This window comes from Roseateles sp. GW821-FHT09H10 (genome assembly GCF_059415865.1).
The window spans coordinates 444209-500811 of record NZ_JBWKOB010000005.1; the positions used below are offsets into that span (position 1 = coordinate 444209).

General features: G+C 69.0%; 48 protein-coding genes (2 of these 48 running past the window's edge). 16 read left to right on the top strand and 32 right to left on the bottom strand.

The window, feature by feature from the left end; translation table 11 throughout:
* On the bottom strand, window positions 1-1162 hold the 5' portion of the coding sequence (locus AC07OY_RS23220; protein WP_495044942.1) for a glycoside hydrolase family 9 protein. Its footprint begins 650 nt before the window's first position; only the first 1162 of its 1812 coding nucleotides appear in the window; its start codon is at window positions 1160-1162; the stop codon falls past the left edge of the window.
* Complete coding sequence (locus tag AC07OY_RS23225) at window positions 1159-2265, bottom strand: hypothetical protein (RefSeq protein ID WP_495044943.1); 1107 nt, start codon at window positions 2263-2265, stop codon at window positions 1159-1161. The genes AC07OY_RS23220 and AC07OY_RS23225 overlap by 4 nt, the downstream gene beginning before the upstream one ends.
* 282 nt (window positions 2266-2547) lie before the next feature.
* On the opposite strand from AC07OY_RS23225, the gene AC07OY_RS23230 reads away from it, so the two are divergent.
* From AC07OY_RS23230 to AC07OY_RS23245, 4 genes are all read left to right on the top strand, one after another.
* A complete protein-coding gene (locus tag AC07OY_RS23230; protein WP_495044944.1) occupies window positions 2548-3798 on the top strand; it encodes an ROK family transcriptional regulator in 1251 nt (416 codons plus the stop codon).
* A gap of 64 nt (window positions 3799-3862) precedes the next feature.
* Window positions 3863-4807 (top strand): carbohydrate kinase family protein, encoded by a 945-nt coding sequence (locus AC07OY_RS23235; protein WP_495044945.1) that lies wholly within the window; start codon window positions 3863-3865, stop codon window positions 4805-4807.
* A 5-nt stretch (window positions 4808-4812) separates the two neighbouring features.
* A complete protein-coding gene (locus AC07OY_RS23240; RefSeq protein ID WP_495044946.1) occupies window positions 4813-6045 on the top strand; it encodes an MFS transporter in 1233 nt (410 codons plus the stop codon).
* 79 nt (window positions 6046-6124) lie between these two features.
* A complete protein-coding gene (locus AC07OY_RS23245) occupies window positions 6125-8773 on the top strand; it encodes a TonB-dependent receptor (RefSeq protein WP_495044947.1) in 2649 nt (882 codons plus the stop codon).
* Between the two features lie 9 nt (window positions 8774-8782).
* Here AC07OY_RS23245 and AC07OY_RS23250 read toward each other — a convergent pair whose 3' ends face one another.
* From AC07OY_RS23250 to AC07OY_RS23260, 3 genes are all read right to left on the bottom strand, one after another.
* Window positions 8783-9289 (bottom strand): hypothetical protein, encoded by a 507-nt coding sequence (locus tag AC07OY_RS23250; protein WP_495044948.1) that lies wholly within the window; start codon window positions 9287-9289, stop codon window positions 8783-8785.
* Window positions 9290-9345: 56 nt separating this feature from the next.
* The gene (locus tag AC07OY_RS23255) at window positions 9346-10926 is read right to left on the bottom strand and encodes a hypothetical protein (protein WP_495044949.1); all 1581 of its coding nucleotides are present in this window, start codon (window positions 10924-10926) and stop codon (window positions 9346-9348) included.
* A gap of 71 nt (window positions 10927-10997) precedes the next feature.
* The gene (locus tag AC07OY_RS23260; protein WP_495044950.1) at window positions 10998-11864 is read right to left on the bottom strand and encodes an ABC transporter ATP-binding protein; all 867 of its coding nucleotides are present in this window, start codon (window positions 11862-11864) and stop codon (window positions 10998-11000) included.
* A gap of 221 nt (window positions 11865-12085) precedes the next feature.
* On the opposite strand from AC07OY_RS23260, the gene AC07OY_RS23265 reads away from it, so the two are divergent.
* Window positions 12086-12820 carry an ABC transporter substrate-binding protein gene (locus tag AC07OY_RS23265; RefSeq protein ID WP_495045057.1) on the top strand — a complete coding sequence of 245 codons (735 nt, stop codon included), beginning with the start codon at window positions 12086-12088 and terminating at the stop codon, window positions 12818-12820.
* 1 nt (window position 12821) lies between these two features.
* Here the strand turns inward: AC07OY_RS23265 and AC07OY_RS23270 are convergent, their stop codons facing one another.
* From AC07OY_RS23270 to AC07OY_RS23330, 13 genes are all read right to left on the bottom strand, one after another.
* Window positions 12822-13514, bottom strand: a complete 693-nt coding sequence (locus tag AC07OY_RS23270) for a phosphodiester glycosidase family protein (protein ID WP_495044951.1) — start codon at window positions 13512-13514, stop codon at window positions 12822-12824.
* The gene (locus AC07OY_RS23275) at window positions 13511-13717 is read right to left on the bottom strand and encodes a DUF3820 family protein (RefSeq protein ID WP_495044952.1); all 207 of its coding nucleotides are present in this window, start codon (window positions 13715-13717) and stop codon (window positions 13511-13513) included. Before AC07OY_RS23275 ends, AC07OY_RS23270 begins: the two co-directional genes overlap by 4 nt.
* The gene (locus AC07OY_RS23280) at window positions 13714-14391 is read right to left on the bottom strand and encodes a response regulator (protein ID WP_495045058.1); all 678 of its coding nucleotides are present in this window, start codon (window positions 14389-14391) and stop codon (window positions 13714-13716) included. The genes AC07OY_RS23275 and AC07OY_RS23280 overlap by 4 nt, the downstream gene beginning before the upstream one ends.
* A gap of 17 nt (window positions 14392-14408) precedes the next feature.
* Window positions 14409-17090: a DUF4118 domain-containing protein gene (locus AC07OY_RS23285; protein WP_495044953.1), complete on the bottom strand. Its 2682-nt coding sequence runs from the start codon at window positions 17088-17090 to the stop codon at window positions 14409-14411.
* Window positions 17081-18052: a magnesium and cobalt transport protein CorA gene (locus AC07OY_RS23290; RefSeq protein WP_495044954.1), complete on the bottom strand. Its 972-nt coding sequence runs from the start codon at window positions 18050-18052 to the stop codon at window positions 17081-17083. The genes AC07OY_RS23285 and AC07OY_RS23290 overlap by 10 nt, the downstream gene beginning before the upstream one ends.
* Window positions 18053-18068: 16 nt before the next feature.
* Window positions 18069-18659, bottom strand: a complete 591-nt coding sequence (gene kdpC, locus AC07OY_RS23295) for a potassium-transporting ATPase subunit KdpC (protein WP_495044955.1) — start codon at window positions 18657-18659, stop codon at window positions 18069-18071.
* Between the two features lie 11 nt (window positions 18660-18670).
* On the bottom strand, window positions 18671-19375 hold the full coding sequence (locus tag AC07OY_RS23300; protein ID WP_495044956.1) for a TorF family putative porin: 705 nt from the start codon (window positions 19373-19375) through the stop codon (window positions 18671-18673).
* A gap of 20 nt (window positions 19376-19395) precedes the next feature.
* Entirely contained in the window at window positions 19396-21450 is a 2055-nt protein-coding gene (kdpB, locus tag AC07OY_RS23305) for a potassium-transporting ATPase subunit KdpB (RefSeq protein WP_495044957.1), read from the bottom strand.
* The gene (gene kdpA, locus AC07OY_RS23310; protein ID WP_495044958.1) at window positions 21447-23243 is read right to left on the bottom strand and encodes a potassium-transporting ATPase subunit KdpA; all 1797 of its coding nucleotides are present in this window, start codon (window positions 23241-23243) and stop codon (window positions 21447-21449) included. Before kdpA ends, kdpB begins: the two co-directional genes overlap by 4 nt.
* Window positions 23240-23332, bottom strand: coding sequence for a K(+)-transporting ATPase subunit F (gene kdpF / locus AC07OY_RS23315; protein WP_082532572.1), 93 nt, complete (start codon window positions 23330-23332; stop codon window positions 23240-23242). Before kdpF ends, kdpA begins: the two co-directional genes overlap by 4 nt.
* A gap of 180 nt (window positions 23333-23512) precedes the next feature.
* A complete protein-coding gene (locus AC07OY_RS23320; protein ID WP_495044959.1) occupies window positions 23513-24223 on the bottom strand; it encodes a riboflavin synthase subunit alpha in 711 nt (236 codons plus the stop codon).
* Between the two features lie 47 nt (window positions 24224-24270).
* Window positions 24271-25476, bottom strand: a complete 1206-nt coding sequence (locus tag AC07OY_RS23325; RefSeq protein ID WP_495044960.1) for an ammonium transporter — start codon at window positions 25474-25476, stop codon at window positions 24271-24273.
* A 131-nt stretch (window positions 25477-25607) separates the two neighbouring features.
* A complete protein-coding gene (locus AC07OY_RS23330) occupies window positions 25608-25976 on the bottom strand; it encodes an ArsC family reductase (RefSeq protein ID WP_495044961.1) in 369 nt (122 codons plus the stop codon).
* 23 nt (window positions 25977-25999) lie between these two features.
* Between AC07OY_RS23330 and AC07OY_RS23335 the strand changes: the two genes are divergently transcribed.
* Together AC07OY_RS23335 and AC07OY_RS23340 are read left to right on the top strand one after the other, a co-directional pair.
* Complete coding sequence (locus AC07OY_RS23335) at window positions 26000-26734, top strand: leucyl/phenylalanyl-tRNA--protein transferase (RefSeq protein ID WP_495044962.1); 735 nt, start codon at window positions 26000-26002, stop codon at window positions 26732-26734.
* Window positions 26731-27465, top strand: coding sequence for an arginyltransferase (locus tag AC07OY_RS23340; RefSeq protein ID WP_495044963.1), 735 nt, complete (start codon window positions 26731-26733; stop codon window positions 27463-27465). The genes AC07OY_RS23335 and AC07OY_RS23340 overlap by 4 nt, the downstream gene beginning before the upstream one ends.
* Here AC07OY_RS23340 and AC07OY_RS23345 read toward each other — a convergent pair.
* Complete coding sequence (locus AC07OY_RS23345; protein WP_495044964.1) at window positions 27462-28724, bottom strand: pyridoxal-dependent decarboxylase, exosortase A system-associated; 1263 nt, start codon at window positions 28722-28724, stop codon at window positions 27462-27464. The two genes, AC07OY_RS23340 and AC07OY_RS23345, sit on opposite strands and share 4 nt — an antisense overlap.
* Window positions 28721-30325, bottom strand: coding sequence for an acyl-CoA ligase (AMP-forming), exosortase A system-associated (locus AC07OY_RS23350; protein WP_495044965.1), 1605 nt, complete (start codon window positions 30323-30325; stop codon window positions 28721-28723). Before AC07OY_RS23350 ends, AC07OY_RS23345 begins: the two co-directional genes overlap by 4 nt.
* A 110-nt stretch (window positions 30326-30435) precedes the next feature.
* Between AC07OY_RS23350 and AC07OY_RS23355 the strand changes: the two genes are divergently transcribed.
* Genes AC07OY_RS23355 through wecB form a run of 9 tightly spaced genes read left to right on the top strand, consistent with a single transcriptional unit; the run spans window position 30436 to window position 40310 of the window.
* A complete protein-coding gene (locus AC07OY_RS23355) occupies window positions 30436-30693 on the top strand; it encodes an acyl carrier protein (RefSeq protein WP_495044966.1) in 258 nt (85 codons plus the stop codon).
* Window positions 30690-31505 (top strand): hydrolase 2, exosortase A system-associated, encoded by an 816-nt coding sequence (locus tag AC07OY_RS23360; RefSeq protein ID WP_495044967.1) that lies wholly within the window; start codon window positions 30690-30692, stop codon window positions 31503-31505. Before AC07OY_RS23355 ends, AC07OY_RS23360 begins: the two co-directional genes overlap by 4 nt.
* Entirely contained in the window at window positions 31502-32341 is an 840-nt protein-coding gene (locus tag AC07OY_RS23365) for a hydrolase 1, exosortase A system-associated (protein WP_495044968.1), read from the top strand. Before AC07OY_RS23360 ends, AC07OY_RS23365 begins: the two co-directional genes overlap by 4 nt.
* A 6-nt stretch (window positions 32342-32347) precedes the next feature.
* Window positions 32348-33070, top strand: a complete 723-nt coding sequence (locus AC07OY_RS23370; RefSeq protein WP_495044969.1) for a hypothetical protein — start codon at window positions 32348-32350, stop codon at window positions 33068-33070.
* A gap of 9 nt (window positions 33071-33079) precedes the next feature.
* Complete coding sequence (locus AC07OY_RS23375) at window positions 33080-34039, top strand: glycosyltransferase family 2 protein (RefSeq protein ID WP_495044970.1); 960 nt, start codon at window positions 33080-33082, stop codon at window positions 34037-34039.
* Between the two features lie 40 nt (window positions 34040-34079).
* The gene (locus tag AC07OY_RS23380; RefSeq protein ID WP_495044971.1) at window positions 34080-35276 is read left to right on the top strand and encodes a glycosyltransferase family 4 protein; all 1197 of its coding nucleotides are present in this window, start codon (window positions 34080-34082) and stop codon (window positions 35274-35276) included.
* Complete coding sequence (locus tag AC07OY_RS23385; protein ID WP_495044972.1) at window positions 35273-37480, top strand: GNAT family N-acetyltransferase; 2208 nt, start codon at window positions 35273-35275, stop codon at window positions 37478-37480. Before AC07OY_RS23380 ends, AC07OY_RS23385 begins: the two co-directional genes overlap by 4 nt.
* A 20-nt stretch (window positions 37481-37500) precedes the next feature.
* Window positions 37501-39177, top strand: coding sequence for an asparagine synthetase B family protein (locus AC07OY_RS23390; protein ID WP_495044973.1), 1677 nt, complete (start codon window positions 37501-37503; stop codon window positions 39175-39177).
* Window positions 39178-39194: 17 nt separating this feature from the next.
* Window positions 39195-40310 carry a non-hydrolyzing UDP-N-acetylglucosamine 2-epimerase gene (gene wecB / locus AC07OY_RS23395; protein WP_495044974.1) on the top strand — a complete coding sequence of 372 codons (1116 nt, stop codon included), beginning with the start codon at window positions 39195-39197 and terminating at the stop codon, window positions 40308-40310.
* Between the two features lie 14 nt (window positions 40311-40324).
* Here wecB and AC07OY_RS23400 read toward each other — a convergent pair whose 3' ends face one another.
* The 12 genes from AC07OY_RS23400 to AC07OY_RS23455 all read right to left on the bottom strand — a co-directional run.
* Window positions 40325-42223 carry an acyltransferase family protein gene (locus AC07OY_RS23400; RefSeq protein WP_495044975.1) on the bottom strand — a complete coding sequence of 633 codons (1899 nt, stop codon included), beginning with the start codon at window positions 42221-42223 and terminating at the stop codon, window positions 40325-40327.
* A gap of 22 nt (window positions 42224-42245) precedes the next feature.
* Window positions 42246-43733, bottom strand: a complete 1488-nt coding sequence (locus AC07OY_RS23405) for a lipopolysaccharide biosynthesis protein (RefSeq protein WP_495044976.1) — start codon at window positions 43731-43733, stop codon at window positions 42246-42248.
* Window positions 43730-44995: a glycosyltransferase gene (locus AC07OY_RS23410; RefSeq protein ID WP_495044977.1), complete on the bottom strand. Its 1266-nt coding sequence runs from the start codon at window positions 44993-44995 to the stop codon at window positions 43730-43732. Before AC07OY_RS23410 ends, AC07OY_RS23405 begins: the two co-directional genes overlap by 4 nt.
* A gap of 11 nt (window positions 44996-45006) precedes the next feature.
* A complete protein-coding gene (locus tag AC07OY_RS23415) occupies window positions 45007-45987 on the bottom strand; it encodes a polysaccharide deacetylase family protein (protein ID WP_495044978.1) in 981 nt (326 codons plus the stop codon).
* The gene (locus tag AC07OY_RS23420; protein ID WP_495044979.1) at window positions 45984-47306 is read right to left on the bottom strand and encodes a putative O-glycosylation ligase, exosortase A system-associated; all 1323 of its coding nucleotides are present in this window, start codon (window positions 47304-47306) and stop codon (window positions 45984-45986) included. Before AC07OY_RS23420 ends, AC07OY_RS23415 begins: the two co-directional genes overlap by 4 nt.
* Window positions 47299-48492, bottom strand: coding sequence for a glycosyltransferase (locus tag AC07OY_RS23425; RefSeq protein ID WP_495044980.1), 1194 nt, complete (start codon window positions 48490-48492; stop codon window positions 47299-47301). The genes AC07OY_RS23420 and AC07OY_RS23425 overlap by 8 nt, the downstream gene beginning before the upstream one ends.
* Window positions 48492-49706 (bottom strand): TIGR04063 family PEP-CTERM/XrtA system glycosyltransferase, encoded by a 1215-nt coding sequence (locus AC07OY_RS23430; RefSeq protein ID WP_495044981.1) that lies wholly within the window; start codon window positions 49704-49706, stop codon window positions 48492-48494. The genes AC07OY_RS23425 and AC07OY_RS23430 overlap by 1 nt, the downstream gene beginning before the upstream one ends.
* A complete protein-coding gene (locus AC07OY_RS23435) occupies window positions 49703-51640 on the bottom strand; it encodes an XrtA/PEP-CTERM system amidotransferase (RefSeq protein ID WP_495044982.1) in 1938 nt (645 codons plus the stop codon). The genes AC07OY_RS23430 and AC07OY_RS23435 overlap by 4 nt, the downstream gene beginning before the upstream one ends.
* Before the next feature lie 167 nt (window positions 51641-51807).
* The gene (locus AC07OY_RS23440; RefSeq protein WP_495044983.1) at window positions 51808-52959 is read right to left on the bottom strand and encodes a TIGR03088 family PEP-CTERM/XrtA system glycosyltransferase; all 1152 of its coding nucleotides are present in this window, start codon (window positions 52957-52959) and stop codon (window positions 51808-51810) included.
* Window positions 52956-54236, bottom strand: a complete 1281-nt coding sequence (locus AC07OY_RS23445; RefSeq protein ID WP_495044984.1) for a nucleotide sugar dehydrogenase — start codon at window positions 54234-54236, stop codon at window positions 52956-52958. Before AC07OY_RS23445 ends, AC07OY_RS23440 begins: the two co-directional genes overlap by 4 nt.
* Before the next feature lie 41 nt (window positions 54237-54277).
* Window positions 54278-55831 (bottom strand): exosortase A, encoded by a 1554-nt coding sequence (gene xrtA, locus AC07OY_RS23450; protein WP_495044985.1) that lies wholly within the window; start codon window positions 55829-55831, stop codon window positions 54278-54280.
* On the bottom strand, window positions 55831-56603 hold the 3' portion of the coding sequence (locus AC07OY_RS23455; RefSeq protein ID WP_495044986.1) for a TIGR03087 family PEP-CTERM/XrtA system glycosyltransferase. 421 nt of this gene lie beyond the right edge of the window; 773 of the gene's 1194 nt are visible here — the last part of the coding sequence; its start codon lies beyond the right edge, outside the window; the stop codon is at window positions 55831-55833. The genes xrtA and AC07OY_RS23455 overlap by 1 nt, the downstream gene beginning before the upstream one ends.

A 56603-nucleotide genomic window follows, 5' to 3' on the forward strand; every position in this document is an offset into this window, starting at 1 on the left:
CATCGCTGATGAAGCCGCCGGCGGCCGTCTGGCGCGCAATCAGGCTCTCGGCGCGCAGCCGCGCCGCATCCAGGAAGCGCGCCTCGCCCGTCGCGTGGAAGAGCTCGACGGCCGCCATCAGCGCCGTGTAGTCGTCGATGATGTTCTCGAGGCCATTGGCCGTGTATTGCGCGTTGACCTGCTGCAGATGGTCGAAGGCCCTGACCGCGTCGGCCAGATAGGTGGCGCCGCTGAACTCGCCCTGGCGGCCCGAGGTCTTGGCCAGCAGCGAGGCCCGCGCCAGCGCCGCGATGGCCATGCCGCCGCCGGCCCGGTAGGCCGAGCGGTAGAGCCTGGTGTAGGTGCCGTCCTCGCCCTCGTAGCCGACCACCATGCGCTCGGCCTTGTCATCGCCCCATTTGTCGAACACCGTCGTGTAGAAATAGCCTTCGGCGTCGAGGATGCGGTGCAGGTAGTCGGCGCCCCAGAAGGCCTCGTTCTCGGCCCGCTTGAGCAGGCCGGCCTGGCGGTAGAGGTCGCTGGATGCGTGCGCCGTGTAGGCCAGCACCCAGGCCGCCATCGAGGTCTGCTGAGGGTTGAAGAAATTGGCGTAGCCGAGGTGTGACAGGTATTTGCCGGTGTCGCCGCCGGCGTCCTTCCAGCCGCCATGCACGTCGACGAACCTGTCGGTCTCGAAGATGCGGATGCGGCTGTCCCCCTTGCCGGTGTGGCGGCTGCGCTGGAAATAGTCCAGGGTCTTGTCGGCGATGGTCGTGAACAGGGCGCGGTCCTTCACGCTGACCGGCGCGGACGTCACGCGCCTGCCACCCACGCTGGCTTCGACGCGATAGACGCCCGGCTTCTCGATGGCCGAGAAGTCCACCTCGAAATAGCGCTTGCCCGCACCCCAGGCCGAGAACTCGGGCAAGGCCTTCAGCTCGCCCTGGGCCACGACCCTGGCACCGGCCAGCACGCGGTAGCGCCCGGCCTGGGCCGGGCCGGTGGATTCGACGACGGCCTTCTTGGGGCCGACGCGCTCCAGCGCCACCTGGTTGATCTGCACCAGCAGCGGCCCGGTCGGCAGCTGCACCGAGACCGTCGTCACCGGGGCCGCCGCGTCGGCGGCCACCGCCAGTTGCGTGGCGGCCGCCAGGGCCGCTGCGATCAGGATGCGTCGCTTCATTGCCATGCCATGTTCTTGGACCACTTGATGCCCGAGGTCGGGCATTTGCCGCTGTTGTTCGGGTAGCTGCTGTTGATGACGGAGTTGACCGTGCTGACGCTGTTCATGGCCGGGTTCTTCTTGTAGATGTCCAGGGCCATGCTGGCGCGCCAGCAATTGCCCGCATCGTCGCCCAGGCTGGAGGACTTGAGCCAGCGGATGTACTGGTCGGTCAGATAGGTGGCGAAGCAGGTCTCGCTGCTCATGCTGCCGCAGTTGCCGGCGTTCTTGACCGAGGTGAAGGCCGAGACGCTGCCGATGGAGCCGGTGTTGACCTGGACCTGGAAGGCCAGGCCGACGAGGTTGTATTGGTTGAACGCCGTGAAACCAATGCCCTTGAGGGCGCTGAGCACCGGCAGCAGCTTGTCGTTGTTGATGTGCGCGTAATGGCTCATCACATACTGATCCTGCTGGGTGTCGAAGGCCTTCTGCAGGGCCTTGCAGATCTTGGTCAGCGCCGCACGCTTGGTCGAGTTGGAGCGGCTCAGGTTGGGATAGGGGTCGAGCTGGGAGTCGTCGGCCTTGAAATTGCTGGCCGACACGCCGGTGACCTGCACGCCCCAGTTCTTCATGTCGGTGTTGGTGGCGCCCGTCTTGTTCAACACATAGGGGGCGAAGGCATTCTTGAAGTAGTCGGGGAAATCGCCCACCGTCGTCACGCCGACCGGGCCGAAGGTGTTGCCGCGGTAGTCCGAGATGCCGACGCTGGCCTCGTAGTCCACCTCGCAATAGCGCCAGGGGCCGACGTCCTGGTAGTTGGTGGTGCCGTTCTCGGGATAGGCGTCCATGCTGAGCACGGCCTGCCACTGCGCAACGGTCAGCTTGCGGTTCTTGTCGAAGACATTGCCCCAGACGCGCGAGTCGCCCACGGCGATGACGCCGTTGGCGGCGGCCGGCTGCACGGCCGTCACCAGGGCCTGGCCGCTCTCGGTTTCAGTCTTGGTGTAGAGCCAGCCGTCCTGCACGAAGGCCGTGCTCTTGGCTGCCCGGTCGGCCGCGTCGGCCACCGAAGACAGGGCGAGCAGCGCCAGGGCTGCACAGGTAGCGATCCGGAGTGATTGCATGTTCTTGCCTCAACGAGCGTGTGGCGATCAGTGCCACGTTGTGGATGCCCACGAGCGGGTGATGTCGAACAACACGCCGCCGGCGAGGAGCGCAACTTCCCTGCTGGATGCGCCGGGCCAGACCTCGTCCCTCCAACGGGACCATGGGCGGCGAATGTAGGGTCGCCCGGCCTGCCTCGTCAATATTTAAATCCACTGGTTGTATATATTTATTTCAAAGCCGAGGAGCGACGCGGCGCCGGCCCACCTATCATGGGCGCAACGAAAGCGCCTTCACGCACGATGAGAACGACAGGCCGAGGAGCCACCCAACAGTCCAGCGCCCCCTTCAACCGCCGCGTGGTGCTGGACTTCATCCGCCAGCAAGGCGCCGCCTCGCGCAAGGACATCGCCGACATGGTGTCGCTGAGCCCGCAGACGGTGGCCAACATCACCAACGACCTGGAGGCCATCGGCCTCATCGTGTCGCGGCGCCAGAAGGTCGACAAATCGCGCGGCCAGCCCCCCATCGCCTTCGAGCTCAACCCCGAGGCCGGCAATGCCATTGGCATCAGCCTGGAGCCGGGGCGAGCCTCGGCCGCCCTGGTCAACCTCGTCGGCGAGATCCGCAGCCGCTGTGAGGTCGAGATGGACACCAGCGACCGCCAGCAGATGCTGGCGGCCATGCTGCAGCTCGTCGCCCGCCTGCGCCGTGAATCGACCGAGCGCCTGTGGGGCATAGGCGTCGCCCTGCCCGGCCCGCTCGGCCATACCGACATCAGCTTCGTCGGCCCGACGGCCCTGGAAGGCTGGAACGACCTGTCGGTGCTGGACGAGCTGCGCGAAACCACCGGCCTGCCTCTTTTCTACCGCGTCGACAGCGTTGCCGGCGCCCTGGGCGAGACCCTGTTCGGCGTCGCCCGCCACCTCGACGACTTCTTCTACCTCCACCTCGGCCTGGGCCTGGGCGGGGCCCTGGTCATCGGCCGCTCGGCCTATCCCGGCGCCGACGGCAACGCCACCGAGATCGGCCATGTGCCGGTCGTGCCCGGCGGCACGGCCTGCTACTGCGGCAACCGCGGCTGCCTGGAGCGCTATGTCTCCATGCACTCCCTGGCCGAGGCCCTGGGCGTCAGCGACCACGACGTCTGGACCCTGGACCTGGCCGAGCGCCTGCAGCAGCCCGGCGACGAGGCCCTGCACCGCTGGTGCCGCCAGGCCGCCGACCGCCTGCGCGACGCCGTCTGCATCATCGAGAACATGCTGGACCCGCGCTCCATCGTCATCGGCGGCTCGGCGCCCAAGGTGCTGGTGGAGCATCTCGTCGACCTCGCCCTGCCCTGGCACCGCTCGGTGCGCGGCGGCGTGGCGCCGCCCGAGACGCGCATCGTGCTGTCCGACCGCCAGGACGATTCCTCCATCCTCGGCGCCGCCGTGCTGCCCATCTACGAGATGCTGTCGCCACGCCTGGAAGTGCTGCAGCAGGACCGCCGAGGGGACCTCGACGTGGCCGAATTGCTGGGCCACCGGCCGGCCGCCAAGCGCACCGGATAAATATTTCAATCCACTGGATTTATTTATTGACACTGCTTCCGGTGGGCTCCTATAGTCGGCGCCCATGGACACGGACAGAGCCCTTTTTTCCTCCCCTCAGCTCAGCATCGTCGGCGACGTCGGCGTCGACCTGGTACTCGGTTCCCTGGAGGGCTGGCCGAGCATCGGCACCGAACTGCTGATGCCGCGCAGCGAGCTGCGGGCCGGCGGCTCCGGCGCCAACGCGGCCCTCGCCGCCCGCCACATCGGCCAGGCCACCCACCTCATCTCGGCCGTCGGCAACGACCACTTCGGCCACTGGCTGGCCGAGCAATTCAGCGGCATCCGCACCCACCTCGAGGTCTGCGACCGCGAGACCACCATCTCCGTCGGCCTGATGCACAGCTGCGGCGAGCGCAACTTCTTCACCACCCACGGCCATCTGCAGCAGCTGTCGGTCCAGCATGTGCTGAAGCACCTGCACTTCACGCCGGCGCCGTCCATCGCGCTGTTCACGGCGCCCTTCCTGCTGCCGCATCTGCGCCTGCGCTACACCGATCTGCTGGCCGAGGCCGCCTCGCGCGGCTACCGCATCGCGCTGGACACCGGCTGGCCGCCCGAAGGTTGGGATCGCGACGAGGTGATGAGCTGGCTGCCGCATTGCGACCATCTGCTCATCAACGAGCTGGAGGCGCGCAGCATCGCCGGCACCGAAGACCTGGACGACGCGCTGGGCTTGATCGCGAAGGCGCTGAAGCCGGCGGCCAGCCTGGTCGTCAAGGTCGGCGCGCAAGGCGCCCTGGGTATCGAGTCGGGACGGCGCGTCGCGCATGACACCGAGCCGGCCGACATCTTCGACACCATTGGCGCCGGGGACGCTTTCAATGCCGGCTATCTGTCGGCCCGACTGCGCGGTAGCGATCTCGGCGAAAGTCTGGCGGCCGGCTGCCGCACCGCGCGAGCCATCCTCGCCCGCTTCCCTCGCAAGACCATCCGCGCCGGCGAGTTCGCTGACTGCGTCGCGGCCTGAACATCATGAAGCACCGCGCCCTGATCGTCGGCTACATCCTGCTGATCTGGTTCGTGATCTCCTTTGCCACCAACCTGATCGGGCCGCTGATGCCCATCATCATCCAGGACTTCAAGCTCAGCCTGGCGCTGGCCGGCTTCCTGCCCTTCTCCTTCTTCCTGGCCTATGGCCTGGTGTCCGTTCCCGGCGGCATGCTGGTCGAAGCCAAGGGGCCGCGGTTCACCATCCTGATCGCCTTTCTGCTCAACCTGGCCGGCTCGCTGGCCATCGCGATGTGGCCCAGCTATGGCACGGCCATCGCCGGCCTTTTCGTCATCGGCCTGGGCATGGCCCTGCTGCAGGTCGTCGTCAACCCGCTGCTGCGCACGGCCGGCGGCGAGGCCCACTTCGCCTTCTTCTCGGTGATGGGCCAGCTGGTGTTCGGCCTGGCCTCCTTCCTGAGCCCCATGGCCTTCCAGTGGCTGATGGAACGCCCCGGCGCGGCCGGCAGCCCGCTCGTGTGGGTCGCCTTCTACTGGATCTTCACGGCCGGCTTCAGCGTCCTCATCCTGGCCAACCAGACCCTGCCCCTGCCCCAGGTCGAGCTGAAGGACGACGAGCGCGCCGGCGGCTGGGCGGCCTACAAGGAGCTGCTGGCCCAGCGCGACGTGCGCCTGTTCTTCCTGGGCATCATGGCCTATGTCGGCACCGAGCAGATCCTGGCCAACTGGATGTCGCAGTTCCTGGCCAGCTATCACGGCTTCTCGGCCACGGCCGAAGGGGCCGACGCCGTCGCGCGCTTCTGGGGCCTGATGTCCCTGGGCTGCCTGCTCGGCCTGCTGCTGCTCAAGCTGCTGGACTCGCGCGTCGTCCTCGCCGGCTTCGCCGCGCTGGCCATGGGCTGCGTCGGCATCGCGCTGTTCGGCCCGGCGGCCGCGTCGCTGTGGGCCTTCCCGGCCTCGGGCTTCTGCCTGTCGGTGATGTTCTCCATCGTCTTCTCGCTGGGCCTGAATTCCGTGCCCCGCCACCACGGCGCCTTCTCGGGCGTGCTGTGCACCGGCATCCTCGGCGGCGCCGTGGCGCCCCTGCTGGTCGGCGTGCTCGGCGATGCCATCGGCCTGAGAGCCGCCATGACCACCGTCTTCCTGACCCTGGCCTACATCCTGAGCGTCAGCGCCTGGGCCAGGCCTCTGGTGCGCAACGAGACCGTGTCGTTCGCCCAGCTGTTGTCCCAGATCAAGCCCAAACCCGAGGCCTGAGTTTCCAGACGAGCCCGCCGCACGGCCACGCTGCCGGGCCGCGTGCCGCCCCTACAAAACCGAGAAGGAGCCGAGAGCGATGAGAACGAACCGAACTGGATTCCCGACCAAGACCATGACCGCCGCCGCGGTCAGCCTGCTGGCCAGTGCCGCCCTTGCACAGGAGGGCGCGACGACCGAGAAGGACAACAGCAACGCCAGGAACGAGCTGCCCACCGTCACCGTCAGCGCGACGCGCGTCAACTCCAACCTGCTGAAGACGCCGGTGGCCGTCACGGCCATCACCCAGGAGGCCCTGAGCCGCGAGGGCATCCACGATGTGCGCGGCCTGTCCGGCACCATCCCCAACTTCCAGATCTCCTCGGGCGCCGACTCCGGCATCCAGATCAACATCCGCGGCGTCGGCTCGACCAACTTCACCGAGATTGGCGACCCGGCCGTCGGCCTCCATGTCGGCGGCCTGTACTCGCCGCGGCCCCAGGGCGCCCTGGCCCTGATGTTCGACCTCGAGCAGGTGGAAGTGCTGCGCGGGCCGCAGGGCACCCTGTTCGGCCGCAACTCCACCGGCGGCAGCGTCAACATCATCCCGGCCAAGCCCGAGTTCGGCTCGACCTACGGCAATGTCGAGACCGACTTCGGCAACTACCGCAAGCGCCAGGTCAACCTGATCCAGAACATCGCCATCAACGACAAGCTCGCGCTGCGCGCCACCGTCAGCAAGATCACGCGCGACGGCTGGATCAACCAGCAGCAGGATTTCTACGACGCCAACATCCCGGCACACGGCTTCGTCGCCGATGGCATCCCCGACGTCGACCAGCGCCGCAACACGCTGGTCTCCAAGAGCAAGTACTACTACAACCGCGACGAGTGGGCGGCCCGCATCGCCGGCCGCCTCAAGCTCACCGACAACGTCGAATGGCTGCTGGCCTACGAGAAGTTCCAGAACAACGGCGCCGGCGACGTCGCCATGAAGGACTGCGACATGGCCGCCGGCACGGCCTTCGCGTGCACCGGCGGCAAGTGGGACGTGAAGATCAACGTGCCGGGCAAGACCGACATGTCGATCGACACCGTGCGCTCCAACCTGGTGTGGAAGCTCGGCTCCGGCAGCAGCGTCGAATACGGCTTCGCCTATGCCAACCAGAAGCGCACCCAGCAGGCCGACGACGACGGCGGCTACCACCCCCTGCCCAGCCAGGTGACGGCCGCCCTGCCCGTCGGCCATGACGGCGACTGGGGCACCTGGCCCGTCAGCGACATGACCTCGTTCACGCTCGGCTCGACCTACAAGTCCAGCGTGCACGAGCTGCAGTTCAAGCACAGCACCGACACGCTGCAGCTCGTCACCGGCCTGTTCTGGATGCACGAGAAGAACGCCATCGACTACGCGCAGGAGCAGCTCGTCACGGCGCCCTATGGCTTCCCGACCAGCCAGTTCTATCACCAGCCCGACCGCCAGATCGACGCCAAGGCCGTGTTCGCCCAGGCCGACTGGAAGTTCGCGCCGACCTGGACGGCCACCCTCGGCGCCCGCTACAGCGTCGACAAGAAGACCGACAAGGGCGGCCAGGTCTTTGGCGGCTGGGACGGCTCCACGCCGGCCTACTACAACGGCCTCTACCACCCGGGTGAGCCGGGCGAGCCGGGGTTCCGCGCCCACAACGGCCGCGACCTGACCGAGAAGATGGGACCCTTCGCCGGCACCGGCGCCTATGCCGAATGGGGCCCGCCGGCCGGCAACGACAACGCCGAGACCTGGAAGAAGATCACCTACCGCCTGGGCCTGTCCAAGCAGCTGACGCCGCTGGACATGGTCTACACGTCGCTGTCCACCGGCTACAAGGCCGGCGGCTTCGGCGACAAGGATGACCGCTGCGGCGGCCACGACTGCGTGGACGGCCCGGCCGGCCCGCAGTACACCTTCTTCCCCTACAAGCCCGAGACCGTCACCAACTTCGAGATCGGCTACAAGGGCCTGATGCTGAACAAGCGGCTGAGCCTGTCGGCCACGCTGTTCTTCAGCCGCTACAAGGACATGCAGGTCACCGGCGACAACTTCGCCTCGCGCATCAAGCGCACCGAGCCCTGCCCCGAGGACAACCCGACCTGCGACATCGTCACCAAGTGGCAGACCGTCAACGTCGGCGTCGTCACCATCCCGGGCCTGGAGCTGGAGGTCGACTACAAGCCCTGGGCCGGCGCGCGGCTGGGCGCCTTCTTCAGCTACATCAACAGCAAGATGAAGAACTACCCGTCCTACAGCGACACCTGGAACTGCGGTGTGCGCGAGGAGGTGGGCGCCCCGCACTGCCCCGATCCCTACACCGGCCCGAATCGCGAGTTCGCCGGCCGCCAGATCCTGGACATCACCGGCAACCACCTGCCGCTGTCGCCCAAGTTCAGCTTCGGCATCAACTTTGCGCAGAGCTTCATGATGGGCGATGGCTGGGAGCTGACGCCCTGGGTCAACCTGAAGTGGCAGGACAAGATGTATTTCACCCTGCTCAACCTCGACAACCCGCACATCTCCGACGGACAGAAGGCCTTCACCAAGATCGACGCCAGCCTCAAGCTGCAGGCGCCCAAGTACTGGCGTGCCGAGCTCTATGTGCTGAACGCGACCAACAAGATGACCAAGAACGCGGTGCAGGACGGCGGCGGCTTCGTGCGCGGCTACTGGAACGACCCGCGCACCTTCGGCATCCGCGTCGCCGTCGACTACTGAAGCCGCGGCTCAGGGGCAGCGCAACAGGCTGCCCTGCACCGTGCAATGCCCCCGCGGCCCGACCAGCCCGGGGCCGACCCGGGTCATGGTGCTGCCGTCGCTGGTGAGGCAGGTCGTTGCGGTGCAACTGGTCACGGTGACCTGGGGTTCGAAGCGCTGCAGGGGCACGGTCACCGTCGGCGCCGCTGGCGGGCGCGGCGGAACCACCGCAGCGCGAGCCGGCGCTTCAGGCATGACCCAGCTGCGCTGCGAAGGCGGCGGAGACGTCGTCAGCCCGCCGAGGCAGGCATCGGCAACGCGCTTGCGCAGCGGCTGAAGCCGGGCCGCGATGGCCTGGCGGCGCTGGGCGTCAGCAGCCGTTGCCGCGGCCGACGAGGCGCTGGCCGCGATGGCGTCTTCCGCGTCGTTCAGGGCCTTCAGCGCCGTCTGGCAGGCTGGCGAACGGGGCAAGTCCTCGGCCTGCGCGGCCGAGCCGATCAGCAGAGCGAGGGTCAGGAAGAGGCGGGGGGCGGACATGGCATCTCGATCTTGCGCCATTGCGGGCCTGGCCGCTGTAGGCCTTCATCCACCCCTCAGGTCCGACGCAGCCGGTGCACCGCCAGCAGGGCCGCGAAGCCCAGCGCGCCGGCCAGCGCATAGCCCGCCACGCTGGCCGCACTCGCCGCCCCGCTCAGGCCCAGCAGATCCAGGGCGGGGATGCCGACCTTCTGCAGATCGAGGTAGAGGGCGAACAGGAAGAGGGCCAGGAAGGTTCGCGAGCCCTGGGTCAGCCGGCCCAGCAGGGCCGCGACCGCGCTGAGGAAAAACAGGCCGGCGACACAGGCCAGGGCCAGCATGGGCGCGGCATGTCCTGTGCGCAGCAGCGCCGGCAGCACCAGCACCAGGCCGAGGCCGAAGGCCACCAGGGCCTGGCGCCAGCCGCGCTCCAGCGCGCCGCCCGGCGCGGCGCTGGCCAGGGCCAGCGTGCCGCTCTGCAGGTCGCGTGAGCTGACGTCGGATACGGCCAGACCCCAGGCGCCCAGGGTCGCGGCCAGCAAGCCCGGCAGCACCTCCAGCGGCGCCACCGCGCAGGCCACGGCACCCGCCAGCATGGCCAGCGCGAGCAGCGGCTGGCTCAGCAGCACCAGAACCACGTCGGCCAGCCAGCGGCCGGGCAGGCCCGGCAGCCTGGCGCTGGCGCGCAGCAGCAGGCCGAGGGCCTGCGTGAAGGGCCTCAGCAGCGGGCGCAGCAGCCATTGCAGGCCCTGCACGAGGCGCCAGCGGCTGTTCGGGTTGCGCAGCTTGACGCGGTCCGGTGCATAGCGATGGAAGAACATCACGGCCGGCACCAGGGGCAGCAGGGCCACCAGCATCGCCCCGACGCGCAGGGCGATCAGCTCCGACGTCCACAGCCCGCCCGGCATGTGCAGCAGCGGCAGCTGGGGATCGAAGGGCGAGCCGCCGACGCTGATATGGCTCACGTCCATCAGATGGCTCACGCCCACCAGCAGCGGCGAGATGCCATTGACGTCGAAGACCTGCCAGCCGCTCAGGCGCACGGCACCGCCCTGCCCCAGCGTGGCCGGGATGAAGGCGAACTGCGCCATCCACAGCAGCCAGTACAGCAGGTCGCCACGCTTGCCCATCAGCGGCAGCCAGGCGTCCGCCAGCACGGCCAGGCTGGCGCACAGCATCAGCCCGGGCGCCAGGCCCAGCACCAGCATCTGCAGATAGGGCAGCGGCTGCAGCGGCCCCTCGCCGCGCACCAGCTGCAGCACCCAGACGGTCAGCATGACGACGGTGCCCAGCGAGAACAGAAAGCCGAAGGCGCCCAGCCAGCGCGCGCCCAGCAGCTGGGCGCTCTTCACGGGCGTGGCGGCCAGCACGCCGGCGGTGCCGCAGCGCAGGTCTTCCTGGGTGCGCCCGCGCGCCAGGTAGAAGCCCGCCAGGCCGAACAGCAGGGAGGCGATCAGATTGGTCGCGAAGGCCAGGGCCTGGCTCTCGTAGGCGATGCGCTGCTTGTTGGTGACCATCATGGCGCCGCCGCTGCTCGGGTCCAGCACCATCAGCCAGCTGATGCCGACGACGGCCAGCAGGATGACGAGGCTGCTGAGGCGGCGGCTGCGCAGCCGCCATTCGTTCAGCACCAGGGCCTTGTACAGACGCGTAGGCATAGGTGCACCCTTCGCGCTGCGCGCTGTCCCGCCAGGCGGGAGCTGAGCGCCTTCGGACGGCCGGGCGGCGCTCATGCGGCCTCCCGCGCATCGGCATAGCGTTGGGCCATCAGGGCCTCCTCGAGGCTGGCCGTGGCCGGCTCGGCCTCGGCGAAGGGCCGCGACGGATGCGCCATGCGCACCTGCACGCGGCCGGCCTGGGGCTGGGCCTGCAGCACATGCACATGGCCCTTCAAGGCTTCATAGTCGGCCGGCGCCAGCTGGGCCGTCCAGACCTTGCCGGCGGCCCGCGCCAGCACCGCCTCGGGCGTCTCGAAGGCCACCAGCCGGCCCTGGCGCATGACGGCCAGATGCGTGGCCATGTTCTCGATGTCCGACACGATGTGGGTGGAGACGATGACCAGGCGCTGGCGGCCGAGGTCGCCCAGCAGGTGACGAAAGCGCAGCCTCTCCTCGGGATCGAGGCCGGCCGTGGGTTCGTCGACGATGAGGACATCGGGGTCGTTCAGCAGGGCCTGGGCGATGCCCAGGCGCTGGCGCATGCCGCCCGAGAAGCCGACGGCGGGGCGATGGGCCTGCTCGTGCAGGTTCACCAGCTCCAGCAGCTGCTGCAGGCGCTGGCGGTCGGCCACGCCCTTCAGCGCCGCGAAATACTGCAAAAACTCCAGCGCCGTCAGATGCGGGTAGACGCCGAAGTCCTGCGGCAGATAGCCCAGGCGCTGGCGCATCAGCTCGGGCCTGGCGACGATGTCCTGACCCTCCAGCAGGATGCTGCCGCGGGTCGGCTTCATCAGCGTCGCCAGCATCTGCATCAGCGTGCTTTTTCCCGCGCCGTTGTGGCCGATCAGGCCAACGACGCCGGGCTTCAGCTCAAGGGAAACATCTTCAACGGCATGGAGTTTTCCGAAGCTCTTGGTGACGTTCTGGATCTGCAGCATGGCCGCCTCCTGTTTTGATCTGGAGCGCAGGTTAGGCAGGCACGGCCGGATCTCAAACGGGCAGGCGACAGGCCGTCGATGGCGGGGTTCAGGCGGAAAAAACCGCGGCCTGAGCCGGAGCGAAGATGCCGGCATTGCCGTTGCTGGAGGCCCTCATGCCCCGCCTGATCCGCCGACATGCGATGCTGCTCTGCCTCGCCACGCTTGCCAGCTGCGCCACCATGACTTCAGCCTCGCCCGAAGCCCGCGCCGACCTCGCGCCCACCGGCCGCCTGCGCGCCGTCATCAACCTCGGCAACCCCATCCTGGCCCGGCGCGATGCGGCTACGGGCGAGGCCGCGGGCGTCTCCGTCGACCTCGCGCGCGAACTCGGCCGGCGGCTGGGCGTGCCGGTGGCGCTGACCGTGGTGCAGTCGGCCGGTGAATCGTTGGACGCCCTGGCCGGCGGCCAGGTGGACGTGGGCTTCTTCGCCATCGACCCCAAGCGCGCCGCCACCACGGCCTATTCGGCACCCTATGTGCTGATCGAAGGCGCCTATCTCGTGCGCCAGGACTCGCCGCTGCAGGCCAACGAGGAAGTGGACCGACCCGGCGTGCGCGTGGCCGTCGGCGCACGCAGCGCCTACGACCTGTATCTGACCCGCGAGCTGCGCTCGGCCAGCGTCGAGCGCGCGCCCACCTCGCCCGAGGTGGTGGACCATTTCGTCACCCACCAGCTCGACGTGGCGGCCGGCGTGAAGCAGCAGCTGCAGGCCGATGCCCGCCGCCTGCCGGGCCTGCGCCTGCTGCCTGGGCGCTTCATGGTCATCGAGCAGGCCATGGGCATGGCCAGGGGCAAGCAGGCGGGCGCCGCATTCCTCAGTGCCTTCGTCGAGGAAGCCAAGGCCAGCGGCTTTGTCGCCGCGGCCCTGCAGCGCCATCACATCAACGGCGCCACGGTCGCGCCGCCACGCTGATTCAGTCAACGACGCCGAGCAGCGGCCCGAGGTCCTTGAGCTGGTCGTTGCGACCCAGGCCGGGCGAATAGAGGCTGGAGACGGCGCCGTCGAGATAGAGGGCGTCACGGCAATGCAGCGCGTCGCGGAAGTAGCTGGCGAACTCGTGCAGCGTGACGGGCGTGTCGCTGATGACGAAGACCGCTTGCGCGCCGAGAGCGCAGACCCCGTTGCGGATATAGCGCGAGGCCGAGTTGGGGTTGAAGCCCGGGTGGATCTCGCCGTGCTTCAACAGCAGCGGGCCGGACTGGGTCGCATGGCGCACGCCCTCATGGGACGCCGGGTAGTCCAGCGCATCGACAACGCGCGGCCCCTGGGCGTCGATGAGGAAGACGCCGTTGGGCTTCAGAAAGAAGTTGCCCTGGCCGGCCTCGAGATTGAGGGGCGCGATCTCGCGCCCGTCGATGACGAGCAGGCCGACGGGGCTGGCGTCGGCGTGGTACATGCCGGCATTCATGCCGAAGGCCAGGCTCTTGCCCTGGCCCTGGAGCCAGGCCGCCAGCCGGTGCAGGCGGCGCAGCGGCCGGCCCTGCTCGTCCTGCCAGTACAGGCCGAGCTTCTGCGTGGCGGTGTCCACGCGAATGACGGTGTAACGGCCTTGTGCCATTGCCACCGTGCAGCCCAGGGCGAGCGCCAGCGCCAGCAGGCGCTTCATCGCAGGGGCCTCAGCAGTTCGCGCAGCCCGTTGATGTCCAGCTCATGCATCAGCGCCAGCAGCCGGCCGATCTCGCCCTTGGGAAAGCCCTCGCGCGCAAACCAGGCCAGGTAGTTGCTCTGCAGGTCGGCGATCAGCCGGCCCTGGTGCTTGCCAAAGGGCATCTCGGTCTTCACGAGCTTGAGCAGGTCGTCTGGATTCATGTCTTGAGGCGATAGCCCACACCGGCTTCCGTCACCAGCCATTGCGGCCGATTGGGATCGGCCTCGAGCTTCTTGCGCAGATTGGCCATGTGCACGCGCACATAGTGCACGTCCTCGGCATGGCCCGGGCCCCAGACGGCCTTGAGCAGGTGCTGGTGGGTCAGCACGCGGCCCGGCGCCGTGGCCAGCTCCTGCAGCAGGCGGTACTCGATCGGGGTCAGATGCAATTCCTCGCCAGCCTTGGTGACGGTGCGCAGGGCACGATCCAGGGCGATGTCGCCGAAGCGCAGCACCGGGTCGGCCTCGTTGCCACCGCCGCCATTTCCTCGAGTGAAGCGGCGCAGCTGCACGCGCACCCTTGCCAGCAGCTCGGCCACGCCGAAAGGCTTGACGAGATAGTCGTCGGCGCCGGCATCCAGGGCCTGCACCTTGCGTTCCTCGCCCTCGCGGGCCGACAGCACCAGGATGGGTGCCTGCGACCAGCCGCGGAACTCGCGGATGAAGTCCAGGCCATCGCCATCGGGCAGGCCCAGGTCCAGCACGACCAGCTCGGGGCGGCGCGTGGCCGCGTCGATGAGGCCGCGCTTCAGCGAGGCCGCCTCGAAGACCTCGATGCCCTCGCTCTCCAGCGCCATGCGCACGAAACGCCGGATCTCCGGCTCGTCCTCGATCATCAACACGCGAGCGGCGCTCACTCTGGCTTCTCCTGCGGGGGACGGCCGAGCGGAAGTTCCACTCGCACACAGGCGCCACCGGTCGCGACATTGTGGGCGCTGATGAGGCCGGCATGCGCCTCGACGATGGCCTTGCAGATGGCCAGGCCCAGGCCGACGCCGGGCGTCGCGCTCTCGCGGTCGCCGCGCTCGAACTTGTCGAAGAGTTGCATCTCGCGGCCGGCCGGAAAGCCGGGCCCCTGGTCGGCCACGTCGATCTCCACATGCCGCCCGGCGGTGCGGGCGGCGATGCGGATGCCTCCTTGCGAATACTTGGCCGCGTTCTCCAACAGGTTGACGAGGACGCGTTCGATGAGCACGGCATCCAACGCGACGAGCGGCAGCTCGGGAGGCAGGTCCACGGCCACCTCGCGGCCGGCCAGCGCTTCGTCCAGGCTGGCCAGGGCGCTGCCCACCACCTCCTGCAGCGGCAGCCAGTGCAGTTTCAGCTGCACAGTGCCGGACTGCAGCCGCGCCATGTCCAGCAGATTGCCGACCAGGGCGCTCATGCGCAGGGCCGAACGGCGCATGGCATCGGCCACCTCGGCCTGCTGGGCCTGCAGCGGCGTCAGCTTCAGCGCATCGGCCAGGCCGACCAGGGCGGCCAACGGCGTGCGCAGATCGTGGGAAATGGCCGTCAGCAGCGAATTGCGCAGGCGCTCCGATTCGATCTGCAGCGTGCTGTGCTGGGCCACGTCGATGTAGTGGATGCGCTCCAGCGAAATGGCCAGCAGGGCCGCGCAGGTGTCGAGCAGCTCGCGCTCCTCGGCTGACCAGCGCCGGCCGGCCCCTTCGACCGCCAGCACGCCGCGCAGCCGCATGGGCGCCTTCAGCGGCAGCATCAGGCAGGGGCTGGCCGGCAGGGTGTCCGTCCCCTGCCCCGCCGCCTGGCCATGATCGAAGGCCCATTGGGCGACGCCGATGTCGGGCTGGGCCGTGCCGCCGGGCAGCACCGCCAGCACTTCCCGGCCAGCATGGGCCGCCATGGGGGGCGCCAGCACGGCGGAGGCGGCACCGAACTCGGCGCGCAGGAAGCGCGTCGCGATCTCGGCCACCTGCTCGGGCACCAGGGCCGCGCCGAGGTCGCGCGACATCGCATACAGGCCACGCACGCGGCGCTCGCGCTCCTGGGCCGCCCGCGCCTGCGCCTGCAGGCCCGCGGCGAGCTGGCCGATGACCAGGCCGACCAGCAGCAGCACGGCGAAGGTGACCAGGTATTGCGCGTCACCCACCGCGAAGGACCAGCGCGGTTCGACAAAGACGAAGTCGAACACCGCCACGCCCGCCAAGGCGGTCAGCGCCGCCGGCGCGCGGCCGAAGCGCAGCGCGACGCCGACGACGTTCAGCAGGTAGAGCATTGCGATATTCGTCGGCGCGACGAAGCGCAGCAGCGCCAGCGCCATGAAAGTCGTCAACCCGACACCGAGCAGGGCCGCCGCGAAGCCGCGCAGGGTGTGGGGCGCCAGCAGGCTGCGCGCCGGCAGCAACAGCGGTGCGGCGGGTTCGCGCGCAGCGGTGGGCAAGGCCACCTGCAGCACGTCCATGTCCTCGGCCAGGCGGTTCAGCACCTCGGCCAGCGAGGGCCGGCCCGGCCAGCGCCAGGCCTGCTCCCGCCGGCCGACGACCAGGCGGGAGAGGTTGTGCTCGCGCGCATAGCCCACCAGGGCCGCACCCACCTCGGGGGCCGACAGCGTGGCCGTGCGCGCGCCCAGCGACTGGGCCAGCGCCAGCGTGCGCTGCACGCGCTGGCGCGCCGCCTCGGTCTGGGCGCGGGCCGTCTCCACATGCACGGCATGCCAGTCCAGGTCCAGCTGCCGGGCCAGGCGGGCGGCGCTGCGGATGACCTTGTCGCTGGCCGCGCCCGGGCCTACGCAGGCCAGCAGGGACTCGCGGTTGGGCCAGACGACGCTCGCACTGTGCTCGCGGCGCCAGGCCTGCATCTGGTCGTCCACGCGGTCGGCCGTGCGGCGCAGGGCCAGCTCGCGCAGGGCCAGCAGATTGCCCTTGCGAAAGAAATTCTTCGCGGCCCGCTCGGCTTGTTGTGGCAGATAGACCTTGCCCTCCTTGAGGCGCTGAAGCAGCTCGTCCGGCGGCAGGTCGACGACGACGACCTCATCGGCCTCGTCAAAGACCTTGTCGGGCAGGGTCTCCCAGACACGGATGCCGGTGATGCCGCCCACCACGTCGTTGAGGCTCTCCAGATGCTGGACATTCAACGTCGTCCAGACCTCGACGCCGGCCTCGCGCAGCTCCTGGGCGTCCTGCCAGCGCTTGGCATGGCGGGAACCGGGCGCGTTGCTGTGGGCCAGTTCGTCCAGCAGCAGCACCCCACCGGGCTCGGCCGCGCCCCAGACCAGCGCCGCATCGAGGTCGAACTCGCGCAGGGTCTGGCCCTTGTGCGCCACATCGCGCAGGGCCAGCCGGGTCAGGTCGCGCGCAATGGCTTCCGTGTCGGCACGGCCATGCGTCTCGACGACGCCAACCCGCACCGCCCGGCCCTGCTTCTGCACCGCATGGGCGGCGGCCAACATCGCAAAGGTCTTGCCGACGCCGGCATTGGCGCCGAAGAAGATCTTCAGCCGGCCACGCCTGGCCGCGGCCTCGTCGCGCAGCACCTTGGCCAGCAGGGCATCGGGGTCGGGCCTGTCGTCTACAGCCATTGCAGACGCTTGAAGCGCCAATACAGGGCGCTACTGACCACCACGATGACGCCCAGGGCCATCGGATAGCCGAAGGCCCATTTCAGCTCGGGCATCTTCTCGAAGTTCATGCCCCAGATGCCGGCCAGGGCCGTGGAGGCCGCGAAGATGGCGGCCCAGGCGGCCAGGCGCTTGGTGACCAGGGATTCGTCGATGGCGACCAGGGTCAGGTTGACCTGGGTCGCGGCGATGATGGTTTCACGGGCGGCGTCGATGCTGGCCTGGATGCGCAGCAGGTGGTCATAGACGTCGCGGAAATAGTCCTGCATGGCCTTGCAGACGGCCGGCACGCGGCCACCGTGCAGCTTCCCGGTCACCTCCAGCAGCGGTGTGACGGCATGGCGCAGCGTGGCCAGCCTCTGCTTCAACGCGAACAGCTTCTGCACGACGGCCTGGCGGTCCTGGCCGGGCTGGAACATGGTCTCTTCCAGCTTCTCCAGCTCCGCCTCGATGCCGTCCATCAACGGGAAGTAGCGGTCCACGACGGCATCCATCAGCGCATACAGCACGAAGCCCGGCCCCTGGCGCAGCAGCTCCGGCTCGCGCTCGGCACGGCCGCGCACGCCCAGGAAGCCCTGGTCGCTGCGGTGGCGCACCGACACGACGAAGCGCGGGCCGACGAAGACATGCACCTCGCCCACCTCCAGCCCGTCGGGGCCGTTCTCCAGCAGATGCATGGCGGCAAAGGTGATGTCGCCGTACTCCTCGACCTTGGGACGTTGCTGGCCCTTGCGGGCGTCCTCCACGGCCAGGGCCGGCAGGTCCAGTTCGTGCTGCAGGCGGTGCAACTCGTCGTCCGTCGGGTCGCGCAACGCGATCCAGACGAAGCCGGACTTGATGGCCTCCAGCGCTTCGGACACGTCGTCCAGATCGGGCTCGGCCACCATGCGGCCATCGTCGTAAACGGCACTGTTGATCAGCATGGCGATCCGCGTGAAGTCATCGTGCGGTCATCGTCTCACGGTCCAGGGCCAGATTCAGTGCCAGGACGTTCACCCGCGGCTCGCCGATGAAGCCCAGGGCGCGGCCCTCGGCATGGGCTTGCACCAGGGCCTTCACGCGCTCCAGCGGCAGGCCACGCACACGGGCCACGCGGGCCGCCTGGTAGTCGGCTGCGGCACGGCTGATGTGGGGATCGAGGCCGCTGGCCGAGGCGGTCACCAGGTCGACTGGCACGGGCCCGTCGTTGCCCGGGTCGGCGGCACGCAGGGCTTCGATGCGGGCCTTCACCGCGTCCACCAGGGCCGGTGCGGTCGGCGCCAGGTTGGAGCCGGCGGACGCGCCGGCGTTGTGGGACATCGGCGCCGTGGCCGACGGGCGGCCCCAGAAGTGGCCAGGGTCGGTGAACTGCTGGCCGATGAGCGCCGAGCCGACGGCCTTGCCGTCCTGGACGATGAGGCTGCCGTTGGCCTGGCTGGGGAAGACCGTCTGCGCCACGCCGGTGACGACGAGGGGATAGGCCAGGCCGGTGACGAGGCTGAGCGCGACGAAGAGCGTCAGCGCGGGGCGGAGGATGGGGTCCTGGGTCATGGCGAACTCCTTCAGAAGACCTTCTTCAGGCCGACGACGAGGCGGGGCTTGCCCAGGTCCTTGCCGTTGGCACCGACATAGCCGTCGGCATCCGTGCCGACGATGGCGCCGCTGACGACCAGGCCGGAGAAATCCTTGGCCAGCGTCAGCGACCAGTCGGTGTAGGAGGCGGCGGCAGTGCGCTTGACGGTCTGGTGGCCGACGTGGGGCGTCAGCGTCATGCCCCCGCCGACATCGAAGTTGGCCGACACGTCGAAGTAGCCGGAGCCCTTGCTGTCGGCAAAGCCGAACAGGTTGCTCGTGCTGTGCGAGTACTTGGCCGTGACGACGCCGAAGCTCAGCGCGCCATAGACCTCCAGCGTGTCGGGGCTGACGGCGAGCTTGTGGCTGGGGTAGACGTACTGCAGCAGGCCGACGTCCAGCGTCAGGCCGGGCGCGACCTCGGTCTTGTAGCCGCCATAGAGGTCGATCTCGGCCTGGGCGTCGCCGCCGGCGTCCTTGATCCACTTGATGGTCGATGCCCAGGCGCCCACGTAGAAGCCGCTCGGCGCGGCGTAGTCCAGGCCGCCTTGCAGAGCGGGCTTCAGGCGCGTCTGGGAGATGCCGCGGTAGCGGTAGTCGCTGGTGATGCTGGCGTTGAAGCTCAGCGGGCTGGCCTCCTGCGCTAAGGCGGGAGCGGCGAGGGTCAGGGCGAGAACGGAAACAAGAGTTTTCATGGGATTGGGAAAGAGAGGATTCAGGCCAGGCCGAGGGCGACCAGCACGAGGTCGATGGCCTTGATGCCGATGAAAGGCACGATGACGCCGCCCAGGCCGTAGACCAGCAGGTTGCGACGCAGCAGCGCGGCAGCGCCGATAGCGCGGTAGCGCACACCCTTGAGGGCCAGCGGGATCAGCACGACGATGATCAGCGCGTTGAAGATGACGGCGCTCAGGATGGCCGAGCTGGGGCTGGCCAGCTGCATGACGTTCAGCGCGCCCAGCTGCGGGTAGGTCGACACGAAGGCCGCCGGCAGCACGGCGAAATACTTGGCCAGGTCGTTGGCGATGGAGAAGGTCGTGAGGGACCCGCGCGTCATCAGCATCTGCTTGCCGGTCTCGACGACCTCGATGAGCTTGGTGGGGTTGCTGTCGAGGTCCACCATGTTGCCGGCCTCTTTCGCGGCCTGGGTGCCGGTGTTCATCGCGACGGCCACGTCGGCCTGGGCCAGCGCGGGCGCGTCGTTGGTGCCGTCGCCGGTCATGGCCACCAGCCGGCCTTCGCCCTGGTGCTCGCGGATCAGCGCGAGCTTGGCCTCGGGCGTGGCCTCGGCGAGGAAGTCGTCAACCCCCGCTTCAGCGGCAATCGCGGCCGCCGTCAGCCGGTTGTCGCCGGTCACCATCACCGTCTTGATGCCCATGCGGCGCAACTGGGCGAAACGTTCCTTGATGCCGGGCTTGACGATGTCCTTCAGCTCGACGACGCCCAGCACCTGGACCCCATCGGCCACCACCAGCGGCGTGCTGCCGCGGCGGGCGGCCTCATCGACCGACGCCTGCACGCTGGCCGGCCAGCGTCCGCCCAAGGCCTCGACATGGGCACGCACGGCGCTGCCGGCGCCCTTGCGGATCTGGCGCTCGCCCAGGTCCACGCCGCTCATGCGCGTCTGGGCGGTGAAGGCGATGAACTCGCCGCGATCGGCGGCCGTGACAGCTGCGCCGAAATTGCGATCCGCCAGCGCCACGATGCTGCGGCCTTCGGGCGTCTCGTCGGCCAGCGAGGCCAGGCGGGCCGCGTCGGCCAGCTGGGCCTCGGAGGTACCGGCCAGCGGCCAGAAGGCATCGGCCTGACGGTTGCCCAGCGTGATGGTGCCGGTCTTGTCCAGCAGCAGCACATCCACGTCGCCGGCGGCCTCGACGGCACGGCCCGAAGTGGCGATGACATTGGCCTGCAGCATGCGGCTCATGCCCGCCACGCCGACGGCCGACAGCAGGCCGGCGATGGTGGTCGGGATCAGGCAGACCAGCAGGGCCACCAGCACGACCAGGCTGACCGGCTCGCCCGCGCCGGCCACGGCCACGCTGAACTGCGAGAACGGCAGCAGCGTGGCGCAGACGCCCAGGAAGACCAGGGTCAGCGCGACCAGCAGGATCGTCAGCGCGATCTCGTTGGGCGTGCGCTTGCGCTGGGCGCCCTCCACCATGGCGATCATGCGGTCGACGAAGGTCTCGCCGGGGTTGACGGCGATGCGCGCGACCACCCAGTCCGACAGCACGCGGGTGCCGCCGGTCAGCGCCGAGAAGTCGCCGCCGCTCTCGCGGATGACGGGGGCGGACTCGCCGGTGATGGCGCTCTCGTCCACCGAGGCGACGCCGTCCACCACTTCCGCATCGGCCGGCACCACGTCGCCGGCCTCGATGAGGACGATCTCGCCCTTGCGCAGGCTGCCGGCCTCGCGCGGATGCCATTGCAGCGCGTCGCGCGCGAGGCCCGGCTTCCAGCCCTCGGCGACCTTGGCCCAGGTCTCTTTCTTGAGGCCGCGCAGCGACGCTGCCTGCGCCTTGCTGCGGCCCTCGGCCAGGGCCTCGGCGAAGTTGGCGAACAGCACGGTGAACCACAGCCACACCGTCACCGCAGTGACAAAGCCGTTCGGCTGCGCGACGGACAGAGCCGTCGTGAACAGGCTGCCGAGGTAGACGACGAACATCACCGGGTTGCGCAGCTGCGTGCGCGGGTCCAGCTTGGTGAACGCGTCCGCGAGTGCGGCGCGCGTCAGCTTGGGATCGAACAGGGGAAAGCCAGCGCGTTTCATTGAGCGCTCCACAGGATCAGGTGCTCGACGACCGGGCCGAGGGCCAGGGCGGGCACATAGTTCAGAAGACCGACCAGCAGCACCACGCCGATCAGCAGCGCGATGAACAGCGGGCCGTGCGTGGGCAGCGTGCCCTCGCCCGCCGCGAGCCGCTTCTTGCCCGCCAGCGAGCCGGCCAGGGCCAGCACCGGCAGGATGACGCCGAAGCGGCCCACCCACATCACCACGCCCAGCAGCAGGTTGTAGAAGGGCGTGTTGGCCGACAGGCCGGCGAAGGCGCTGCCGTTGTTGTTGCCGGCGGACGAGAGCGCATACAGCACCTCGCTGAAGCCATGCGCGCCGGGTGCTGCGATGCCGGCCTTGCCCGGCGCCACCGACACGGCGACGGCCGTGCCGATCAGCACCGCCAGCGGCGTCAGCAGGATGGCCAGCGACACCATCTTCATGTCGAAGACCTCGATCTTCTTGCCGAGATATTCGGGCGTGCGGCCGATCATCAGCCCGGCCACGAAGACGGCCAGCAGCGCGAACACCAGCATGCCGTACAGGCCCGCGCCGACACCGCCGAAGACGACCTCGCCGAGCTGGATCAGCACCAGGGGCACCGCACCGCCCAGCGGCGTGAAGCTGTCGTGCATCGCATTGACCGCGCCGCAGCTGGCGGCCGTCGTGATGGCGGCGAACAGCGCCGACGCGGCGATGCCGAAGCGCGCCTCCTTGCCTTCCATGTTGCCGCCCGGCTGCGTGGCGCTGGCCGCCGCGTCCACCCCCAGCTTGGCGAGCTGCGGGTTGCCGGCCTGTTCGGCGCCGGTCGCGATGACGACAGCGACGACGAACATCGCCGTCATCGCGCCCAGCAGGGCCCAGCCCTGGCGCATGTCGCCCACCTGCCGACCCATGACGAAGCACAGCGCCGCCGGAATCAGGAAGATGGACAGCATCTGCAGCGCATTCGTCGCCGCACTCGGGTTCTCGAAGGGATGGGCCGAGTTGGCGTTGAAGAAGCCGCCGCCATTGGTGCCCAGCATCTTGATGGCGAGCTGCGACGCGACCGGGCCGACGGCCAGCGTCTGCGACTGGCCGCTGACGTCTTCCATGACGGGCTGGCCGTCGGCGCCCTTCAGCGGCTGGCCGTCGGCGCCGGCCTTGGGCACCTGCCAGGTCTGCGCCTCGACGGTCGCGATCGCCTGGGAGGGCTTGAAGGTCTGCACGACGCCCATGCCGGCCAGCACCAGCGCGAACACCAGCGACAGCGGCAGCAGCACCCACAGCGTGGCGCGCGTGAGGTCGGCCCAGACATTGCCGATGGCCTGCGCACCATGGCGGGCGAAGCCGCGCAGCAGCGCCATGACGACGGCGATGCCGGTGGCGGCGGACAGGAAGTTCTGCGCCGTCAGCGCCAGCATCTGCGTCAGATAGCTCATCGTCGTCTCGCCGCCATAGCCCTGCCAGTTGGTGTTGGTGACGAAGCTGATGGCGGTGTTGAAGGCCGAGTCGGGTGACACGGCACCCATCCCCTGCGGGTTCAGCGGCAGCAGGTGCTGCAGGCGCTGCAGCGCATAGACGGCGACAACGCCGAGCACATTGAAGAGCAGCAGGCCGAGGGCGTAACGCAGCCAACCCTGCTCGGCGTCGGCAGTGACGCCAGCCAGCTTGAGCAGGCCACGCTCGATGCGGTTCAGCCACGCGATGCGGCCTTCCATGACGGCGTGAATCCAGCGCGCCAGCGGCCAGGCCAGCGCCAGCAGCACGACGAGGAAAGCGATGAGCTGAACCCAGGCGGAAGAACTCATGACAAGTCCTCCGGGAAGAGCAGCGCCCAGAACAGATAGCCCACCAGCCCGACGACGAGGATGGCGGCGGCGAGCTCGAAGCCGCTCATGACTTCCTCCCGCTCGCCAACTTGTCGCAGCCCCAGGCCGCGAGCCCGGTCAACAGTGCGAGAGCCGCACCCAGACCCAGAAAAACGATGTCCATGACACCTCCATTGCGATGGAGGTCATTCTGGAAATCGGGCCGTCAAACCGCCGACAAGAAGGCGGCGGGCGGCATCAAGAAAGTATCAAGAAGACGACTTGCCGATGGCGAGCTGGGTGATATCGATGCCGCGCTCCCGCGCGATCGCTTCCAGCACCGGCAGCAGCGGACCGAGCTTTTCGTCCAGCGCGTCTCGCACGGTGTCAACGACGACCTGGGTGCTGCGCTCGATCTCGATGTGGATCGCGTCGCCGACGTCCTTGGCGCCGAAGGTCGTCATGCGCAGGGTCTCGGGAATGAGCCAGACCTCGAACCAGCCCGAGCCGTCGCGCTCGCGGTGGGCCTCGGCCACGGTCAGGCTGCAGCCATTGACGCCGATATAGCCCTTGGCAAAGACATAACGCATCCACGGCGCGGGCAGCGCGAAGCGGATGACGTGGTTGTTGTCGGGTTTGCGGATGGCCGAGATGCGGGCCGACACATCGACATGGCCGGACAGCGGATGGCCGCCGATCTCGACGCCCTCCTTCGCGGCGCGCTCGACGTTCAGGCCGGAGCCCACCATCAGGCCGCCCAGCGTCGTCAGGCGCAGGGTCTGGGCCATCACGTCGAAGCTGGCCACATCGGGCGCCGGGCGCTCGGTGACCGTCAGGCAGACGCCGTCGCAGGACACGCTGGCGCCAATGGCCAGCTCTTCGTCAAAGCCCTGGGGGAACTTCAGGTGCACGGTGTGCAGGCCCTCTCTAGCCTCGATGGATTCGACGCGGGCGACGCCCTGGACAATGCCTGTGAACATGGAAAACAGGCCCCCAGGGAGGCCTTGATGAAAACGTTCGGATCAGCTTACCAGTTGGCCTCGCGGTCCGGTGTCGCTCCAATCTTGTGGATGGACAGGTCGGCGCCTTCGAACTCCTGCTCGGCGTCCAGGCGCAGGCCGGTCATGCGCTTGATGACGCCGTAGACGACGAAGCCGCCCGCCAGCGCCCAGGCCACACCGCCCAGGGTTCCGATCAGCTGGGCCCCGATGCTGACGCCACCCAGGCCGCCCAGGCCCTGCTGGCCGAAGATGCCGCAGGCGATGCCGCCCCAGGCACCGCACAGGCCGTGCAAGGGCCAGACGCCCAGCACGTCGTCGATCTTCCAGCGGTTCTGGGTCAGGGTGAAGAACTGCACGAAGAGCCAGCCGGCCACGCCGCCGGTGACCAGGGCGCCCAGCGGGTGCATGACGTCCGAGCCGGCGCAGACCGCCACCAGGCCGGCCAGCGGGCCGTTGTAGGCAAAGCCGGGGTCGTTGCGGCCCAGCAGCACGGCCACCAGCGTGCCGCCGGCCATGGCCATCAGCGAGTTGACGGCCACCAGGCCCGACATCTTGTCCAGGGTCTGGGCGCTCATCACGTTGAAGCCGAACCAGCCCACCGTCAGCACCCAGGCGCCCAGGGCCAGGAAGGGGATGCTGGAGGGCGGATGGGCGCTCATCGCGCCGTCCTTGCGGTAGCGGTTCAGGCGCGGGCCGAGCAGCAGCACGGCCGCCAGGCCGATCCAGCCGCCCACGGCATGCACGACGACGCTACCGGCGAAATCATGGAACTCGGCGCCCGTGGCGGCCTTCAGCCAGGCCTGGATGCCAAAGGCCTGGTTCCAGGCGATGCCCTCGAAGACCGGGTAGATGAAGCCGACGATGACGCAGGTGGCGGCGAGCTGCGGACCGAAGCGCGCCCTCTCGGCAATGCCGCCCGACACGATGGCGGGGATGGCAGCCGCGAAGGTCAGCAGGAAGAAGAACTTGACCAGCTCATAGCCGTTCTTCTGCGCCAGCTGCTCGGCACCGACGAAGAAGTGGGTGCCGTAGGCGACGGCATAGCCGACCAGGAAATAGGCCAGCGTGGACACGGCGAAGTCCACCAGGATCTTGACCAGGGCATTGACCTGGTTTTTCTTGCGCACGGTGCCCAGTTCGAGGAAGGCAAAGCCCGCATGCATGGCGAGCACCATGATGGCGCCCAGCAGGATGAAGAGCGCATCCGCGCCCTGCTTGATCGATGTCTCCAACGCAGTCTCCGGCCGCCGGCTCCAGACTTGGGCACCATGCACCAAGCCGAGACGGATCGCACCGAAATTGCAAATTCGATGCCCGCTTTCAAGGCATGAATTGCGCGTCGGCTGGCACCACGCCAGAGCGGTCAGCCCTTGTTTGGTGCCTTTGATGCACTCTTCTCGAACAATTCCGCACTGAATCCGAGCGTCCAGTGGCCGTCCGGCCATTGCACGACAGGCCGCTTGATGACGCTGGGCTCGGCCTGCATCACGGCCATGGCTGCGGCGTCGTCGGTCACGCCGGCCTTGGTGGCCTCGTCCAGCTTGCGCCAGGTCGTGCCGGCGCGGTTGACGATCCGGTCGCGGCCGAAGGCCTGGATCCAGGCGGGCAGCAGCTCGGCCGGGACGCCCTGCTTCTTGAAGTCATGGAAGGCGACTTCCAGGCCCTGGCCGGCCAGCCAGGTGCGGGCCTTCTTGACGGTGTCGCAGTTGGGAATGCCATAGACGGTGATCATGGGCGGCAACTTACCATGGCCCCATGATCGACTGGCTCGATGACGCAACGCTTGAATTCCCGCCCAGCCACCGCGCCCTGGGCGCCGACACGGACGCGCCCGGCCTGCTGGCCGCCGGCGGCTCGCTGACCCCCGAGCGCCTGGAGGCCGCCTACCGCCGCGGCGTCTTCCCCTGGTATGGCCCCGGCCAGCCGCCGCTGTGGTGGGCACCCGACCCCCGCATGGTGCTGAAGACGGCCGACTTCAAGCTGTCGCGCTCGCTGCGCAAGACGGTGGCGCGCTTCGCCGGCACGCCGGGCTGCGAGATCCGCGTCGATTTCGATCGCGCCGCCGTCCTCAGGGCCTGCGCCAGCGTGCCGCGCGAGGGCCAGTCGGGCACCTGGATCGTTCCCGAACTGCAGGCCGCCTACCTAGCCTGGCCGGCCATGCACAGCGTCGAGACCTGGATGGAGGGCGAGCTGGCCGGCGGCCTCTATGGCGTCAACCTGGGGCGCATGTTCTATGGCGAATCCATGTTCATGCGCCGCACCGACGCGTCCAAGATCGCCCTGTGCGCGCTGGTCTGCCTGTGCCGCGAGTTCGGCATTCCCTGGATCGACTGCCAGCAGAACACCCCCCATCTGGCGTCCCTCGGCGCGGCAGAAGTCCCACGCTCGGCCTTCGAGGACCATCTCGCCACCCATGTCGGTGAAGCCACACCCGGGCCCTGGACCTATCATCCAGGCTACTGGGATCGGCTCCTGCTCAATTCGACGTGACACACCCCAAAGAACTGCCGCTCGCGCAGATTCAGTTCTATGCCACGGCAGCCTACCCGTGCAGCTATGTGTCGGGCCGCCAGGCGCGCTCGCAGGTCGCCACCCCCAGCCATCTGATCCACGCGGACGCCTATTCCAACCTGGTGGCCGCGGGTTTCCGCCGCAGCGGGCTGTTCACCTACCGCCCCTACTGCGACCAGTGCCGCGCCTGCATCGCCCTGCGCGTGCCGGTGGCCAGCTTCGAGGCGACGCGCTCCCAACGCCGCGCCTGGAAGGCCCACAGCCATCTGCAGGCCAAGGTCATGCGCCTGGGCTATTCGCCCGAGCATTACGCGCTGTACCTGCGCTACCAGGCCGGCCGCCACTCCGGCGGCGGCATGGACCACGACAGCGTCGACCAGTACACCCAGTTCCTGCTGCAGTCGCGCATCAATTCGCGCCTGGTGGAGTTCAGGGAAACCATGCCCGACGGCAGCACGCCGCTGCGCATGGTCTCCATCCTGGACATCCTCAACGACGGCCTGTCGGCGGTCTACACCTTCTACGACCCCGACGTGGCCGGCAGCCTGGGCACCTATGGCGTGCTGTGGCAGATCCAGCAGGCCAGGGAGTTGAAGCTCAACCACCTCTATCTGGGCTACTGGATCGAAGAGAGCCCCAAGATGGCCTACAAGGCGGGCTTCAGGCCCCACCAGATCCTGCAGAACGGGGTCTGGACGGACGCTGCTTAGACCAGCACTTCGACGACGTCCGGATGGCCGAGGAAGCCGGCCGGGCTGGCGCTGCGGCCATAGGCACCGCTCTGGTAGACCAGGGCCAGGTCGCCGATTTCGCCCTTGGCCATGTCCATGCGGTCGGCCAGCAGGTCCAGCGGCGTGCAAAGCGGGCCGACGACGCTGGCGGCTTCGGTCGAGGACTCGGTGCGGCCCTGCGGCTCGACCGAGGCCGGGTAGTTCTTGCGCAGCACCTGGCCGAAATTGCCGGAGGCCGACAGGTGGTGATGCAGGCCGCCGTCGGCCACCAGGAAGACCTGGCCGCGCGAGACCTTGCGGTCGACCACACGGCTGACATACACGCCGGCCTCGCCGACCAGATAACGGCCCAGTTCGATGACGAGCTTGGCGGCCGGCAGATCGGCCTTGGCGCGCGCCTGCAGGGCAGCCAGGTTGTCGGCGATGGGTGACAGGTCCAGGCGGGTCTCGCCGGGGAAATAGGGGATGCCGAAGCCGCCGCCCAGGTTCAGGAACTTGACCGGCGAAGGCGCGGCTTCGGCCAGGCGCAGGGCCAGTTCGTAACTCTTCTGTTGCGCGTCGCAGATGGCCTCGGCCTTGAGGTTCTGCGAGCCGGCGAAGAGGTGGAAGCCTTCAAAGGCGATGCCATCGCCCTTCAACCGACCCACTTCAGCCAGCACTTCCGGCAGGGCCTCGGCGTCGATGCCGAACTGCTTGGGGCCACCGCTCATGCGCATGCCCGAGCCCTTGAGCTCGAAGTCGGGGTTGACGCGCAGGGCCACGCGGGCCGGCAGGCCCAGGCGCTGGGAGGCCCGCGCCAGCGGCAGCAGCTCGCGCGCCGATTCGACATTGACCAGCACGCCGGCCGCCACGGCCTGGCCCAGCTCGATGTCGCGCTTGCCGGGGCCGGCAAAGCTGACCTCGTGCGGGTCGGCGCCGGCATTCAGCGCCACCTGCAGTTCACCGGCCGAAGCCACGTCGATGCCGTCGACCAGGCCCGCCATCCATTGCACCAGGGCGGGCATGGGATTGGCCTTCATCGCGTAGTGCAGCTCGATGCCCTTCGGCAGGGCAGCGCGCAGCTCGGCGACGCGGCGCTGAAGCAGGCCGCGGTCATAGGCATAGAAAGGCGTCTGGCCGACGCGCTCGGCGAGCACCGACAGGCGCTGGCCGCCGATCAGCAGTTCGCCGTCAGCATTGCGTGGGAAGAGGACGGGGGCATGCTCGAGGGCACGCTTGGGGGCGGTGGGTTCGCTCATGCGGGGTGGCGTTCAGCCCAGTCGGTCGACAGGGTCTTGCGGTCGATCTTGCCGTTGGGGTTGCGCGGCAGCGGGCCCGAACGGACGTCAATGCCGTGGGGAACCATATAGGCGGGCATGCGGGCCTTGCAGGCGGCGGTCAAGGCGGCCAGGTCCAGGGCGGCGGCGCCCTCGGGCGGCGTCGCGATGACCTGGATGGCCTGGCCCAGGGTGTCGTGATAGACGCCGAAGGCCACGCATTCGCCGACCAGGCCGGTGGCGTAGAGGATCTCCTCGACCTCGGTGGGGCTGACGCGATAGCCCGAGGTCTTCATCATCTCGTCGCGGCGGCCGACGAAGTAGAGGAAGCCTTCGGCGTCGCGCTTGACCGTGTCGCCGGAGAACACGGCGAACTCGGGCAGCTGCAGGCCGCCCTCGCGGCCGCCCACACCGACCGGCAAGGGCTTGTAGCGCTCGGCCGTCTTCTCGGCATCGTTCCAGTAGCCCAGGCCCACCAGAGCGCCGCGGTGCACCAGCTCGCCCGGCTCATCCGGCGCGCATTCGCTGCCGTCCTCGCGCAGCACCAGGATCTCGGCATTCGGGATGGCCTTGCCGATGGAGTCGGGGCGGCGGTCCACCTCGGCGGGCGGCAGATAGGTCGAGCGGAAGGCCTCGGTCAGGCCGTACATCAGGAAGGGCTGGGCCGAAGGCGCCTTGGCGCGCAGCAGGTCCAGCGTGGCGCGCGGCATGCGGCCGCCGGTGTTGGCGAAGTAGCGCAGGTTGGCGTCGATGGCGGCGGGCCATTCGAGCTGGGTCAGCTGGATGTACAGCGGCGGCACGGCGGTCAGGCCCGTCACCTTCTCGCGCTCCATGGCCTTGAGCACGTCCTTGGGCAGCAGATAGTTCAGCAGCACGACGCGGGCGCCGCTGTGGAAGGCCGTGGTGAGCTGGCTGAAGCCGGCATCGAAGGACAGGGGCAGCGCGGCCAGCAGGGTGTCGCTGGCGCGGTTCTCCAGGTAGCTCGCCACGCTCTTGCCGCCCGCCACCATGTTGCGATGCGACAGCACGACGCCCTTGGGGCGGCCGGTGGAGCCGGAGGTGTAGAGGATGGCCGTCATGTCGGTGTCGATGACGCGGTGGCCGGCGCGGGCGGGCGAGGCCAGCAGCTGGGCCCAGTCATGCACGGGCACCGGGGCAGAGCCGGTACCGCTGGTCAGCACCACATGGCGCAGCGACGGGCATTGGGTCAGCACCTCGCCCAGCTGGGACAGGCGCTCGGGCGACGTCACCAGCACGCGCACGTCGCAGTCGCGCAGGATGAAACCGACCTGATCGGGCTTGAGCAGGGGGTTGAGCGGCACGAAGACGCCGCCCGCGGCCGGGGCGCCAAAGCTGGCGACGACGGTCTCGAAGCGCTTTTCCAGGTAGATGGCGACCCGTTCTCCGCGGGCCAGGCCCAGCTGCATCAGGCCGCTGGCAAAGCCGCGCACGGCGGTGTCCAGCTCGCCATAGCTCAGCGTGGCCGCGCCATGGGTCAGGGCCGGGGCGTCGGGCGTGCGCTCGGCGGCGACGGCCACCAACTCGTTCAACAGCGTGGATTCGGGCATGGACAGGGGACGCATCTGGGTCAAAAAAGTATCTCACGCGCCCCCGAGGCCAAGGGGGCGCCGCCCCCGGAGGCAAGGGGGCGGCCGGCTAAACTGCGCGGCTGCTTTTTTGGACGCTAGACCCCATGGACAACGCCCAGGTCCTCAGCCATGTGCTGCGGCTTCTCGACGACGTGCTGAGCCTGAACGGCCGCGCCCAGACCTTCACCCGCGACACCGCCCTGCTCGGCGCCCTGCCCGAGCTGGACTCCATGGCCGTGGTCAGCCTGATCACCGGGCTGGAGGAACAGCTCGGCCTGGTCGTCGACGATGACGACATCGACGGCGACACCTTCGCCACGGTCGGCTCGCTGGCGGACTTTGTCGCCGCCCGCCTGGGTTGATCCCTCACCCCGACGTCTTCTTCCTGCCCGCCGCCGGCGGCGAGCAGCGGCTTTGCCTCTTCCATGCGCCTGCCTCGGAATATCGGGGCGCGGCGCGCAGCCGGGTGCTCTATCTGCACCCGTTCGCTGAGGAGATGAACAAATCGCGGCGCATGGCCGCCCTCGCCTGCCGCGCGCTGGCTGAAGCCGGCCATGCCGTGCTGCAGATCGACCTGCGCGGCTGCGGCGACTCGTCCGCGGACTTCGGCGACGCCGCCTGGGCCGACTGGCAGGCCGATGTGCGCCTGGGCCTGGCATGGCTCGACGCCAAGATTCCGGACGCGCCGACCTGGCTCTGGGGCCTGCGCGCCGGCGCGCTGCTGGCCGCTGCCGATTGGGGCCGCCCGGTCAACTACCTGTTCTGGCAGCCCATGACCAGCGGCAAGCTGGCCCTGCAGCAGTTCCTGCGCCTGAAGCTGGCTGCCGAGATGGCCAGCGGCGCCAGCAAGGGCCTGATGGAGGCGATGAAGACCGAACTGGCCGCCGGCCGGCCGGTGGACATCGCCGGCTACCGCCTCGGCTCGGCGCTGGCCTCGGGCCTGGAAGCCGCCAAGTTGGCGCCCGCCGGCGCGCCGGGCCGCGTCGAATGGCTGGAACTCAGCACCCGCGAGGACGCCACGCTCACGCCGGTCAGCGAACAGGCCATCAAGAGCTGGGGCGAGGCCGGCTGGGCCGTGCGCCCGCGCATCCTGCAAGGCCCGGGTTTCTGGGCCACGGCCGAGATCGAGCTGGCGCCAAGCCTGGTCACCGCCACGGTGGAGGCTTTGGCATGAAGGAATCGGTCCTCAGCTTCGCCTGCGAAGGCCAGCCCCTGGTCGGCATCCTGGCCGAACCCGAGGGCGCAGCGGCCGAGGTCGGCGTCCTCATCATCGTCGGCGGCCCGCAATACCGTGCCGGCAGCCACCGCCAGTTCACGCTGCTGGCCCGCCATCTGGCCGCCGAGGGCTTTGCGGCGCTGCGCTTCGACTACCGCAGCATGGGCGACAGCGGCGGCGAAACGCGCGACTTCCTGGCCGTGGACGCCGACATCGCCAGTGCCATCGACGCGCTGCTGAAGGCGCATCCGTCGCTGCAACGGGTGGTGCTCTGGGGTTTGTGCGACGCCGCATCCGCGGCCCTGCTGTATCTGCACAACCACCGCGACGCCCGGGTGGCCGGCCTGGTGCTGGCGAATCCCTGGGTTCGCTCGGCCGCCAGCCTCGCCAAGACGCATGTGAAGCACTATTACTGGCAGCGCATCCGCCAGCGCGAGTTCTGGGCCAAGCTGCTCAGCGGCCGCGTGGGGCTGGGCTCGGTCGGCGATCTCGGCGCGAATCTGCGCCAGGCGGCCCGCGCCACACCCGCCAGCGGCTTCCAGGACCGCATGGCGCAAGGCCTGCGCGGCTTCGACGCCCCGGTGTTGGTCGCACTGAGTGGCGATGACTACACTGCCAAAGAGTTTGTCGACCTCAGTTCCGAATCACCGGCCTGGCAAGGGCTGCTCGAGCGCCCGCTGCTGCAAAAGGCCTTGTTCCCGGATGTCGACCACACCTTTTCCAGCGGCGATGCCGCCCAGGAATTGAACGCCGCAACCACCGCGTGGTTGTTGAAACATTTCTGCCAGCACTGAACGCCGATGTCCAAGATCTCCTTCAGCAGCATGCAGGGTTTGCCTATCCTGCGCGGGGCATTTCTCCTGGCATTCATGGCCGGGGCGCCGCTGGTATCCACGGCCCAGACCGCCCTGGATGAAGCCAATCCCTGCGGACCGCTCAGCCAGAGCCATTACGGGCCGTTTGACTACCGCACCGCCAGCCTCGGCCAGAAGGCCATCGTCGAGAACGCCCATTTCCGGCGCGAGACCTATGTGAATCTGAAGGGCACCACCGGCTACCCCGGCGGCGACATCAACTACACGCTGCGCTCGTTTCCCAATCACTACCGCGCCCTGGACGCCATGCAGCGCCTGGCCGAACTGGAAAAGAAGGACCCGCCACGGGGTGCGATGTACACCGTGGAGTGCTACTACGAGCGTGCGCTGCGGTTTGTGCCCGACGACAAGGTCGTGCGCCTGCTGTATGTCAATTTCCTGGTCAAGCGCAAGCGCGCGGACGAAGCCCTCAAGCATCTCGACTATGTCGTGACCTCCAGCCCGGACGAGGCCTTCACCCAGTACAACGCGGGCCTGCTCTATGCCGACCTGGGGGCCTGGGACAAAGCCCTCGCCCAGGCCCATCGTGCCATGGCCATGGGCCTGCAGAAGGCCGAGCTCAAGCAGCGGCTGGAGAAGGAAAAGCGCTGGGTCGAGCCCGCGCCGCCGGATGCGGCTGCTTCGGCTGCTTCGGCTGCCTCGCAATGATTGTCTGATGTGACGAACACGCCGCCTCTCGTTTCGGTCGTCGTCCCCTGCTTCAATGCCAGCGCCTATATCGCCGCCACGCTGCGCTCCGTGGTCGCGCAGGCAGGCGTGGAGCTGGAGCTCATCGTCGTGGACGACGGCTCCAGCGATGACTCCGTGGCCGTCGTGGCCAGGGAGTTTCCGCACGCCCGACTGATCCAGCAAGCCAATGCCGGCGTGGCCAAGGCGCGCAATACCGGCATCCAGGCGGCAAGCGGGGACTGGATCGCCTTCGTCGACGCCGACGACATCTGGCTGCCCGGCAAGCTGGCCGCCCAGTTTGCGGCGATGGCCCAGCACCCCGATTGCCGGATGAGCTACACCGCCTGGCAGATCTGGTCGAGCGTGGCGCCTGAGCCCGATCCGCAATGGCTGCGTGATCTGCAATTGCAGGCCGACGACCCGCAGCGCTGGCAAGGGGCGACGGGCTGGCTCTATCCGGAGCTGCTGCTCGACTGCGTGGTCTGGACCTCCACGGTGCTGGTGCATCGCCAGGTCCTGGATCAGGCCGGGCTTTTCGACCCGGAGCTGCGCATCGGCGAGGACTACGACCTGTGGCTGCGCTGCTCACGCATCACGCGCATCGAGCGTGTCGCCCATCCCTACGCCCTGTACCGCCACCACCCGACCAGCATCACCCGCTCGGCCCCGACCAGGAACTACCGCGGCCTGGTCGTGCAGCGCGCCCTGGACGCCTGGGGGCTCAAGGGCCCCGACGGCCGCATGGCCGATCGCCAGGCGGTGCACAGCGCACTCGCCAAGAGCTGGAGCGACTACGCTGCCGCCCAGCTGCGCGCCGGGCTTTTCTCTGCCGCCCGAAGCAGCGCCCGGACGGCGCTGCGCTGCGATCAGCGCCACGTGCCTGGCTGGAAAGTCCTGATCCGCTCCTGGCTGGGCCCGCTGCTGCCGCGCGTGAGCGCGAGCAACTGACAGGCCAGCCAGCAACCACCGAAATGACGGCAGCGAAACAATGAAAATAGCACTTCTATGCTCGGGGCTCGGCCAGGTGATGCGCGGCCACGAGGTCTTTGCCAAGGATGTCTTCCAGTTGCTGCGCAACGATCTCGACATCACGGTATTCAAGGGCGGCGGCACCGAAAGCGCGCAAGAGGTGGTGATCAAGACCATCCCGCGCTACTCCAACATGCTGGATGGCATCACGCCGCTGACCAGCGAGAAATGGAAACAGAGCGCCATCGAGATGGAGCGCGTCCGCATTGAAACCACCAGCTTTGCGTGGGGCGTGCTGCCGCATCTGCTCAGCGGCAATTTCGACATCATCCACTGTCTCGAGGAAGAGGTCTGCAACGAACTCTGGTCGCTGCGCCATCTTTTCAAGAAGACGCCCACCATCGTCTGGTCCAACGGCGGCGCGCTGAAGGCCGCCGAGATTCCGAATTGCGACTACGTCCAGGAGTACACGCAATACAACTACTCCACGAGCATCCGGCACAAGGCTTTTGTGATTCCGCATGCCGTGGATCTGGATGTCTTCAAGCATCGCCCGGATGACCGGCTGGCATTTCGCCGTGCCAATGGCATTCCCGACGATGCATTCGTCGTCATCACGGTCGGCACCATCTGCTATTGGCACAAGCGCACCGACCACATCATCAAGGAAGTGGCCAAGGTGCCGAATGCCTGGCTGCTCGCCGTCGGCCAGAGAAACCAGGACTCCGACGCGATCCAGGGCATGGCCGAAAAACTCATGCCCGGCCGGACGGTCTTCAAGACCCTGCCGCACGGCGAATTGCCGCAGGCCTATGCCGCCGCCGACGTCTTCACGCTCGGCTCGCTGTTCGAGACCTTCGGCATCGTCTACATCGAGGCCATGGCCGTCGGCCTGCCCGTGATCAGCACCGACCACGTCAACCAGATCGACATCGTCAAGGACGGCATCTTCATCGACATGCGCAAGGAAGGCGCCCTGGCCCATGCCCTCACGGCCACCACGGCCGCCGAGTGGCAGCGCCTCGCGGCGGCCAGCCGCAGCAATGCCGAGAAATACTATTCCATCGGCCAGACCAAGCAGGCCTACATCCAGCAGTACCAGAAGATGCTGGCGAACCCCGGCCAGCTGCCCGCCTTCACATGGCGGCATCGCCTGGCCGGCACCATCAGCGGCACCTGGCGCCACATCAAGCGCCGCTGGCGAGTCATGCCGTGAACCAGCCCCTCACGACGACCAGGAAAGACACGCATTGGTCCGTGGCGCGGCTGAACCCGGCCGAAGGGCTGGGTGCGCACCGCGGCGCCTGGGATGTCCTCAACCAGCGCCTGATGGCCGGCCACGGCATGCTCGACAGCGCCTTTGTCGACGGCCTGCTGCGCCATTTCGGCGAGACCGGCGTGCTGCTGGCCCGCGCCGATGTGGCCGGTGAACCCGTCGCGCTGCTGCTGCTGAGCGCCCAGGCGCGTGGCCTGGGCGTGTGGTGCAGCTTCCTGCCCTCGCAGACGCAGATCGGCCCCAGCTTGATCACGCCCGGCCTGGACCTGCGCGGCCTGTTCCCGCTGCTGCCCGGCTATGCCAGCGAGCTCGATCTGCTGTGCAACGACCCGCGCTTCGGCGACCTGCGCGAACTGCCCGGCCTGCCCGTGAAGAGCCAGCCGCATGCGCTGACCATGAGCGTCCACCTGCGCGGCAGCTTCGACGACTACTGGGCGCAGCGGCCGCGCAAGCTGATCCAGAACATGCGCCGCTACCTGCGCCGGCTGCAGTCCGAGCCCGGTGGCGAGCGGCTGGTGGTGGTCAGCGCACCCGAGGACATCCCGGCCGCCGTGGAGCGCTATGCGGTGCTGGAGTCCAGCGGCTGGAAGGGCCGCGAAGGCACGGCCATCAGCAGCGACAGCCCCCAGGGGCGCTTCTACGTCGAGGCCATGCGCGAGTACGCCACGCGCGGCCAGGCCCTGGTCTACGAACTCTGGCACGGCGACGACCTGCTCGCCTCGCGCATGCTGTTGCTGCGCGACGGCATGGCCGTCATGCTGAAGACGGCCTTTCACGAGCAGTTCGAGCGCTTTGCGCCGGGCCGCATCCTGCTGCTGCGCACGCTGGAAGACCTGTTCACGCGCGCGCCCGGCGGGGTCGTCGAGTTCTACACCAATGCCGAGGCCGACCTGCTGGCCTGGTCGACCTCGCAGCGCTGGATCAACCACGTCAGCGTCTACCGCCACCACGGCCTGCCCGCCCTCTACGGCCTGCTCAGGCGCGGCGCGCGCGGCTGGCTGCGGCGCGGCAAGCAGCCGGTCGACACCGAGATCATGGTCAACCGTAGCGGCGCCAGCATCGACACCTATGTGCATGTGCGCGAGCTGCCCGCCGACGCGCTCGCGCTGCTGAGCAGGGCCGAGCAAAGGCATGTCGAGTTCGGCGCGGACTGGCATGCCAACCTGATCGACCATGTCTACGCCCTCCAGCCGCAGACGCACGAGGTGCGCCTGCATGTGCTGCGCCGCCAGGGCCGCGTGCTGGCCGTGCTGCCGGTCGTGGCGCAGACCGGTGCGCTGGGCCGCGAGGTGAGCGCGCTGTCGAATTTCTACACGGCCATCTACTCGCCGGCACTGGACGAGGACGTCGAGGCCGAGGACCTGCTGCCGCTGACGCGCGCCCTGCGCAGCGGCGGCGCCCGCGCGGCGGCCTATCGCTTCTCGCCCATGGACCCGGACTCCCGCGAGTTCGGCGTGCTGCAGCGCGCGCTGGGCCTGGCCGGCCTCAGCGCCCACAGCTACTTCGCCTTCGGCAACTGGTACGAACCGGTGCGCCAGGGCTGGGACGACTATCTCAAGGGCCGCAGCGGCCAGGTGCGCAGCACCATCAAGCGCAACGCCAAGAAGTTCGCGGCCGAAGGCGGGCGCCTGGAGATCGTGCGCGGCGGCGACCGGCTGGAAGCCGGCCTGGCGGCCTACCAGGCCGTCTATGGCCAGAGCTGGAAGGTGCCCGAGCCCTTTCCCGACTTCGTGCCCGGCCTGATCCGCCTGTGCGCCGCGCGCGGCTGGCTGCGCCTGGGCCTGGCCTGGCTGGGCGACAAGCCGGTGGCGGCGCAGATCTGGATCGTCGCCAACGGCCGCGCCGACATCTACAAGCTTGCCTACGACGAGGCCCACAAGGCCCTGGCCCCCGGCACCCTGCTGACGGCCCTGCTGATGGAGCAGGCCATCGACGCGGACAAGGTGCAGGAGATCGACTACCTGATCGGCGACGATACCTACAAGGCCGCCTGGATGAGCCAGCGCCGCGAACGCTTCGGCCTCGTCGCCTACGACCCGCTGACGCTGCGCGGCCTGCTCGGCCTGGCGCGCCAGGCGGTCGGCGCCACCTGGCGGCGCCTGCGCACCAAACCCGCGCCGCGCCCCGACAATCCAGCCGCCTGAATCCCGAGCGACAACAAGAAATGCAAGCCCACGACCTGCCACCCGACACGCCCTTCGCCTCCGGCCTCCCCCGCTTCGCGGCGCCCGCGGCCGACGCCCTCGCGGCCTGGCAACAGGCCTATGCGGCGCGCGGCGCAGCCTGCGCGGCCGACGTGGGTGGCGAGTTCGCGGTGGCGCTCAAGCTGCCCAGCGGCGGCAGCTATCTGGCTGTCGACCGTTTCGCCGTGCACAGCCTGTGCTACGCGGTGCAGGACGGGCGCCTGCACTTCGCGACGCGCGCCGATGAACTGGCCCGGCGCCTGGGCATCCGCGAGCTCGACACCCAGGCCATCTTCAACTACCTCTTCCATCACTGCATCCCGTCGCCGCGCACCATCTACGTCGGCATCCACCGCCTGCCGGCGGCGCATTACGCGCTGTTCGAGAACGGCCAGCTGACCGTCGCGCCCTACTGGGTCGCACGCTTTGACGAGCAGGCCAGCCCCAGCTTCGGCGCGCTGAAGGAAGAGTTCCGCAGCATCCTGCGCACGTCGGTCAGGGACAGGCTGAGCCCGGACGGCAAGACCGCCTGCTTCCTGAGCGGCGGCACCGACAGCTCGACCGTCTGCGGCCTGCTCGGCGAGGTCACCGGCAAGGCGCCGGCGAGCTATTCCATCGGCTTCGAGGCCGAGGGCTACGACGAGATGGAATACGCGCGCATCGCCGCCAAGGCCTATGGCGCCGACCACCACGAGTACTACGTGACGCCGGCCGACCTCGTCAGGTCCATCCCCGACGTCGCTGCCCACTACGACCAGCCCTTCGGCAATTCCTCGGCCGTGCCGGCCTTCTACTGCGCCAGCAAGGCACGCGCCGACGGCCACACCCGCATGCTGGCCGGCGACGGTGGCGACGAACTCTTCGGCGGCAACACCCGCTACGCCAAGGAGCGCGTCTTCCACGTCTACAGCCAGATCCCGTCGCCGCTGCGCGCCGGCGTCCTCAACCCGCTGTTCATGAACCCCGTCACCGGCAGCATCCCGCTGCTGAAGAAGGGCACGAGCTACATCCGCCAGGCCCGCGTGCCCATGCCGGATCGCATGCAGAGCTACAACCTGCTGGACCGCCTGGGCCTGTCCAACATGCTGACGCCGGCCTTCCTCGCCGCCGTCAACACCCAGGGCCCGCGCGAGCACCAGCGCGCCACCTGGGCCGCCGGCCCGCAGGGCGCCAGCCTCGTCAACCAGATGCTGGCCTTCGACTGGCGCTACACCCTGGCCGAGAACGACCTGCCCAAGGTGGTCGGCACCACGGCCCTGGCCGGCGTCGACGTCGGCTTCCCGCTGCTGGACACGCGGCTGCTGGACTTCTCCCTGAAGCTGCCGACGAACTACAAGCTGCGCGGCTTCAAGCTGCGCTGGTTCTTCAAGGAGGCCCTGCGCGGCTTTCTGCCCGACGAGATCCTGACGAAGAAGAAGCACGGCTTCGGCCTGCCCTTCGGCCCCTGGGCGGTCAAGGATGCCGCCCTGAATGCATTGGCCGCCGAGTCGCTGCGCGGCATTGCCGCGCGCGGCATCGTGCGCGCCGATTTCGTGGAAAGCCTGCTGACCGAGCGGCTCAAGGAGCACGCCGGCTACTACGGCGAAACGGTCTGGACGCTGATGATGCTGGAGCAGTGGATGCGAGCCCACGCGCCTGACTACCGCGTCGCCCCCTAACCTTTTGGATACACGCCATGTCTGACACCCGCCCCCTCGTGCACCTGATCGCCGGCGCCCGGCCCAACTTCATGAAGATCGCGCCGCTGATGCGCGCGATCGCGGCCGATGGCCGGCTGCAGGCCCGCCTGATCCACACCGGCCAGCATTTCGACAAGGACATGAATGACGTGTTCTTCCAGGAACTCGGCATCCCGACCCCGGACGTGCGCCTGAACTGTGGCGGCGGCACCCATGCGGAACAGTCCGGCAAGATCATGATGGCCTACGAGGCCTGCGTGGCCGAGGACCGCCCGGCCTGCTGCCTGGTCGTGGGCGACGTGAACTCGACGCTTGCCTGCGCCATCGTGGCCAAGAAGGCCGGCGTGCCGGTGGCGCACGTCGAGGCCGGCCTGCGCAGCGGCGACCGCGCCATGCCGGAAGAGATCAACCGCCTCGTCACCGACGCGATCACGGACTGGTTCTTTGTCACCGAGCCCTCCGGCCATGCCCATCTGCTGCGCGAAGGCCAGGCCGAGGAGGCCATCCACGACGTCGGCCATGTGATGGTCGACAACCTGCTCTACCAGGCCGCCAAGCTGGGCCAGGATTTCGACACCACGACGCTGGAGAGCGACGCGCTGAAGCGCCAGCTGGGCCGCTACGCCGTCGTCACGCTGCACCGCCCCAGCAACGTCGACGGCGAGGCCAATCTGCGCCGCGCCGCCGGTGTCGTCAATGCGCTGGCCGCCGATGTGCCGGTCGTCTTCCCGATGCACCCTCGCACCCGCAAGAACCTGGAAGCCCTGGGCGTGGCCCTGGCGCCCAACGTGCATGTGCTGGGCCCGCAGCCCTATATGTCCTTCCTGCACCTGTGGAAGGACGCCGCCGTGGTGCTGACCGACAGCGGCGGCCTGCAGGAGGAAACCACCGCCCTGGGCGTGCCCTGCGTGACCATGCGCGAAAGCACCGAGCGCCCCGTGACGGTGGACGAAGGCAGCAATGTGCTGGCCGGCACGAATCCCGAGCGCGTGCTCGCAGCCTGCCGCGATGCACTGGGCGGCCGCGCCAAGGCCGGCCGCCGTCCCGCGCTGTGGGACGGCCATTCGTCGGAGCGCATCGTCGAGGCGCTGGCGACCCGCCTCGGCGCCTGAGCCCAGCTAGCCGGTCAAGGCCGGGCGCCGTCCAGCCGCCGCAGCACGTCGGGCGCGACCAGCGCCGAGCCGCGCATGCTGAGGTGGTTGCTGTCGAAGTAGAGCGGCTGGTCGCCGTCGAGCACGCGGCAGAGCTCGGCCGGGCACAGCTTGTCCCGCACCGGCACGCGCGTCGCGCCGCCCTGCTGGGCCACGCGCTCCAGCATCGCCAGCGCGAGCGCCTGGCGCTGGTCGTACTGGCTCGGGGTCTGGCCCTGGGCCTCGGGCAGCTCACCACGCCGCCAGCGCATGGCCAGCGAATCCGGGATGGGATAGTGGTAGGTCGGCACCGGGTCCAGCAGCAGCACCTGCTTGCCGGCCTCGCGCAGGCGCTTCACGCTCTTCACCAGGCCAGCCTCGAAGGCCGCCGCATCGTCGGCCAGGTAGAACTCGTAGCGCGACGTCAACAGGACGGCGTCGACCGTGGGATCCTGGATCATGCGGTCGAGCAGGGCCTGGTTCACCGACGTGCAGAGCTTGCGGCCTGGCGCGGCGAAGTCCAGTGCCGGCGGGCAGCGCGAACTGGTCAGCTGGGCGACACGCCGGTCCGTGGCCTGGTCGCCCAGGGCGCGGGCGATCTCGGCGCCATGGCTGTCGGCCCAGACCACCAGGGTCCTGGGCGCCGCTTCCGGCCCGAACAGGCAGCGCGCGTCGTAATCGAGCCAGCGGTTGCCGGATGAATGGCAGCGCTTGCGGTCGGGGTTGGAATCGCTCGCCCCCGCCCGCAGCGCGGCGTCGCGGCCGGGCTGCGCAGCGCGGTGGTCGGCCGCCAGCGTCAGGGCCCATGCCGCCGCCAGGCTGAGCAGGATGGTGGAAGCTCCGGCGATCAGCAGCGTGCGTTGCCGCACCTTCGAATGGCGCACGGGCGCCTCGACCCAATGCAGGGACAGCCAGGCCAGCAGCACCGACAAAGCCACGGCCACGGCCGCCTGCAGGGCCGTCGGCTCGTCCAGCAGCCAGTGCTTGGCCAGCACGATGACGGGCCAGTGCCAGAGATAGAGGGAGAAGGACTGCGCGCCTATCCAGCGCAGCGGCGCCATTGACAGCCAGCGCGTCGCATGCGGCCGGCCGGTCTCGCCGACCCAGATCAGGGCCGCCGTCGGCAGGCAGGGCCACAGGGCCGCCGGGCCGGGGAAATGAGGCTCGGCGCGCATGAACAGCAGGGCCGCCACCAGGGCCAGCAGCGAGACCCAGCCGACGAGGTCGTTGACCCAGGCCGGCCGCGTGATGCGCCCGCCACCGCGGCTCACCCACCAGGCCAGCAGGGAGCCGATCATCAGCTCGAAGGTGCGGGCCGGCGCCGCGTAGAACGCGAGGTCGGGGCCATAGGGCATCAGCCGCATGCAATAGGCGAAGGACAGCAGGCCGATGCCGAGCAGCACCCAGCCGATGAAGCGCGGCGCGAACCGCCACAGCAGCGCCAGCAGCGGGGGGAAGACGATGTAGTACTGCTCCTCGACGGCCAGCGACCAGGTGTGCAGCAGCGGCTTCAGCTCGGCGGCGCTCTCGAAATAACCCGTCGTGCGGTAGAGCTCGATGTTGGACACGAACAGCCCGGTGGCGCCCAGCAGCCGCGCGAACTCGCGCAGCGGCTGCGGCTCCAGCAGCCACAGGCACAGCGGCGCGACGATGGCCAGCATCGCGAACAGGGCCGGGAAGATGCGCCGGATGCGCGCCGCGTAGAAGGAGGCGATGCTGTAGCTGCCGGCCTGCAGGCGCTGCAGCAGCAGCGTCGTGATCAGATAGCCCGAGATCACGAAGAAGATGTCCACGCCGATGAAGCCGCCGGGCAGCAGCGCGGGCCAGGCGTGGAACACCACCACGGGCACGATGGCCAGGGCGCGCAGTCCTTCGATGTCGGGTCGGAATTTCATCAGCGACGGATTCAACTGGGCGTCACGGCGAGCGCGACAGCCGGCTCATGCCGAGCTTGCCCAGCAACTTCAGGAAGGCCGGGTCCCGCGTCAACGGATGCCTCACCAGCAGCAGGCCGGGAATCCAGGTCAGCATGCAAAGCAGGATGGCCAGCGCGAAGGCGGCGGCCGGCATGGGGGTGCTGCGCTCGATGCCGTAGTGCCAGGCGATCGCCAGCGGCGCGAGCAGGCTGATGAGGGCCGCGCCGGCGCTGCGGGCCAGGTTGCGCGCCCAGGTGCGCCAGTCGTTGCGCATGAAACGCGCCTTGGCCGCGTACAGCAGGGGCACCTGCAGCAGCAGGGCCAGCAGCAGCGCGATGGCGCAGGCCAGCATGGACCTGAACCACAGCGCGGCCACGATGATCATGGCGGCCCGCAGCGGCTGCCACAGCAGCTCGACCTTGGTCAGCAGGTCGATGCGGCCGGCCGCCAGCATCAGCGGATTGATCAGGTTGGCCGTCGCCGCCACGGCGCCGCACAGGCAGTACCAGGGCACGAGGGCCGCGGCGGTGTCCCATTGGGGGCCGAACAGCAGGCGCAGCGTCTCCAGCGCGTACAGGCTGACAAAGCCGTAGAAAGGCCAGGCCGTCGCCGTGACGTGGGTGACGCCGGTCATGTAGTGCGCCTCCAGGTCCTGGCCCTCCCGCACCGCCTTGGCATAGGCGGGAAAGGCGACGTTGCGGATGGCCGTCATCACGTCGCGATGGAAGAGCTGCATCAGCCCCTGGGCCTTGCTGATGATGGCCACCGGCTCGAAGCCCATCAGCTTGCCGACCGCCAGGTCGTTGACGTCCATGGAGATGGAGGTGACCACGCCCGTCAGCGAGCTCTGCGCGCCAAAGCCGAGCAGGCGGCGCCAGGCCTTCAGATTGGGCCTGAGCTTGAGGCTGTCGGGGCGTGCGATCCAGGCCCCCACGCAGCTGGCGGCGTTGGTGACCACCGACCCGATGGCCAGCGCCATGACGCCCTGGCCGGCCCAGGCCAGCACGATGCTGACGATGGCGCCCAGCGCGGCGCTGCACAGGCCGATGAGGGCCAGCGCCCGGAAGGCCATCTCGCGGCGCAGCAGGGCCAGCGTCACCGTCGCGAAAGGCAGCAGCAGGAAGTTGAGCGCGCAGACCCACAGGGTGTCGCGCACCAGGCCTTCGCGGTAGAAGGCGGCGATGGCGGGCGCGGCGAGCATGACCACCAGGAACAGGCCGCCGCCCAGCAGCAGCGACAGGCCGAAGGCCGTGCGCAGCGAATCCTGCTGCAGCTCCTTCTCCTGGATGACGTAGTTCACCAGTCCGAAGTCGCGCAGCACCTGGGCGACGCCGATGACGGACAGGCTGACCGAGAAGATGCCTACCTGCTCCGGCGACAGCAGCCGCGCCAGCAGCACATTGCTGCCCAGCGCGATGATGATGCTGAGCCAGCGCTCGATGAAGGAGAAGGCCAGCGCCTTGCGAACGCCTTTGCCGCTGTCGCTCACCCTGCGACCGCCTTGTCCAGGATGCGTGCCATCTGCTGGGCCGTGGCGGCCCGCGTGTAGGCCGTGACGCGTTCCGGGCGCTGGGGCGCGAAGCCCGTCAGCTCGCGGCCGGCGCACAGATCGGCCAGCACGCCGGCGGCCGCCTCTACGTCGTCGGGCAGGATCTGCCGGCCGCCGCCGACGTCCTCGATCACGCGCGCGACCTCGCTGCCCGGCAGCGTGGCCGCCAGGATGGGCCGGCCGCTGCCGACATACTCGAACAGCTTGCCAGGCAGGGAGGCCATCGCGAAGAAGCCGTTGGACACGGGCAGGAAGACCATGTCGGCTTCGGTCATCAGGCGCAGCGCGGTCGAATGCGTGACGCGCCCATGTTCATGCACGATGTCCTGCACGCCGAAGTCCTTCGCGGGGCCGGGCGGGAAGCCCGCGGTGTCGACGCGCAGCCGCTCCAGCCCGGGCGCTCCCCTCTCCTTCAGGCGCTGCAGGGCCTGGTAGAGCAGATCGGGACCGTAGCCGGGGCGCCAGACGCCGGTGTAGCTGACGCGCACCAGGCCGTCGCCCGGCGGTGGCGGCGAGCCGGCGAAGTCTGCCGGCACGAAGCCGTTGGTGATGCACTGGATGTCGTCGCGGCCGTTGTCCTTCTGCAGCGAGCGCGTCAGGCTCTGCGTCGTCGTGACGATGGCCGCGGCCTTGGCGGCGGCCTTGCGCTCCAGGCGCGGGCTGAACCAGCGCTGCAGGCGGCTTTCCGTGTCCCAGGCCACCGTGTTGGTGGGCCGCCAGGGGTCCCGGTAGTCCAGCACATAGGGCAGGCCCGTGCGCTGGGCGATGTCATGCCCGACGAGGAAGGACGTCCACGGCGAGCCCGTCGCCAGGATGGCGTCGAAGGGGGTCTCGCGATGGGCCTTGACGGCGGCCTCCACGGCCTCGCTGCGCCAGGCGGCGGCATCGTCGGGGATGGCCCACAGGCGGTCCAGGCGCCAGGTCAGCCCGTCGACGACACGCTGGCGCTGGCTGGCCGGCGCCAGCGCGCCCAGGCGCTGGGCCCAGCGTTCGCTCGCATGCGGCACGCGCAGCACGCGCGTGCCCGGCCTCACCTCGTCCAGCAGGCGCTCGTCGCGATCCCGCGGCTTGGGGTTGGCGAAGGTGACGACGGTGGGCTGCCAGCCGTAGTCCGGCAGGTTGTTCGCGAACTCGAGCGAACGGCGCGTTCCCGAATTCGCGAAGGGCGGGAACATGTAGGCGATGAAGAGCAGCGAGCGCATGGGAAATCGATTCAGGAAGCCGCGCCGGCGGCGCTGCGGGCCAGGTTGTTCATCAGCCGCATGCCGAACTTGAGCCGCCCGCGGTCCCAGGGCGTGAAGCGGGGGATCTGGAACACGTCGTCCTGGCGGGTCGCCGCCGCCCAGCGCGTCGACACGGCGGCATCGAAGCCGAGGTCGCGCACGATGGCCGGATGCACGGCCGGCAGATAGTCGGTGCCGGGCTTGCCATTGGGGTAGGCGAACAGGCCCACCTTCTCGCCGAGCAGGGCCTGCAGCACATCGCGGCTGCGCCCGATCTCGTCTGCCGCCTGCTGCGGCTGCAGCGTGGCCAGGATGGGATGGCTGACCGTGTGCGCGCCGATCTGCATGCCGGCGCGATGCAGGCCGCGCACCTGCTCGCTGCTCATCATGAGGTCGTCGGGCGGACGGACTTCGGCGCGCTGGGCGATGGCGTCGACGCAGGCCACGCGCGGCTCGGGCGGCAGGTATTTGACGCGCTCGATGAGCTTGCCGAGGGCCGCGCGCCGGCCGGCGGTGTCGCCGAGCGTGTGCTGGCCCAGGTCCTCGCCACGGCCATCGCGCAGGCCGCGCAGGTCCAGCGACGGCAGCGCGCTCAGGCGCACGGACTCGATCAGCGTGTCGTTCCACATGCGCCCGCCATCCAGGAAGCCGGTGGCGACGAAGAAGCTGCAGGGCAAGCCATGCTTGCGCAGCAGGGGCAGCGCCACGTCGTGGTTGTCGGCATAGCCATCGTCGAAGCTCAGGGCGGCGGCGCGTGCCGGCAGGCTGCCCTCGTTCAACTGGCGGATCGCCGTGTCCAGCGGCAGCACCTGGAACCAGGACTTGATCCAGCCCAGCAGCTCATCGAAGCGGGCCGCATCGACCTCGTCCGGAAACAATGGATCGGGCTGGGGCAGCACGCGGTGGAAGATGAAGACGCTCAGGCGCGCGCGCGCACCCGCCGGGGACAGGAGGCTGAACAGGGGTTTCATGGCGGGGCCGGCGGCTGCTTGCGCCGCTTGGCGAATTGCTTCTTGAGGAATTCCGGCCAGTGGATGAGAGGCTCCTCCTTCTCGCGCAGCCATTCCTTGCGGTCCAGCCAGCGGCGGCCGATGACGGCCAGCACGAGCAGGTTGTAGGGCAGGTCCCAGTAGCTCAGGCTCAGGAAGGCGCCCCCCACCGCATAGCCCGCCAGGCTCACCTGCAGCATGCTGCCCATGTCGGACAGCCACTGCGTCTCCGGCTTGCCCTTGGCCTTGATCCGCAAATGCCCGGCCGTGAACCAGACCATGGTGAACAGGGTCAGGAAGATGAACAGGCCCAGGAAGCCCTGCTCGCCCAGCACCATGAAGTAGATGCTGTGGGCCGCGTGCACGTCGTTGGGGTCGGGCCCGTAGACCTGGAAGATGATGCCCGTCCAGATCATGAAGCCGCCGCCGAAGAAGTTGGCCTTGGCCAGGTTCCAGGCCATCCACCAGGCGTTGATGCGCCCCATGGCCGACTCGTCCTTGTCGTAGGTCTTGATGGTGTTCATGCGGTCCCACCATTCGGCCGGCATCACCGACAGCAGCGCGATGCCCACGACGACCATGATGATGGCGCCCGCCGCCTTGTTCTTGCCCCGCCACCACAGCACGATGGCCATCGCGGCAATGGCCAGCAGCGCGCCGCGCGAGTGGCTGCCGAGCGCCGCCATGGCCATCAGCACCATGCAGATGGTCATCGTCGTCTTGGCCCATTTGGCCTGCATCTGCATCTGCAGGAAGCGCATCAGCGGAATGACGATGACGATGGCCAGCGCGACCTCGTTGTTGCCCTCGATATAGGTGTTCTCAGGCCCCCAGACCCGGTAGCTGCCGCCGGTGGCGAGGGTGAAGGCCCCGCCCTTGACGCCGAAGAAGCCGATGGAGAAGACCAGCACCCAGGTCAGCAGCATCATGTGCCGCTTGCTGTGCAGCAGCACCATGGCGACCAGGATCATCAGGTCGATCTTCATGACGCGCTTCCACAGCTCGTAGGACTCGTCGAAGATCATCGAGAACGGCAGCGTGATGCACATCCACACCATGAAGATGATGAGCATGATGCTCTCGCGGCTTTGCGAGTAGTCGCGCCTGTCCTTGGTGATGAACAGGCCGATCAGCGTCGCGCCGCCGATGGCGGCCGCGAAGGGCATGGTGCGCAGCGCCCACGACAGCTGGTGCGGGTTCATGATGCTGATCCACGTCCAGCCGAGGATGCCGATCCAGGGCCGCTTGAACGCGTTCAGGAAGATCCACCCCAGCGGGAGGAGCAGCATCAGGTCACGCATGGCAAGCTTCTCCCGCCGCAACGGCTTTCATCAGCCGCGCGAGCTGGGCCGCGCTGGCATCCCAGGCATAGGCCTGGGCCATGCGGCGCACGGCGGCCCGGTCGACGTCGCGCGCCAGCCAGCGCTGTACGGCCTCCGCGATGGCGGCGGCGCTGCGCTCGCGCAGCAGTTCACCGGCATCCGGGGCACCGGCCAGCACCTCGGGGATGCCGCCGACCGCCGTGGCGAGCGCCGGCGTGCCGCAGGCCAGGGCCTCCAGCAGCGCGTTGGGCAGGCCTTCGCGGCTGGAAGGCATGACGAAGAGGTCAGCGGCGGCATACCAGCGCGCCAGGTCGGCCTGGCCGACCGAGCCGAGCAGGCGCACGCGGCCGGCGAGGCCATGGCGGTCGATCAAGGCCTGCAGGGACTCGCGCTCCGGCCCTTCGCCGGCGATGGCCAGCTGCAGGCGCGGCTGGGCAGCGGCCAGCTGTTGCACGGCCTCGACCAGCAGCGCATGGCCCTTGAGTTCGATGAGGTTGCCCACGGCGAGCAGCAGCGGCGCGTCGTCCAGGCCCAGCCCGGCGCGCGCGTCCTGCTGCGACAGTGGCGCGAAGCGCTCCAGGTCCACGCCGTTGCGGATGGTGTGCAGCTTGTGCGCCGGCACACCCCAGCCATGCAGCACGTCCACCAGCGCCTGGCTGACGCCGACACAGGCGGAGGCCTGCTCGCAGGCCTGCAGCATGCGGGCGCGGGCGCGCGGGTTCTGGCCGATGAGGTTCAGGTCCGAGCCGCGCGCGGTGATGACGAGGGGCTTGCCGAAATGCCGCGACAGGGCCGCGGCGGCGATGCCGTCGGGATAGAAGTAGTGGGCGTCGACCAGATCGAAGGCGATCGCCTCGCGCTCGACGCAGGCGATGGCGGCCCGCGCCATCGCGTCGGGCTGCATGGCCATGCCGATCTTGGGCAGCATCAAGTAGCGCGGGTGGTGGGCCGACTGGCCCTGCCAGCTCTCGTGCCGCGGCGTGCGGGCCCAGGCGGCATAGTCGCCGAAGCGCTCGGCCGTGAACGGGAACCAGGGCACCGGCGCGATGACCTCCGCGTCGAAGCCATGGCGCTGGCGCAGCTCGCGCAGCCGCGCAGCCACGAACAGGCCATGGCGCGGGCGGGCGCTGCTGGGATACAGCGACGAGAAGGTCAGCAGCCGCATCAGCCCACGAGCCGGGTGAAGGGCTGGACGTAGTGCGACACCGAGCGCGTCCAGTTGCGCTCGGTCTCGACGAAGCGCCGGCCGGCCGTGCCGATGGCCGGCCACTGCTCGCGCTTGGCCAGCATGTCCAGCACGGTGGCAGCCAGGTCGGTCGCGGAGCCGGCCTTGAACAGCCGGCCGGTCTCGCCGTCGCGGATCAGCTCGCGGTGGCCGCCGACGTCCGAGGCCAGCATGACGCGCGACTGCGCCATCGCCTCCAGCGGCTTCAGCGGCGTGACGAGCTCCGTCAGGCGCATCGGGTGGCGGGGATAGACCAGCAGATCGACCAGGTCGTAATAGCGCGTGACTTCGGCATGCGGCACGCGGCCGGTGAAGAGCACCTTGTCCTGCAGACCGAGGGCCGCGGCCTGGGCCTTCAATGCAGCCTCCTGCGGGCCGCCGCCCACCAGCAGCACGCGCACGTCGGGCCGCTGCTGCACGATGGCAGGCAGCGCGTCGAGCAGCAGGTCCAGGCCCTCGTAGGCGTAGAAGCTGCCCAGGAAGCCCAGCACGGTGCAGCCCGTCAGCCCCAGCTGGGCCTGCAGGGCCGGGTCGGCCTGGCCGCCGGGCGTGAAGGCTTCGATGTCGACGGCGTTGGGGATGACGGTGACGCGCTCGGCGGGGATGCCGCGGGCCACGATGTCGCCGCGCAGGCCCTCGCAGATGGTGAACACATGGCTGGCACGGCGCAGGGCGCGCGTCTCCATCCAGCGCGTCAGGCGGTAGCGCGCGCTGCCCTCGCGGGTGGTGCCATGGTCCACGGCCGCGTCTTCCCAGAAGGCGCGCACCTCGTAGACGACCGGGATCCCCAGGCGCCGGCCGACACGCAGCGCCGGCAAGGCGTTCAGCACGGGCGAATGGGCGTGCAGGATGTTGGGCTTCACCTGGCGCGCCACCTGCTCCAGCCGCGCCTCCAGGGCCTGCATGAGGCGGTACTCGCCCAGGCCCGGCAGAGCCGCCTTGGGCGCCTCGGGCGTGCGGTGGAACTGCAGGCCGTCGACGTCTTCCTGCAGCGCGCCGTTGGCCTTGTCGCCCAGCCCGGCGCTGTGCTTGGGGCTGGTGATGTGGAAGGTCTCCCAGCCCAGCGCCCGCTGCCCGCGCAGCAGGTTCATCGAGCGGAAGGTGTAGCCCGAATGCAGGGGGATGGAATGGTCGAAGACATGCAGCACCCTCATGCCACGGCCTCCGGCACGGGCAGGCCGATGGATTCGGGCGCGTCGACCACCTGGCGCAGGAAGGCCTCGAACATCATCAGCGTCCACAGCGGCGCGCTGAAGTCGCTCTGGCCGTTCTGGTGGCGGTCCACCAGGCGCTGCAACTCGTCGCGGTTGAACCAGCCCGTGTCGGCCAGGCGCTCGCCCAGCACGGCCTCGCGCACGCGCTGGCGCAGCGGCCCGCGGAACCAGCGTGCCAGCGGCACGGCAAAGCCCATCTTCGGGCGGTAGAGCACGTCGTTGGGCAGCAGGGGCTCCATCGCCTTCTTGAACAGGAACTTGCCTTCGCCGTCGCGCAGCTTCAGGTGCGAGGGCAGCGTGGCCAGCCATTCCACCAGCTTGTGGTCCATCAGCGGCTCGCGCACCTCCAGGCTGTGCGCCATGGAAGCGCGGTCGACCTTGGTGTTGATGTCGCCGACCAGGTAGGTCTTGGTGTCCAGGTACTGGATCAGGGCCAGCGGGTCCTCGGTGCCGGCATTGGCGGCATGGCGCTCGAAGACGGAAAAGGCGTCGTAGCCCGCCAGCTCGCTCTTCAGCCTGGGCGAGAACAGGGCGGAGCGCATGGGCCCGCGCATGATGGACATGGAGTGGAAATAGGCCTGGGTGCTGGTGCGCGCCAGGCCTTCGAAGGTGGTCTTGGCGCGCACGAAGCGCGGCGCCCAGTCCATCTTGGGATAGAGATTGCCCAGGGTGCCGAACAGCGGCTTGCGCAGCCCGTGCGGCATGGCGGCGCGCAGGCGCTCCTCCATCATGTGCAGGCGATAGCGGCGGTAGCCGCCGAAGCTCTCGTCGCCGCCGTCGCCGCTGAGGGCCACGGTGACATGCTGGCGCGCCAACTGGCTGACGCGGTAGGTCGGGATGGCCGAGCTGTCGGCATAGGGCTCGTCATAGAGCCGAGCCAGCGTGTCGATGAGGTCGAAGTCGTCACTCGCCACCGTCTGCACGCGGTGGTTGGTCTTGTAGCGGTCCGCCACCATCTGCGCGAACTCGACCTCGTTGAACTTGGGGTCGTCGAAGCCCATGGAGCAGGTGTTGACCGGCATGTCGCCCTGCAGGCCGGCCATGACGGCCACCACGGCGCTGGAGTCGACGCCGCCGCTCAGGAAGGCGCCCAGCGGCACCTCGGCCTTGAGCCGCAGCGCCACGGCCTCCTTCAGGCGTTCGCGCAGTTCCTGCTCGGCATCGGCCTGCGAGATGGGGTTGTCCAGCGTGAAGCGCACATCCCAGTAGGCCTGGGGCTGGCGCGGGCTTTCGCCGCGCTTCCACAGTACGCGGTGGCCCGGCTCCAGCTTGCGCGCCGCCTTGAAGACGGTGCGCGGATCGGCCGCGTAGCCCAGCGCGAAATACTCCTCGACGGCATGCGGGTCGAGGTCGCGCGGCATGCCGCCATGGGCCAGCAGGCTCTTCAGCTCGGAGCCGAACAGCAGCCAGCCGTCGTCGAGCAGCGCGTAATGCATAGGCTTGACGCCCAGGCGGTCGCGGGCCATGAACAGGCAGTCGCGGCGGCGGTCATGCAGGGCGAAGGCGAACATGCCGCGCAGGTGCAGCACGCAGTCCTCGCCCCATTGCTCCCAGGCGCGCACGATGGTCTCGGTGTCGCTCTTGGTGCGGAAGTGGTGGCCCAGGGCCGTCAGCTCGGCCGTCAGCTCCTGGTAGTTGTAGATCTCGCCGTTGAAGACCAGGGCGACGCTGCGGTCGTCGTTGAAGATCGGCTGCTGGCCGGTCGCGATGTCGATGACGGACAGGCGGCGGTGGCCCAGGCCCAGGCCGGGCTCGATGTGCAGCTCGCCCTCATCGGGGCCGCGGTGGTGCTGGGATTCGTTCATCCGGTGCAGCCGCTGGCGCTCGGGTAGGCGTTGGCCGCGGGTGTCGAACAAACCGGTGATGCCGCACATGAAAAGTTCAGCCCATTGAAAAATCGCCGCGCCCGCGGGCGCTGCAAGAAGCGCTGCGCGCGGGCACAGCCAGGGAAGCCGCGCCCAGGCGCAGCCAACTATGGATTCTTACCGAGCTTGGCCGCCGCACCCGCACTTGCGGCCACCCGACGTGACGTGGCGCACGGCTACCCCCCCGCCCGAGGGGGGGCTCCAGCATAGAGCTGCGCATAGGCCGACAGCATGCCATCGAGGCTGAACTCCTCGCGGGCGCGCCGCAGCGAGGCCGCCGCCAGGCGGCTGCGCAGGCCGGAATCGTCGACGAGGCGGGCCAGCGCAGCGGCCAGGGCGGCGCTGTCTTCAGACGGCACGAGCAGTCCATTGGCGCCCTCCTCCACCAGCTCCGGGTTGCCGCCGACGGCGGTGGCCACCGGCACGCAGCCGCAGGCCATGGCCTCCAGCAGGGTATTGCTGATGCCTTCGGCCCGCGATGGCAGCGCAAAGATGTCGACCTGGGGCAGCAGTTGGGCGACGTCGCTGCGATCGCCGGGCAGCCAGGCCTGGGCCGTCGCCCCGGCCTCGGCCAGACGCTCGCGCACCGCCTCCAGCAGGGGGCCGCCGCCCAGCATGGCCAGGCGCAGCCGCGGCCAGGCCGTCGGGCAGAGCTCGCGCAGGCGCAAGAAGGCGTCGACGAGGTTCAGCGGGTCCTTGACGGCCTGCATGCGCCCCACGGCGCCGATGACGAGATGTTCGCCACGGCGAAAGGGCCAGGCTTCGGGAACGGCCTCGGCGGGCGCGAAGCGCTGCGTGTCGACGCCATTGCAGATGCGCTGCACCCGGCTGGCCGGGAAGCCGACCGGGCCGGTCAGATAGGTCTGGATGGCGCGCGACAGCGCGACGAAGCGGTGGGCGGGCGTGCCGTAGACGCGCCGGATCAGCTGGTTGCGGCGGCTGACGCCGCCCAGGTCGTCCATGTCCCACCCATGCTCGCTGTGGATGCGCAGCGGCACGCGCGCCGCCCAGGCCGGCCACTGGAACTCCATCGCGCCGATATTGCGCGTGTGCAGCACCGCCGGCCGCAGCTGGCGCAGCAGCCGGTAGACCTGGGGGTAGATCCAGAAGCCCTGCCCCGGCGGCTTGCGCAGCTCGATGAACTGCGTGCCGGGGGCTTTCACGCGCTCCTTGAAGGCGGTGATCTCGGTCACCGCCACCACCGCATGGCGGAACTGGGGCGTGTGGTTGATGACGTTGACGACACCGTTCTCCAACCCGCCGGTGTCGAAGCGGTTCAGCAGATGCACGACCAGCGGCCGCGCATCGGTGCTGACAGCTGGAATCACAGACGCCAGAGGCGGAAGCCCGCGTCGACCAGCGCCTTGCCGTCGAAGGCGGCCTTCACGTCGATGAAGGCGCCGCCCTTGATCAGCTTCTTGCCGATGTCGGCCGGGCTCAGGGCGGCGTACTCGCGGTGCGACACCGCTGCCACGATGGCATCGGCCTGCGGCAGTTCGTCGAAGGGCATCAGGCGCACGCCGTACTCGTGCATGGCTTCCTCGGCCTCGGCCTGGGCATCGGTCACGAAGATCTCGACGCCATAGGTCTTGAGCTCGTTGATGATGTCGATGACCTTGGAGTTGCGCAGGTCGCCGCAGTTCTCCTTGAAGGTCAGGCCCAGCACGTTGACGCGGGCGCCCTTCACATGGCTGCCGCTGGCGATCATGTGCTTGATGGTCTGCTCGGCGATGAACTTGCCCATGCCGTCATTGATGCGGCGGCCGGCCAGGATGACCTGCGGGTGGTAGCCCAGCATGTCGGCCTTGTGGGTCAGGTAGTAGGGGTCGACGCCGATGCAGTGGCCGCCGACCAGGCCCGGCTTGAACTTCAGGAAGTTCCACTTGGTGCCGGCGGCTTCCAGCACCTCGGAGGTGTCGATGCCGAGCTTGTCGAAGATGATGGACAGCTCGTTCATCAGCGCGATGTTGAGGTCGCGCTGGGTGTTCTCGATGACCTTGGCGGCCTCGGCAGCCTTGATGCTGGAGGCGCGGTGCACGCCGGGCTCGACGATCATCTCGTAGACCTTGGCGACCGTGTCCAGCGTCTCGGGCGTGTCGCCGGAGACGATCTTCAGGATCTTGGTCAGCGTGTGTTCCTTGTCGCCCGGGTTGATGCGCTCGGGGCTGTAGCCGACGAAGAAGTCCTGCTTCCACTTCAGGCCGGATTCTTTCTCCAGCACGGGGATGCAGACCTCCTCGGTGGCGCCGGGGTAGACGGTGCTCTCGTAGACGACGATGGCGCCCTTCTTCATGTTGCGGCCGACGCTCGTCGAGGAGCCGATCAGCGGGCGGAAGTCGGGGATGTGGGCCTCGTCAACCGGCGTCGGCACGGCGACGATGATGACGTCGGCTTCGGCCAGCATCTTGGGGTCATCGGTGTAGATCGCGTGCTTGGCGGCCTGGACTTCCTCGTCGGTCAGCTCGCGGCTCGGGTCCGTGCCGCGCTGGCAGGCCTCGACCTTGTTCTTGGCGATATCGAAGCCGATGGTGCGGATCTGCTTGCCGAACTCCACCACCAGGGGCAGGCCCACATAACCGAGGCCGATGACTGCGAGCGTTTTCATGGTCGTTTCCCGTTGCTGTGATTTTTCAAGGCGCGTGATTGTCACTGTTTGCGCGCGGCGTCGCGGTCGCGGACGCCCCGCAAAGCGGTGTCAATCGCGGCCCAATGCTTGTGAAGAAAGTCTCGGACCAGGGCATCGTCGGGCCCGCTGGCCGCCCTGTCGGCGTAGACAAGCACGACGGCCGCATCGTCGCCATGGCCAAGCAGGCTCTGCCAGGCGCCGTAGAGCTTGGCCTGCCAGTCGCGGATGAAGGGCTTGCCGTTGATCCAGTAGATCTGCCAGACCCGCAGGCGTGGCGCCTTCGAACCGTCGCCGCTGACCTGGCTCAATTCCTGGCCGCGCAGTTCGGCGGTCCGCCAGACCAGGCCATCGAGTTCGCCCAGGCCCGAGGCCGTGCGCGTCCATTCCTTTTCCTCTTCGGAATTGACGAGCTCGTTGACCGAGGTGACCAGTTGGCGGCCATAGCGCTGGTCGCGGTAGTAGCCGACATAGACCCCCACCGGCGCGCCGCCCGCGGCCGCCTCGAAGCGGCCGTTCAGGACCGCGGCCGGGTTCATGAAGTGGGGCTTCCAGCTGCTGGGCGCCTCGGCCACCCAGGTCCAGCCGGGCAAGGCGGGCGCCGCCAGCGAAGGTTCGCCGTGGGCACCGGCCCGGACGGCCTGGGCGCGCAGGGCCACCGGCAGCGCCACGAGCAGCAGGCTGACCACCAGGGCCGTGGTGAAACGGCTGGACGACTGCGCGCGCGCTTCGTCGGCCGAGGCCAGCACCGGCTCGGGGTCGGGATCGGTCCAGCGCGCACCGATCATGAACATGGCCAGCATGATGATGCCGAAGAAGACCCAGCCGTAGATGATGTGATCGACGCCGACGGCGAGCTTGTTGCCGGACAGGTGGCCCAGCATGACGATCATGTAGGCGCGCAGCCAGTTGGCCACCAGCGGCGTGACGATGGCCACGGCGACAAAGGCCCAGCGCTTGCGGCTCGTGCGGTAGTTCAGGTACGCGAACAGCGTGCCCACCATCAGCGAGGCCATCAGGTAGCGGATGCCGCTGCAGGCCTGCACGACGGACCAGGAGCCCGACGGGATGATGAACTGCGTGCCTTCGCGGAACACCGGGATGCCGCTGGCGCGCAGCGCGAGCACGGTGAAATCGGCCGTGCGGTCGATGAGCCAGGGCGTCAGGAAATCGCCGAAGGGCACGGCGAAGAACAGGAAGCCCAGCGGGAACATGATGCGCCCGGCGACCGCGGTGCCCAGCAGTGCCGGCACCAGCGCCACGCCCATGCCCAGCAGGGCGAACTGCGTGGCCGCGTTGGCGGCGGCCAGGTCGCCGACCAGCCACAGCACGCCCAGCGGCAGCAGGGCCAGCAGCCACAGCGGCGCCGGCCGCGGCGTGACCGTGGCCAGCTCGACACGGCGGCGCCAGACCAGCCAGGCCGAGATCGGCGGCACGACCCAGGCGTGGGCAAAGGTCTCGGAACGGTTCCAGATCTCGACCATGGCGGCGCCGGTCGAGAAGTACAGTGCCGTCAGCAGCCCCCAGGCCAGAACCAGGCCGAACAGGGGAAGGCGCCAAGGCCTGGGCAGGCTCATCACGCGGCCTCCAGGTGGCGGTCCAGGCCGGCCAGGTGGGCGTCCCAGCTGTAGTGGCCGAGCACGAAGTCGCGGGCCGTGCGGCCTGCGGCGTCGGCGGCCACCGGGTCGGCCAGCAGCGCAGCGACGCGCTCGACATAGTCCGCTTCGGTATCGGCCGGCTGCAGGCCGGGCTGCTGCGCCGTGGTGATCGCTCTCACGCAGCTGCTGGCCGCGACGACCGGCCGGGCCATGGCCATGGCCTCCAGCACCTTGTTCTGGATGCCGCGCGCCAGCCGCAGCGGCGCGACGACGGCCGCGGCATGCTGCAGATAGGGACGCACATCGGGCACGGTGCCGGTCACGTTGACGGCCTCGCTCGCCAGGGCCTGCACGGCCGGCGCCGGGGCGCGGCCGACGATGTGGAAGCGCAGCGCTGGAAAGCGCTGGCGCAGCGCGGGCAGGATGTCATTCGCGAACCAGGTCACGGCGTCGACGTTGGGCCAGTAGTCCATGGCGCCAGTGAACACCAGCGGCAGCTCATCCGGCGTGAAGGGGCTGGCGCGGTTCGCGTCCGGCGTGAAGAAGTCGGCATCGACGCCATTGCCCAGGGCCGCCAGGCGCATCTCGCGCCCCGGGCTCAGCTCGCGGAACAAGGCCACCTCGTTGTCGGTGACGAAGAAGCTGCAGGCCGCCGCATCGGCCACGCGCTGTTCGAAGCCGAGCAGCTTGGCGAACTCGCGGCGGTAGAGCCAGGACATGGGCCAGGCATGCTCGGGCGCGTAGTCGCGCC

What these genes read in the sequence shown, in the direction of transcription:
- AC07OY_RS23290 (WP_495044954.1), bottom strand. Translation starts at nt 18,052, where the DNA reads ATGCTGATCAACAGTGCCGTTTACGACGATGGCCGCATGGTGGCCGAG.
- AC07OY_RS23275 (WP_495044952.1), bottom strand. Translation starts at nt 13,717, where the DNA reads ATGAATCCAGACGACCTGCTCAAGCTCGTGAAGACCGAGATGCCCTTT.
- kdpF (WP_082532572.1), bottom strand. Translation starts at nt 23,332, where the DNA reads ATGAGCGGCTTCGAGCTCGCCGCCGCCATCCTCGTCGTCGGGCTGGTG.
- AC07OY_RS23245 (WP_495044947.1), top strand. Translation starts at nt 6,125, where the DNA reads ATGAGAACGAACCGAACTGGATTCCCGACCAAGACCATGACCGCCGCC.
- AC07OY_RS23255 (WP_495044949.1), bottom strand. Translation starts at nt 10,926, where the DNA reads ATGCCTACGCGTCTGTACAAGGCCCTGGTGCTGAACGAATGGCGGCTG.
- AC07OY_RS23425 (WP_495044980.1), bottom strand. Translation starts at nt 48,492, where the DNA reads ATGCGGCTGCTGACCTTCTCGTCGCTGTATCCCAGCAGCGCCCGCCCG.
- AC07OY_RS23355 (WP_495044966.1), top strand. Translation starts at nt 30,436, where the DNA reads ATGGACAACGCCCAGGTCCTCAGCCATGTGCTGCGGCTTCTCGACGAC.
- AC07OY_RS23410 (WP_495044977.1), bottom strand. Translation starts at nt 44,995, where the DNA reads ATGCGCTCGCTGCTCTTCATCGCCTACATGTTCCCGCCCTTCGCGAAT.
- AC07OY_RS23430 (WP_495044981.1), bottom strand. Translation starts at nt 49,706, where the DNA reads ATGAGGGTGCTGCATGTCTTCGACCATTCCATCCCCCTGCATTCGGGC.
- AC07OY_RS23300 (WP_495044956.1), bottom strand. Translation starts at nt 19,375, where the DNA reads ATGAAAACTCTTGTTTCCGTTCTCGCCCTGACCCTCGCCGCTCCCGCC.
- AC07OY_RS23370 (WP_495044969.1), top strand. Translation starts at nt 32,348, where the DNA reads ATGTCCAAGATCTCCTTCAGCAGCATGCAGGGTTTGCCTATCCTGCGC.
- AC07OY_RS23240 (WP_495044946.1), top strand. Translation starts at nt 4,813, where the DNA reads ATGAAGCACCGCGCCCTGATCGTCGGCTACATCCTGCTGATCTGGTTC.
- AC07OY_RS23345 (WP_495044964.1), bottom strand. Translation starts at nt 28,724, where the DNA reads ATGAGCGAACCCACCGCCCCCAAGCGTGCCCTCGAGCATGCCCCCGTC.
- kdpA (WP_495044958.1), bottom strand. Translation starts at nt 23,243, where the DNA reads ATGAGTTCTTCCGCCTGGGTTCAGCTCATCGCTTTCCTCGTCGTGCTG.
- AC07OY_RS23365 (WP_495044968.1), top strand. Translation starts at nt 31,502, where the DNA reads ATGAAGGAATCGGTCCTCAGCTTCGCCTGCGAAGGCCAGCCCCTGGTC.
- AC07OY_RS23415 (WP_495044978.1), bottom strand. Translation starts at nt 45,987, where the DNA reads ATGAAACCCCTGTTCAGCCTCCTGTCCCCGGCGGGTGCGCGCGCGCGC.
- AC07OY_RS23230 (WP_495044944.1), top strand. Translation starts at nt 2,548, where the DNA reads ATGAGAACGACAGGCCGAGGAGCCACCCAACAGTCCAGCGCCCCCTTC.
- kdpC (WP_495044955.1), bottom strand. Translation starts at nt 18,659, where the DNA reads ATGACCCAGGACCCCATCCTCCGCCCCGCGCTGACGCTCTTCGTCGCG.
- AC07OY_RS23225 (WP_495044943.1), bottom strand. Translation starts at nt 2,265, where the DNA reads ATGCAATCACTCCGGATCGCTACCTGTGCAGCCCTGGCGCTGCTCGCC.
- AC07OY_RS23330 (WP_495044961.1), bottom strand. Translation starts at nt 25,976, where the DNA reads ATGATCACCGTCTATGGCATTCCCAACTGCGACACCGTCAAGAAGGCC.
- xrtA (WP_495044985.1), bottom strand. Translation starts at nt 55,831, where the DNA reads ATGAGCCTGCCCAGGCCTTGGCGCCTTCCCCTGTTCGGCCTGGTTCTG.
- AC07OY_RS23420 (WP_495044979.1), bottom strand. Translation starts at nt 47,306, where the DNA reads ATGCGTGACCTGATGCTGCTCCTCCCGCTGGGGTGGATCTTCCTGAAC.
- AC07OY_RS23260 (WP_495044950.1), bottom strand. Translation starts at nt 11,864, where the DNA reads ATGCTGCAGATCCAGAACGTCACCAAGAGCTTCGGAAAACTCCATGCC.
- AC07OY_RS23250 (WP_495044948.1), bottom strand. Translation starts at nt 9,289, where the DNA reads ATGTCCGCCCCCCGCCTCTTCCTGACCCTCGCTCTGCTGATCGGCTCG.
- wecB (WP_495044974.1), top strand. Translation starts at nt 39,195, where the DNA reads ATGTCTGACACCCGCCCCCTCGTGCACCTGATCGCCGGCGCCCGGCCC.
- AC07OY_RS23285 (WP_495044953.1), bottom strand. Translation starts at nt 17,090, where the DNA reads ATGGCTGTAGACGACAGGCCCGACCCCGATGCCCTGCTGGCCAAGGTG.
- AC07OY_RS23350 (WP_495044965.1), bottom strand. Translation starts at nt 30,325, where the DNA reads ATGCGTCCCCTGTCCATGCCCGAATCCACGCTGTTGAACGAGTTGGTG.
- AC07OY_RS23320 (WP_495044959.1), bottom strand. Translation starts at nt 24,223, where the DNA reads ATGTTCACAGGCATTGTCCAGGGCGTCGCCCGCGTCGAATCCATCGAG.
- AC07OY_RS23335 (WP_495044962.1), top strand. Translation starts at nt 26,000, where the DNA reads ATGATCGACTGGCTCGATGACGCAACGCTTGAATTCCCGCCCAGCCAC.
- AC07OY_RS23435 (WP_495044982.1), bottom strand. Translation starts at nt 51,640, where the DNA reads ATGTGCGGCATCACCGGTTTGTTCGACACCCGCGGCCAACGCCTACCC.
- AC07OY_RS23390 (WP_495044973.1), top strand. Translation starts at nt 37,501, where the DNA reads ATGCAAGCCCACGACCTGCCACCCGACACGCCCTTCGCCTCCGGCCTC.
- AC07OY_RS23400 (WP_495044975.1), bottom strand. Translation starts at nt 42,223, where the DNA reads ATGAAATTCCGACCCGACATCGAAGGACTGCGCGCCCTGGCCATCGTG.
- AC07OY_RS23280 (WP_495045058.1), bottom strand. Translation starts at nt 14,391, where the DNA reads ATGATCGAGGACGAGCCGGAGATCCGGCGTTTCGTGCGCATGGCGCTG.
- AC07OY_RS23380 (WP_495044971.1), top strand. Translation starts at nt 34,080, where the DNA reads ATGAAAATAGCACTTCTATGCTCGGGGCTCGGCCAGGTGATGCGCGGC.
- AC07OY_RS23265 (WP_495045057.1), top strand. Translation starts at nt 12,086, where the DNA reads ATGACTTCAGCCTCGCCCGAAGCCCGCGCCGACCTCGCGCCCACCGGC.
- kdpB (WP_495044957.1), bottom strand. Translation starts at nt 21,450, where the DNA reads ATGAAACGCGCTGGCTTTCCCCTGTTCGATCCCAAGCTGACGCGCGCC.
- AC07OY_RS23270 (WP_495044951.1), bottom strand. Translation starts at nt 13,514, where the DNA reads ATGAAGCGCCTGCTGGCGCTGGCGCTCGCCCTGGGCTGCACGGTGGCA.
- AC07OY_RS23235 (WP_495044945.1), top strand. Translation starts at nt 3,863, where the DNA reads ATGGACACGGACAGAGCCCTTTTTTCCTCCCCTCAGCTCAGCATCGTC.
- AC07OY_RS23445 (WP_495044984.1), bottom strand. Translation starts at nt 54,236, where the DNA reads ATGAAAACGCTCGCAGTCATCGGCCTCGGTTATGTGGGCCTGCCCCTG.